The organism is Chryseobacterium sp. WG14, from assembly GCF_024586945.1.
Taxonomy (GTDB): domain Bacteria; phylum Bacteroidota; class Bacteroidia; order Flavobacteriales; family Weeksellaceae; genus Chryseobacterium.
This window is the reverse complement of the sequence record NZ_JALCZD010000001.1, coordinates 692,058-732,599: the sequence shown is the minus strand read 5'-3', so window position 1 is coordinate 732,599 and position 40,542 is coordinate 692,058. Positions and strand designations below refer to the sequence as shown.

41 protein-coding genes and 2 tRNA genes are annotated in these 40,542 nt (G+C 36.1%); 22 read left to right on the top strand and 21 right to left on the bottom strand.

The genetic code is table 11. The features are described from left to right. Positions 1-38: 38 nt before the first annotated feature. A tRNA-Met gene (locus tag MP478_RS03230) sits at positions 39-111 on the bottom strand. A 38-nt stretch (positions 112-149) separates the two neighbouring features. Beyond that, positions 150-222 (bottom strand) — tRNA-Met (locus MP478_RS03225). Positions 223-323: 101 nt separating this feature from the next. Here MP478_RS03225 and MP478_RS03220 point away from each other — a divergent pair. The 7 genes from MP478_RS03220 to MP478_RS03190 all read left to right on the top strand — a co-directional run bounded on the left by MP478_RS03220 (position 324) and on the right by MP478_RS03190 (position 7,265). Then, positions 324-935 (top strand): L-threonylcarbamoyladenylate synthase, encoded by a 612-nt coding sequence (locus MP478_RS03220; protein WP_230035032.1) that lies wholly within the window; start codon positions 324-326, stop codon positions 933-935. Between the two features lie 250 nt (positions 936-1,185). Further along, complete coding sequence (gene yaaA, locus MP478_RS03215; RefSeq protein ID WP_230035022.1) at positions 1,186-1,944, top strand: peroxide stress protein YaaA; 759 nt, start codon at positions 1,186-1,188, stop codon at positions 1,942-1,944. Further along, complete coding sequence (gene prmC, locus MP478_RS03210; RefSeq protein ID WP_257199558.1) at positions 1,945-2,880, top strand: peptide chain release factor N(5)-glutamine methyltransferase; 936 nt, start codon at positions 1,945-1,947, stop codon at positions 2,878-2,880. Positions 2,881-2,908: 28 nt separating this feature from the next. After that, the gene (locus tag MP478_RS03205; protein WP_257199557.1) at positions 2,909-3,943 is read left to right on the top strand and encodes a serine hydrolase; all 1,035 of its coding nucleotides are present in this window, start codon (positions 2,909-2,911) and stop codon (positions 3,941-3,943) included. A gap of 60 nt (positions 3,944-4,003) precedes the next feature. After that, positions 4,004-4,363: a DUF4180 domain-containing protein gene (locus MP478_RS03200; protein ID WP_257199556.1), complete on the top strand. Its 360-nt coding sequence runs from the start codon at positions 4,004-4,006 to the stop codon at positions 4,361-4,363. Between the two features lie 774 nt (positions 4,364-5,137). Further along, positions 5,138-5,716 carry a hypothetical protein gene (locus tag MP478_RS03195; protein ID WP_257199555.1) on the top strand — a complete coding sequence of 193 codons (579 nt, stop codon included), beginning with the start codon at positions 5,138-5,140 and terminating at the stop codon, positions 5,714-5,716. A gap of 85 nt (positions 5,717-5,801) precedes the next feature. Then, a complete protein-coding gene (locus tag MP478_RS03190; RefSeq protein ID WP_257199554.1) occupies positions 5,802-7,265 on the top strand; it encodes a hypothetical protein in 1,464 nt (487 codons plus the stop codon). Positions 7,266-7,320: 55 nt separating this feature from the next. Here MP478_RS03190 and MP478_RS03185 read toward each other — a convergent pair whose 3' ends face one another. The 7 genes from MP478_RS03185 to MP478_RS03155 form a co-directional block, all read right to left on the bottom strand. Then, complete coding sequence (locus MP478_RS03185; RefSeq protein WP_257199553.1) at positions 7,321-8,292, bottom strand: NAD-dependent epimerase/dehydratase family protein; 972 nt, start codon at positions 8,290-8,292, stop codon at positions 7,321-7,323. Then, complete coding sequence (locus tag MP478_RS03180; protein WP_257189058.1) at positions 8,289-9,074, bottom strand: SDR family oxidoreductase; 786 nt, start codon at positions 9,072-9,074, stop codon at positions 8,289-8,291. The genes MP478_RS03185 and MP478_RS03180 overlap by 4 nt, the downstream gene beginning before the upstream one ends. A gap of 142 nt (positions 9,075-9,216) precedes the next feature. Further along, positions 9,217-10,320 (bottom strand): AraC family transcriptional regulator, encoded by a 1,104-nt coding sequence (locus tag MP478_RS03175; protein WP_257189059.1) that lies wholly within the window; start codon positions 10,318-10,320, stop codon positions 9,217-9,219. A gap of 29 nt (positions 10,321-10,349) precedes the next feature. Further along, a complete protein-coding gene (locus MP478_RS03170; protein ID WP_257199552.1) occupies positions 10,350-10,991 on the bottom strand; it encodes a rhomboid family intramembrane serine protease in 642 nt (213 codons plus the stop codon). 43 nt (positions 10,992-11,034) lie between these two features. After that, entirely contained in the window at positions 11,035-13,623 is a 2,589-nt protein-coding gene (locus MP478_RS03165) for a DNA gyrase/topoisomerase IV subunit A (protein ID WP_230035006.1), read from the bottom strand. A gap of 8 nt (positions 13,624-13,631) precedes the next feature. After that, positions 13,632-14,108, bottom strand: a complete 477-nt coding sequence (locus tag MP478_RS03160) for a hypothetical protein (RefSeq protein WP_230035004.1) — start codon at positions 14,106-14,108, stop codon at positions 13,632-13,634. 25 nt (positions 14,109-14,133) lie between these two features. Next, complete coding sequence (locus MP478_RS03155) at positions 14,134-16,020, bottom strand: DNA topoisomerase IV subunit B (protein ID WP_257189062.1); 1,887 nt, start codon at positions 16,018-16,020, stop codon at positions 14,134-14,136. A gap of 217 nt (positions 16,021-16,237) precedes the next feature. On the opposite strand from MP478_RS03155, the gene MP478_RS03150 reads away from it, so the two are divergent. From MP478_RS03150 to gwsS, 8 genes are all read left to right on the top strand, one after another. Beyond that, on the top strand, positions 16,238-19,108 hold the full coding sequence (locus tag MP478_RS03150) for a histidine kinase (RefSeq protein ID WP_257199551.1): 2,871 nt from the start codon (positions 16,238-16,240) through the stop codon (positions 19,106-19,108). Continuing rightward, entirely contained in the window at positions 19,077-19,808 is a 732-nt protein-coding gene (locus MP478_RS03145) for a LytTR family DNA-binding domain-containing protein (protein WP_257199550.1), read from the top strand. The genes MP478_RS03150 and MP478_RS03145 overlap by 32 nt, the downstream gene beginning before the upstream one ends. Before the next feature lie 445 nt (positions 19,809-20,253). After that, positions 20,254-20,490: a hypothetical protein gene (locus MP478_RS03140; protein WP_230034996.1), complete on the top strand. Its 237-nt coding sequence runs from the start codon at positions 20,254-20,256 to the stop codon at positions 20,488-20,490. A gap of 117 nt (positions 20,491-20,607) precedes the next feature. Next, on the top strand, positions 20,608-20,832 hold the full coding sequence (locus tag MP478_RS03135; RefSeq protein ID WP_230034994.1) for a hypothetical protein: 225 nt from the start codon (positions 20,608-20,610) through the stop codon (positions 20,830-20,832). 63 nt (positions 20,833-20,895) lie between these two features. Next, complete coding sequence (locus tag MP478_RS03130) at positions 20,896-21,108, top strand: hypothetical protein (protein WP_230034992.1); 213 nt, start codon at positions 20,896-20,898, stop codon at positions 21,106-21,108. A 101-nt stretch (positions 21,109-21,209) separates the two neighbouring features. Further along, entirely contained in the window at positions 21,210-22,238 is a 1,029-nt protein-coding gene (gwsG, locus tag MP478_RS03125) for a grasp-with-spasm system ATP-grasp peptide maturase (protein ID WP_257199549.1), read from the top strand. After that, positions 22,235-22,456 carry a hypothetical protein gene (locus MP478_RS03120; RefSeq protein ID WP_257189067.1) on the top strand — a complete coding sequence of 74 codons (222 nt, stop codon included), beginning with the start codon at positions 22,235-22,237 and terminating at the stop codon, positions 22,454-22,456. Before gwsG ends, MP478_RS03120 begins: the two co-directional genes overlap by 4 nt. A gap of 2 nt (positions 22,457-22,458) precedes the next feature. Further along, on the top strand, positions 22,459-23,550 hold the full coding sequence (gene gwsS, locus MP478_RS03115) for a grasp-with-spasm system SPASM domain peptide maturase (RefSeq protein ID WP_257199548.1): 1,092 nt from the start codon (positions 22,459-22,461) through the stop codon (positions 23,548-23,550). A gap of 14 nt (positions 23,551-23,564) precedes the next feature. Here gwsS and MP478_RS03110 read toward each other — a convergent pair whose 3' ends face one another. Further along, positions 23,565-24,101, bottom strand: a complete 537-nt coding sequence (locus MP478_RS03110) for a DUF2867 domain-containing protein (protein WP_257199547.1) — start codon at positions 24,099-24,101, stop codon at positions 23,565-23,567. Between the two features lie 262 nt (positions 24,102-24,363). Between MP478_RS03110 and MP478_RS03105 the strand changes: the two genes are divergently transcribed. The 3 genes from MP478_RS03105 to MP478_RS03095 all read left to right on the top strand — a co-directional run bounded on the left by MP478_RS03105 (position 24,364) and on the right by MP478_RS03095 (position 26,124). Further along, a complete protein-coding gene (locus tag MP478_RS03105; RefSeq protein WP_257199546.1) occupies positions 24,364-25,512 on the top strand; it encodes a methionine aminotransferase in 1,149 nt (382 codons plus the stop codon). 186 nt (positions 25,513-25,698) lie between these two features. Then, positions 25,699-25,896, top strand: coding sequence for a bacteriocin (locus MP478_RS03100; RefSeq protein WP_230034980.1), 198 nt, complete (start codon positions 25,699-25,701; stop codon positions 25,894-25,896). A gap of 30 nt (positions 25,897-25,926) precedes the next feature. After that, positions 25,927-26,124: a hypothetical protein gene (locus MP478_RS03095; protein WP_230034978.1), complete on the top strand. Its 198-nt coding sequence runs from the start codon at positions 25,927-25,929 to the stop codon at positions 26,122-26,124. A 75-nt stretch (positions 26,125-26,199) separates the two neighbouring features. Here the strand turns inward: MP478_RS03095 and MP478_RS03090 are convergent, their stop codons facing one another. Both MP478_RS03090 and MP478_RS03085 read right to left on the bottom strand, forming a co-directional pair. Beyond that, positions 26,200-26,964 carry an SDR family NAD(P)-dependent oxidoreductase gene (locus tag MP478_RS03090; RefSeq protein WP_230034977.1) on the bottom strand — a complete coding sequence of 255 codons (765 nt, stop codon included), beginning with the start codon at positions 26,962-26,964 and terminating at the stop codon, positions 26,200-26,202. Between the two features lie 89 nt (positions 26,965-27,053). Further along, the gene (locus tag MP478_RS03085) at positions 27,054-27,992 is read right to left on the bottom strand and encodes an AraC family transcriptional regulator (RefSeq protein WP_230034975.1); all 939 of its coding nucleotides are present in this window, start codon (positions 27,990-27,992) and stop codon (positions 27,054-27,056) included. Positions 27,993-28,135: 143 nt separating this feature from the next. On the opposite strand from MP478_RS03085, the gene MP478_RS03080 reads away from it, so the two are divergent. The 3 genes from MP478_RS03080 to MP478_RS03070 all read left to right on the top strand — a co-directional run bounded on the left by MP478_RS03080 (position 28,136) and on the right by MP478_RS03070 (position 28,805). Next, on the top strand, positions 28,136-28,339 hold the full coding sequence (locus MP478_RS03080) for a hypothetical protein (protein WP_257189074.1): 204 nt from the start codon (positions 28,136-28,138) through the stop codon (positions 28,337-28,339). 75 nt (positions 28,340-28,414) lie between these two features. Beyond that, positions 28,415-28,585 (top strand): bacteriocin, encoded by a 171-nt coding sequence (locus MP478_RS03075; protein ID WP_230034973.1) that lies wholly within the window; start codon positions 28,415-28,417, stop codon positions 28,583-28,585. A 55-nt stretch (positions 28,586-28,640) separates the two neighbouring features. Further along, positions 28,641-28,805, top strand: a complete 165-nt coding sequence (locus tag MP478_RS03070) for a hypothetical protein (protein WP_257199545.1) — start codon at positions 28,641-28,643, stop codon at positions 28,803-28,805. A 156-nt stretch (positions 28,806-28,961) separates the two neighbouring features. On the opposite strand, the gene ychF is transcribed toward MP478_RS03070, so the two are convergent. The 5 genes from ychF to typA form a co-directional block, all read right to left on the bottom strand. Continuing rightward, positions 28,962-30,053, bottom strand: a complete 1,092-nt coding sequence (ychF, locus tag MP478_RS03065; RefSeq protein WP_209802760.1) for a redox-regulated ATPase YchF — start codon at positions 30,051-30,053, stop codon at positions 28,962-28,964. Between the two features lie 181 nt (positions 30,054-30,234). Then, complete coding sequence (locus tag MP478_RS03060; RefSeq protein ID WP_230034969.1) at positions 30,235-30,786, bottom strand: ferritin; 552 nt, start codon at positions 30,784-30,786, stop codon at positions 30,235-30,237. A 328-nt stretch (positions 30,787-31,114) separates the two neighbouring features. Next, positions 31,115-32,728: a glycoside hydrolase family 10 protein gene (locus MP478_RS03055; RefSeq protein WP_257199544.1), complete on the bottom strand. Its 1,614-nt coding sequence runs from the start codon at positions 32,726-32,728 to the stop codon at positions 31,115-31,117. 383 nt (positions 32,729-33,111) lie between these two features. Beyond that, a complete protein-coding gene (locus MP478_RS03050) occupies positions 33,112-34,476 on the bottom strand; it encodes an MFS transporter (RefSeq protein WP_257199543.1) in 1,365 nt (454 codons plus the stop codon). 289 nt (positions 34,477-34,765) lie between these two features. Then, on the bottom strand, positions 34,766-36,571 hold the full coding sequence (gene typA / locus MP478_RS03045) for a translational GTPase TypA (protein WP_230034963.1): 1,806 nt from the start codon (positions 36,569-36,571) through the stop codon (positions 34,766-34,768). 212 nt (positions 36,572-36,783) lie between these two features. On the opposite strand from typA, the gene MP478_RS03040 reads away from it, so the two are divergent. Further along, positions 36,784-38,115, top strand: coding sequence for a NosD domain-containing protein (locus MP478_RS03040; protein WP_257189079.1), 1,332 nt, complete (start codon positions 36,784-36,786; stop codon positions 38,113-38,115). A gap of 9 nt (positions 38,116-38,124) precedes the next feature. Here the strand turns inward: MP478_RS03040 and MP478_RS03035 are convergent, their stop codons facing one another. The 4 genes from MP478_RS03035 to MP478_RS03020 form a co-directional block, all read right to left on the bottom strand. Then, complete coding sequence (locus tag MP478_RS03035; RefSeq protein WP_257189080.1) at positions 38,125-38,385, bottom strand: DUF1294 domain-containing protein; 261 nt, start codon at positions 38,383-38,385, stop codon at positions 38,125-38,127. Positions 38,386-38,498: 113 nt separating this feature from the next. Further along, the gene (locus MP478_RS03030) at positions 38,499-39,047 is read right to left on the bottom strand and encodes a type 1 glutamine amidotransferase domain-containing protein (protein ID WP_257189081.1); all 549 of its coding nucleotides are present in this window, start codon (positions 39,045-39,047) and stop codon (positions 38,499-38,501) included. Positions 39,048-39,190: 143 nt separating this feature from the next. Beyond that, entirely contained in the window at positions 39,191-39,868 is a 678-nt protein-coding gene (locus MP478_RS03025; protein ID WP_257189082.1) for a YceI family protein, read from the bottom strand. Between the two features lie 242 nt (positions 39,869-40,110). Next, entirely contained in the window at positions 40,111-40,428 is a 318-nt protein-coding gene (locus MP478_RS03020) for a helix-turn-helix domain-containing protein (protein ID WP_257199542.1), read from the bottom strand. Between the last annotated feature and the right edge of the window lie 114 nt (positions 40,429-40,542).

Below are 40,542 nucleotides of genomic sequence, written 5' to 3'. Positions count from 1 at the left end.
GTGTATTTTTAGAGTGCCTACCGAAAGCACTTACTTAGTAGCGGGAACCGGACTCGAACCGATGACCTTCGGGTTATGAGCCCGACGAGCTACCTACTGCTCCATCCCGCGGTGTATTTTTAGAGTGCCTACCGAAAGCACTTACTTAGTAGCGGGAACCGGACTCGAACCGATGACCTTCGGGTTATGAGCCCGACGAGCTACCTACTGCTCCATCCCGCGATATTGGATTGCAAATGTACGACTTTTTTTTAAAAATCCTAATTTTTCTTTTAAATAAGGGACTTTTATGAAAACTATTTTATTATTTGTATCTTTGTTTTATGGCAAAAATACTAAAAATATACCCGGACAATCCTCAGGAAAATCTTGTAAACGAGGTTATTAAAACACTCAATAACGGAGGGCTTATTATATATCCTTCGGATACAATTTATGCGTTAGGCTGCAACATTTTTGATATAAAAGCCATGGAAAAACTGGCTCAATTGAAAAAAATAAAGCTGGAAAAAGCAAAATTTTCAATTATATGTAACGATCTCAGCCATCTTTCCGACTTTACAAGACCTATCGACACCTCGATATTCAGATTTCTGAAAAGTCATCTGCCGGGACCTTTTACATTTATCCTTGAAGCTAATAAAAGTTTGCCGTTAGCTTATAAAGGACACAAAACAATTGGTATCCGTGTTCCGGATCATCCTATTCCGCAGCTTATCGTTGAAAAACTGGGACATCCAATTGCGTCAACATCCATAAGAGATGATGATGAAATTATTGAGTATTCTACAGATCCTGAACTGATTGCTGAGAAATATGACCATCTTGTAGACATTGTCATTGATTCGGGATATGGTGATAATGTAGCTTCTACCATTGTAGATCTTACTTCGGGAGAACCGGAAATCATCCGCCAGGGAAAAGGAATAATATAATCAGGTTCACCTGAGATATAGCGTTTCAACAGCATAGCCTATAAGCATCCGGCTACATTTGCATTTTTTGCCTTCCAGTTGCTTATGATTTACCTATTCTTTCTCTGCCACTATTGAAAATTTTTGCCCTATTGTAAAAAATAACATTCAAAACTTTAACATCCTGTTCAATGCCATTGCATGCTTACCTTTATTTCTGTGATGGTTCTGAATTTTATGGATTCAAAAAACTTATCTGTATTTTAACATTATGAAAATTGTAACATCGCCTGCCAAATTAATGAATATAGAAAATTCAACAGACCTGTTGAGATCTTCTACTCCAAGATTCATTGAAGATGCAGCACTTATACAGTCTTATTTAAAAGAAAAATCACCAAAATATCTTTCTGAATTAATGGAAATATCAACCAAGCTGGCTGATGAAAACTGGGAAAGAAATCAAAGATGGAAATCAAAGCCTACCGCCAAAGAGTCTGCACCTGCCCTGTTTGCTTTCACAGGTGAAGTATACAGAGGTTTAGATGCTAAAACCCTTGATAAGGCTTCTATAGAGTATCTGCAAAAAAATCATAGAATGCTTTCCGGATTATATGGTCTTTTGAAACCTTCTGATAAGGTAATGCTTTACAGGCTTGAAATGGGGCGCCCTTTTGCGTTCGAAGAGTATAAAAACCTGTATGAATTCTGGAGAGAAAAAATTACAGCGCAGCTGAATTCTGAAATGAAAAAAGGAGAAGTTCTGCTTCATCTTGCCAGCAATGAATATGGAAAGGTGATTGACAGAAAAAAATTAAATCACACCGTGATTGATTTTGATTTCTATGAATTGAAAGACGGTAAGCTCAAAACAATAGTAGTATACACCAAGCATGCAAGAGGTCTTGTTGTGAGGTTCTGCGCAGAAACGAATGCCAAAACGCTCAATGATGTAAAGGCTTTCAATTATGAAGGTTACAGAATTGACGAAGATAAATCTACAGATACAAAACTGGTTTTTACAAGATAGATGACAATTTCAGCTTTTAAAAAATATTTCAAAGAAACACTTTCCGACCTTTATACTGAGTCGGAAAGTGCTTTTTTATCCTCGTTATTTATTCATAAAATTGTAGGCTTTGATCATTTTCAGCAAAGAAGATTTTCTGAACAGGAGCTTTTAATGGAAGATGAGAACCAACTTTCCAGTTTAGTATCTGAGCTGAAGACCGGACGGCCTTATCAGCAGATTTTAGGGGAAACAGAGTTTTACGGAATGAAATTCTTTGTAGACGAAAATGTACTGATTCCCCGCCCTGAAACGGAGGAAATGCTCGAAATTGCTATTCCTGAGATTCAACAATACATTTCCAATGTAAGGTATAGAGATATAAGGTCTGAAGGGTTGGACAGTAAATGGACTGAAGAAACCCGGCATGCCTCCAGTGCTGAAAAAAAGAAAACTACAGCATTAAAAATTCTGGATATCGGAACAGGAAGTGGCGTCATTCCTCTGGTATTAAAAAAGCACTTTCCTGATGCTGAAGTTTCATCGGTAGATTTTTCTGAAAAAGCATTGTCTACTGCTCAAAAAAATGCAGAGTACCATCAGCTGAATATCAATTTCATACACGCTGATTATCTTGGTTTTGAGCCTAATGAATGTTATGATATTATCATCTCCAATCCTCCTTATATAGGAATAGAGGAAGAGGTTGAAATTGCAGATTCAGTAAAAGAATTTGAACCTAAAATGGCCCTTTTCTCTCCTACTTCTGATGCGCTGGTCTTTTACAGAAAAATTGCAGCAGACTGTAAAAAACATTTGAATGACCACGGTCTTTTATTTTTAGAAATCAATCAGAAGCTGGGTCCGGAAACCCTGGCATTATATAGTGACTTTTCCAAGGCAGAGCTATTGAAGGATTTGTCTGACAATGACAGGTTTATCTATGGAAGGAAATAGGTACATTTACTTCCATAAAGTATAACTTATGAAAATTTCCTTATCCAATATTGTAATCTGTGCTTCAGTAGGTTTACAATTTATCTCCTGTAAACAGCAGACACCTCAGGCTGTTATTGATCAGTATCATCGTAACGGAGAACTGAATGGTTCTGTTTTAGTGGTAAAGAACAATAAGAACGTATATGATTCTGCATTGGGATTCAGTAATATTGAGAAAGGATTAAAAGCGGATAAAAACACTTCTTTTTATATAGCTTCATTAAGCAAATCTTTTACTGCAGCTGCTATTATACAACTTCAGGAAAAGGGATTACTGGCCTATGATGATAAAGCTTCTCACTACGTTAAACTTCCTGAATATGCAAAGGATATCAGTATAAGACAGCTTTTAAATCATACTTCAGGAATTAAAGATTATGAATCTCTACTCTCTGGTAAAAAAGCACTGACTAATCAGGATGTTATCGGTTGGCTGAAGAGCTTGAAAAAACTGGAATTTGCTTCGGAAAGCCAGTTTGAATACAGCAACAGCGGATATATTATTTTGTCTCAGGTCATTCAAAATATTTCACAAAAGTCTTATAAAGAATATATTACTGAGCATATTATTGCCCCTTTAAAAATGAATCACACCTATGTTTATGATTCATCTACTGTTATTGAAAACAAAGCCTTAGGCTATAATCAGCATAAAAAGCCTGATGATTATTCAATTTTAACCACAGGAGACGGAGGGATCTACTCTACTCCGGGAGATCTTTATCTGTATGATCATGCATTACGAAATTTCACACTGATCAATAAAGCCAATACAGCTCTCATGTACACTCCAGCTGTTCTAACCAATGGAGAGACCTCCAATTATGGATTCGGATGGTATATAGAAAACACCGGGAGCGGGAAGGTGGTAAGCCATACAGGTGGCCTCAACGGTTTCAGGGCTTTATTCTGGAGAGATCTACAACATAACAGCTGCATCATTGCTCTGACCAATCAGGGGGATGCATTTCCGTTACATGATTTCTTAAAAGATATGAAAAAAGCAATTCAGGAAAATTAAAAACAGATCTTTTACAGCCTTAAGGTTTATATTATCTTTGATGTTTATAAACGGATGACTATGCTAATCAAATCCCATACGGTCAACAATCTAAAAATAGCAGAAATAATTTCTGATGACATGCTCATTCAATCTGCAGAGGATGGATTGGATCTCATGGGCAATATTTATTATCAGGGATTTGATAAAGTAATTCTGTATGAAAAAAACATTACTCCTGATTTTTTTGATCTGAAGACAAAAATGGCAGGTGAAATACTGCAGAAATTCTCAAACTATCGTATCGGACTGGCCATAGTTGGAGATTTCAGCCAATACCAAAGCCAGAGTATGAAAGATTTTATTTTTGAAAGCAATAAGACAAAACATATCAATTTTGTTGTCATGCTGGAAGAGGCATTAGAAAATCTCAGCAGATAATATTTTCAAAATTCTCCTGAGAGTTCAAATATTCAAAAACAAGGAACTTTATAAAACAGGCTCGATTCCCAAACAATACTCTAATAATCAACCACTTATTTATCTAATATCTAGTATTACATCTTCAATAGTCTCCTTTGTGATTAATACCTGCTTTTTTATATTGCAAGAGCAGAGGCTTGTTTTATCTTCAAATTTCCGGATCATTTTGCAAGATGTTTAAGTTTATATTTCCGGAGTGAAATTCCAACCGATAATTTAAAGAAATACTTTGGTTTATTAATTTCTTATAGCAATAAAGACAAAATACAAACAATTGCATAATAATTAAAAAATTAATTAAAAAATAATATTTAAACCAAAAAAATAATTTAATATAATTTTAATCACAATAATTTACTGATGTAAATGAATTATTCGTACTTTTGTAGAAACACAAGCATTATGAATATTATTATTTTACATACCATTAAAAGTCCGACATAGTAGACTTATTGCTAATCCTATTTTCAATTCTCTTAGCAAAATCAACAATAGCAAAAAATACATTTAACAATGAAGACTGTAGGTCATTATTGTGGTTAATATCTGTGTTTACATGCTTAACCTTTGACTATAATATATTCTAAGGAATTGTTATACATATTGTCTGCGGAACAATACGTTATCCGAAAACTAAAAAAAACGAAAACCATTTTTAATTTAAAAGTACAGTGATGCTTTTAACAATCCATGTTGTTAACTTAAATATTATTAACATAAATAAATTTACTAATGATGAAACGTTTTTTCTTACAAAGTTCATTTTTTTTACTAAGCTCTTTTACATTCGCCCAGGTAGGGATTAATACTTCTAATCCTGATCAAAGTGCCATTTTAGATGTCTATAGCCAAAATAAAGGAATGTTGATTCCGAGGCTTACTACTGCAAAAAGGGATGCTATTTCCAATCCGGCGAATTCTCTTTTAATTTATGATACCGATAAAAAATGTTTAAGCCAAAATATAGGCACACCTTCCAGTCCTGATTGGTTATGTATCAGCAATAATGCTGTAAAAATGTTTTACATGCCTAGTGTTTCTTTTGATACTTCTACCACAGCAACTGGTAGAACTAAAGACCTATATACATTATATAAAACTCAGTTCGGATCTCCAAAGGCAAAGAGCACCAGCGCTCCGGTATCTATTCCTTTTTTCCCATCCAGCAAGGATCTTTACTATTATGTAACGGATGCTGATCCTAATGTATTCAGTAATATTAGTATTTCTGATGACGGTGTCATGAAATATGATGTAAAAGCAGCGGCTACAGACTGTTCTTTTATTAATATTGTTTTTGTTGTCAAATAATTGAGCTATGATAAAAAGGACCTCAATTGTACGATACAAAAGATTTTTGCTCACTTTTTCATTGTTCATTTTCTCCCAAAATATCATGGCGCAGAATGAACAGGGAACCGGATATCCGTATTTTGTTAACTTTACGCAGGGGTTGCAGCCTCAGGAAGCCTATAAAGTAGCAACAAGCGGTGTCCAGAATGACGCTACGTTTACTACAGACGGATTACGGCTGACCCGAAGTGTAAATAATATTTCAGGAGGGGTAATCCTGGCTGATAAAATATTCAAAAGTGATCAGGGAATCAAGTTCGAATTTGAATTTGCCATTTATGGAGGAAATACCAACGGAGGGGATGGCATCTCTATATTCTTAGTAGACGGATCTATCCCTAAAACCCAACTTAATCTCGGATACTTTGGTGGAGGATTGGGATATAGTTTTGTACGTGGAGGTGAGTCTACGGAAGGGCTTAGAGGAGCTTATTTAGGGATAGGCCTGGATGAATACGGAAATTTTAAAACCAGCTTTAATCAGAGAGAAAGGGTTAGAAATGGAATTTTTGGAGTGGGACTGGCGGATGGGCGAAGCAATATTTCTTTAAGAGGTAAACGTGGAAACCAATATCTGTCGTCGGCTGAGCCTGCGGGATATAATGGCTATCCATTACTTTACAGTACAGCTACCAACGCCTCCCCTTCCAGCAGCAACAGATCTGCTTATCTGGATACTACAACAGGAAAGTTTATTGGTATTAAAAACACGGGTCTTCAGCAATTCAGCATTGAAAGTGGTGGAACTTCCTTTCCTCTCAATGAAAATGATGGAAGATTCCGTAAAGCTTATGTCACATTAGTACCCAACCCTTCCGGTGGTTACAATATAACCCTGGAAATACAGCATGGAACTGTGAAAGAAAAAGTGATTGATAATTATTATTATCCAACTTCTCTGAAATATACTGAGACTACCATATCCAACAATACGGTAAGAACGCTGGATACATCACCTCCTTCTACCTTTAGAATTGGTTTTGCCGCTTCTACAGGAGCTGCTAAAAACATCCATTTATTGAGAAACTTAGGGGTTACCAGGCCTTATGCTGCTGAAGTAACAGATGATCTGTTCGCGGGATGTCCTGGGATAAAATCAACGTATTATCCTTTGCTTAATGATGCGGCTTATTCTTCAGCAAACGGGCAAAATCCGCCAACCCTTTCATACAACAACCTTGATTTTAATTCATTCCGATTTTTGGATAATAATGGCGCTGTAATTCCTAATATAACAGGCGGCGTTTATACGAACAGTCAAGGGACATGGACCTATTCATCCATTACCGGAGCGCTTTCTTTCAGGCCTGCAATTGGATTTACAGGGGTTGCCCAAATACAATATGATATTAAAGGAGGTGGAAGCAATGGTACTGAAGCTCCTTACAATACGGAAGAATACAGATCGTTGCCGGCACTCGTACAGGTTAATATTTCAAGTGCAAATAACTGCAGCAAAGCCTGTGTTATTTCCAACAAAAATGTAACTCAGAAAATAACAAGATAATTTGATAAAAACCAGCTTTTGAGAGCTGGTTTTTTTATTTTTTACGGAATGAAGGTCAATACGTATTGTTTTTAATAAAATACTGAACAGCATCTTCGATTGCCTTATCAATAGATTGGTATTTGATTCCCAGCTCCTTTACCGATTTTTGGTTAGAATAATAATTACAAATCTGCAGGGCTTTCATATTGGAAGTGCTGATGCTTGTTTTTATGTTTAATTTTCTCAAACCGTCACCAATCAATCCAAGGAGACTCAAAATTCTATTGGGAATGGCTATCATAATTGGGTTTTGATCGGTAATTCGGTTTACTTTCTTAAAAAACTCACTGTAGCTTAGGTTTTCATTGGCTAAAAGGTATTTTTCACCAGTTCTTCCATTTTCGATAGCACTTAATATGCCGTTGGCTGCATCTTCCACATGTACAAAGTTCTTCCCTCCTTTCGGATAAAAGACCAGTTTCTTTTTCCAGGTCCAGAAGATTATTTTTCCGGAACTAGGCTTGCTATCATAAGCTCCGATCATAAAAGTTGGATTAACAATGATAACCTCTGTATTTTTACGGTTCTTTAAAAGATACTCTTCCGCTGCCAGCTTACTTTGAGCATAAAATGAATGGGTAAAAGGATAAAGCTGGGGGGCTTTTTCACTTCCCCAGAAGCCTGTATTTCCAAATCCTAATGTATTTGCTGTACTCACAAACAAAAACTTTTTCACTCCCATTACCTCTGCATGGGTAAACAGGTTCACAACGGTGTCATAATTCACGTTCTTATACTCCTCATAGTTGAGGAGATTCTGCCGTGTTTCTGCCGCAATATGAATGATACAGTCAGTATTGCTGAGATGTGATGAGATATCGGATGAAAGATCTGTTTCCACCAATTTCAGATTTTCGTTTTCTTCGCCCAGCCAGCTGCTTTTCTTGCGCACCAGAGCAGTAACAGAATAACCATTTTGTAATAATTTAATGATAACATTAGTTCCCAGAAGCCCTGTTGCTCCGGTTACACAAATTTTTTTCATGCTTCGATTTCTCTTTTTATTGCCTGGGTCATCAGCGGAAGTTTTATCCATATTGGTAAAATTCTCATGATCAGCCAGCTGATTGGGTTCACCATAATTACGGAATCTTTTTTAAATAACTGGTGAATACAGTAAGAAGCTACTTTATCAGGGTTTAAAAGGGTCAGCCTTCCTAAAAAGCCTTGTTTCTCAATCCGTTTACATACATCCGTATTGGTTTTCATGGCTCCGGGATTCACTACGCTTACAAAAACATTGGTATCTTTCAGTTCTTCATGTAAGCCTCTGGAAAAGGAATGGATAAAGGTTTTAGAAGCCGGATATACTGTTTTAAAGCCTATAGGGGAAAAAGCGGCCATGCTTGAAACATTTAAAATATAGGCTTTCGGCTGCCTTAAAAGATTAGGAAGAAGCTGATGGGTAATAAGTGAAGTGGCAGCCACATTCACCTGAAGGATAGTATTGATGTAGTCTGAACTGGCTTCTGTAAATTTTTTGGTTCCCCCAAGACCTGCATTATTGATCAGGATATGAATTTCAAAGGATTGATTAAGCCATGCTGTAAGTTTCATCACATTATCATGTACGGAAAGGTCCACTTCATAATAATGGGCTTTTATAGGATAGTTTTTTTCGAGTTCTTCTGTAAGTTCTTTTAAATTCTGATTGGGAAGGCTTACCAGAATAACATTGATATTTTTCCTGGCCAGATTTTCGGCAAATGCTTTTCCCAGTCCCTGGCTGGCTCCTGTGATAACTGCGTATGATTCTTTAGTTTCCATAAAACAAAATTTATGGTACAAAGCTAGTATAGATGTAAAATTTTAATGTTCCGACTTATCTTAATGAACTCATTTTATGACAATACTCAAAAAATATTAAAATATTGAATTACAATGGATTACCAACATTAAAAGGTAAACTTTATAAATCGGAACTTATTTTTTTAAATTCTGAAGGGGTCTGACCGGTGAGTTTTTTGAACGTAGTATTAAAAGAAGTCTTGGAATTGAATCCCGACTCATAGGCAATTCCTAAAATTGAAAATTTACTGTCCGTATCTTTGAGAAGTACTTTTGCATATTCTACTCTGTATCCGTTAACATACTGGAAAAAGTTCTTTCCAAAACCGGTATTGATGGCATAAGACAGCTGATGACTGGAAACTTCAAGTATTTCTGCTAATTTGATCAGGTTCAGCTCACTATCCAAATAAGGCTTACCGGTCTCCATCATGTTTTCCAGCTGAATTTTAATCTTACTTAATTCTTCATCTGAGATCAGCTTTCTTTTCACTTCTTCTTCATCAGCATCTTCATCAATAGAGATCAGCTCCTGGCGCTGTTTTTCTTCTACAGGATAAATCTCCTTTTGCTTCAGAGAATAATAAGCGACCCAGTAAATAACCAGCAAAAAAACCGCATTAATGAAGAAATTTAAAGAGGTGGGATCATAAAACAGGTTGTAGATCACATAAATAATATTGACAATAAAAAGTACAACGATAATATACTCCAGCCAGTTTAGGTTAATTCCTTCTGTATTGGAGGAAAACTGCTGAATTTTTCTTTGATGTTTTCTGATGATAATATAAGAAAGTCCGGTGTAAAACAGGGCCTGAATGAGGATCAAAATAACACTCAGATATTCAAATGGATTACTGAGTCCGGATTTTATCAGGAAAAGGCATACCAGGAAAGCTGCCGGAAGCAGTAGAAATTTAAGATCCGTAATTTTAAAAGTAAAAGAAGGATTGGTATAGAACAATACGCTGAAATAAAAAACAATGGGCGTTAGAAACTGGATAAAACGCACTAAATACAGAGAATGGAACTCAATTACTGATCCGGTAATTAAAAACAGAACCTCATCCATCCAAAAGGTAGACCACAGAAACAGAAAAACCCCAAACCAGAAATTCGCTTTTCTGTTAACTTGTAAAGGGTTGGTGAGTTTCAGCAGAGAAAGCAAAACCAATGAACCATAGATAAGTATCACGATGAAACTGTTTAATTCTGATGTGTTCATTGGTTTTTATTTTTAGTAAAAATAGTATTTTATCCTATTCTTTTCCTCACAAAGATCTGATATCCCAGATAAATCAACGGCAGTGACATCACCCCCAAGAAAAGCATATTACTCATTGCCAGCTGTGGGTGCATTACAATAGAATAAATAAGCCCAAAAAATGCACCTCCCAAATGAGCGGCATGTCCCAGGTTATCCCATTGTTTAGGATTCAGCATCATGTATACTGAATATCCAAAGTATAATGTTCCGAACAACCATCCCGGAAGGAAGTTAACACTGATTTCATTCGGTGCCATTGCAATAGATGCAAAAATAATTCCTGACACAGCACCAGAGGCACCAATAGCAGAATACCACGGTTGTTTTTTATAGATCTGCAGACTGAATAAATTCCCAAGAATCATTGATCCGAAATACACGATCAAAAATCCTATTTCTCCAAAGAAATGAATAACCACTCCCTGAAAAAAGTAGAGAGAAAGCATATTAAAAAATAAATGCATAAAATCTGCATGCAAAAATGCAGAACTGATAAGCCTGATATATTCTTTCCGATTGGCAATAGCCCCAACATTAAATTTATATTTTTCAAATAAACTTGTATTGTTAAGTCCCATGTAACTAAAAATACATGTAACAGCTATTATAATTAAAACAACTATATTCATCTGATGTCTTTTTTATCTATTTTTTTGATCTGAAATTCTTTATTTATTCAGATTCATTATTCTCTCCATCCTGAAACAGATCACCGATGATCCCTCCATCTTCATCCATATCTCCTGTCTGTTCCGGCTCTTCGTAAACTTCGGGTTCTTCTTCCACAGGTTCTGGAATCGTGATGTTGATTGCTTTCACCTTAAATTTCGTGAACTGATTTCCAATTGCTTTTATTCCTTTTACAGTAATAAACTCATCAATATTGATAGTCTCAGGCTCACGGTCTTTTCCTTTATCTTTTGCAAAAATAATCTCAGCTGTTGCTTCGTTGGCCACGATTACATTTTCAATGAAGGATTTTGGATGTTCTGAAGGCATAAAAGTCTGTACATTAACGGTATTTTCCAATAAGAATCTCTTGATAAAGTACATATCTTTTTCTCCGTCATAGTAAATACAGGTAATAGGCTGTCCGGGCCTCCATTTTTCAAGCACCAGGTATTCATCATCAAAACGGTTGCCCAAGTCGAAAGAAACCAGCTTTACTTCGCCATTGGTATTAATGGTCAGAATCTTGTCATCGCCTTTGAAGCTGCCTAATAAAGTTCCTCTTGCATCCGCATTCAGTCTTCTTACCGTATCGTCGAACCATATCTTTCTCGGGGCCAGTGTAGAAACACCCTCTTCCTTCATATCAACTTTCTTCACTGCATATTTGGTCACAAGATTTCCTTTGGAATCTCTCCCTTTAATAGCAAGTTCGGAGAAGTTGATCTCCATTTTATTTTTCCTGATCCTTGGATTCGGTTTTAAAAGGACGGTCACGGTCTCCGCTTCCCCGTTAGGGTTAGCTGAAAAATACAGCATTTCTGAACCTTTTTTATCTGAAGCCAAAGGATAATCCGTATTTCTTGTTACTCCGGTTACAGAAAAACGTTTCATATAATAAGGACCATCTCTACCTTCGCGGTAAATCATATTATATACAGTCCTTTTATCATTTTTCTTCCAGATTGCCACGTGGAGAAGATCCTTTCCTATAAAAGTTTTAGCTTCCACTTTTACCACTTTCATGCTTCCATCTTTTCTGAAAGTAATGATATCATCAATATCAGAACAATCGAACATATACTGATCTTTTCTCAGGGATGTTCCGATGAATCCTTCTTCAAAATTGGCATAGAATTTTTCGTTTGCTACGGCTACTTTTGTTGCATCAATAGTATCGAAGATTCTAAGTTCTGTTTTTCTCTGCTTATCTTTTCCGTATTTCTTCTGAATATTTAAATAATACTCAATAGCATAAGGAATCAGATTAGCCAGGTTGTGTTTTACCTGTTCTATTTTACCTTCAAGGGAGGCAATATTTTCTTTAAATTTATCTAAATCGAATCTTGAAATTCTCTTGATCCTGATCTCTGTTAATCTTAAAATATCCTCTTCCGTTACTGCTCTTAAAAGATGTTTGGTATGAGGCTTTAATCCTTTATCTATTGTCTTTAGTACATCATCCCAGGTTTTTACCTCTTCAATATCGTGATAGATCCTGTTTTCGATGAATATCCTTTCTAATGAAGAAAAATGCCAGCTTTCCTGAAGTTCGTGAAGCTCAATTTCGAGTTCTTTTTTCAGCAAAGAAACCGTATGATCCGTATTCATCTTCAGGATTTCCGAAACATTCATAAACATAGGCTTATCTCCCACAATTACACAGGCATTGGGAGAAATAGTCACCTGACAGTCTGTAAATGCATAGAGAGCATCAATCGTCTTGTCCGGTGAAACATCATGATGAATATGGATCAGAATTTCCACTTTATCTGAGGTATTGTCCTCAATTTTCTTGATTTTGATCTTCCCTTTCTCGTTGGCTTTTAAGATAGAGTCTATCAGATCACTCGTAGTCTTGGAGTAAGGAAGTTCAGAAATAACCAGAAGATGTTTATCTGTCTGGGTAATTTTTGCTCTCGCTCTTACTTTTCCTCCTCTGTGACCGTCATTATATTCGGAAACATCCAGATAACCGGCCGTCAGGAAGTCAGGAAATATTTCAAATCTTTTTCCTTTTAAATAGGCTACGGAAGCATTGATCAGCTCATTAAAATTGTGCGGAAGTATTTTGGTGGAAAGCCCTACCCCAATTCCTTCCACTCCCTGAGCCAACAGCAAAGGGAATTTTACAGGAAGATCAATAGGTTCATTATTTCTGCCGTCATAGGATTTTGCCCATTCTGTTGTTTTGGGATTAAATACCACTTCCAGAGCAAAAGGAGTCAGCCTGGCTTCAATATACCTTGCGGCAGCTGCAGAATCTCCCGTATAGATATTTCCCCAGTTTCCCTGGGTATCTATCAGGATTTCTTTTTGCCCGATCTGCACCATGGCATCCGTAATGGAAGCATCACCGTGAGGGTGATACTTCATGGTATTTCCTACAATATTAGCTACTTTATTATATCGGCCATCTTCCAGTTCTCTCATAGAGTGCATAATCCTACGCTGAACAGGTTTCAGCCCATCATACACCGAAGGGATAGCTCTATCAAGAATTACATAGGAAGCATAATCCAGAAACCAGTCTTTATAAAGCCCGGAAACTTTCTTTAAGCTTTCACCCTCATGCGAATATTCTTCTGTCATTTTTATTATTAATCTTTTTTCTCTTTATTAGCTTTCACTACTTTGTTCAGAGAGAGTTTTAAATCATTTACTTCTTTTCCGTTCAGATAAGAGATCTGGTACTTCAGTACTGTAGAGCCGTTATTCTTACTTGAAATGGTAATATATAGTCTTTTGATAAAGAGGATAGTTATTACATCATATTTTATCAGTTTATATTTTGGAAACTCATCATAAAGAGGAGTATTCAAAAAAGGAATAATATTTCTGTTTTTAAAATTCAGGGCTTCTCCATCACTGTCATATTCAAAAATCTGTCGTCCGTTAAGATGGAAGGCGATTAACATCAGCACCGGGACGATAATCAGTAAATAGCTTTCATTTCCCAATGCATTAAACCTATATTCATTAGCTAAAAACCCGACTATTCCCAATACAACCATCATAAGGAGCAACGTATTGATAAAATTGTACAACGATGCTTTGTTACGGTTACTTAGTCTCATTAATTGTCATGTTTATTGTAAGTTTTTAAGAGGTGCTTATTTCATCCAAAGCTTCTTTCTTATCAATATCCGTTTCCTCCACCACCAGATTTTCCAGGATAAATGTCTGCCTGTCCGGTGTATTTTTCCCCATATAAAATTCCAGAAGCTGTTCTATGGTCTGATCTTTTCCGATGACCACAGGCTCTAAGCGGATATCTTTTCCGATGAAATGTTTAAATTCATCCGGAGAGATTTCTCCAAGTCCTTTAAATCGGGTAATTTCCGGGTTTTTCCCAAGTTCATTTAAAGCTTTTATTCTTTCTGCTTCGGTATAGCAGTATCTTGTTTCTTTTTTATTTCTCACCCTGAATAACGGGGTCTGAAGAATATAAAGGTGATTGTTCTTGATCAAATCGGGGAAGAACTGCAGGAAGAATGTGATCATCAGTAAACGGATATGCATACCATCAACATCGGCATCCGTGGCAATGATTACCTGATTATACCTAAGGTCTTCAAGACTTTCTTCAATATTTAAAGCAGCCTGAAGAAGGTTAAATTCTTCATTTTCATATACTACTTTCTTCGTAAGACCATAGCAGTTCAAGGGTTTTCCTTTCAGTGAAAATACAGCCTGCGTTTCTACATCTCTGGATTTTGTGATAGATCCTGATGCAGAGTCACCCTCGGTAATGAATATTTGGCTATCGCCTTTTCTTTCTGCTTTCTGATCGTTATAATGCTGTCGGCAGTCGCGAAGCTTTTTATTGTGAAGAGACACTTTTTTAGCTCTTTCTCTTGCCAGCTTCTGTATTCCTGAGAGTTCTTTTCTTTCTCTTTCGGAAATCAATATTTTCCTTTGGATCGCTTCTGCAATTTCAGGATTTCTGTGCAGGAAATTATCCAGCTTACTTTTAAGAAAATCAATGATAAAGGTTCTTACGGTAGGCCCGTTTGGTCCTATATCATTAGACCCTAATTTTGTTTTGGTCTGGGACTCAAAAACAGGTTCTTCTACATTGATGGAGATGGCAGCAATAATAGATTTCCGGATATCGGAAGCATCGAAATTTTTATTGAAAAATTCACGGATAGTCTTCACATATGCTTCACGGAATGCATTGAGGTGCGTTCCTCCCTGAGTTGTATTCTGTCCGTTTACGAATGAAAAATAGGTTTCCGTCTGGGATTTATCTGTATGAGTGATCGCCACTTCAATATCCTCATCTTTCAGATGAACGATAGGATAAAGGGTATCGCTTTCAAGTTCTTCTTCCAATAGGTCTTTCAGACCATTTTCAGAAAAATAGGTTTCTCCGTTGAAAAGGATTTTCAGTCCTGGGTTCAGGTAAGCATAGTTGCGGAGCATTCTTTCGATATACTCTTTTCGGTATTTAAAATGCAGGAATATCTCACCATCAGGTATGAAGGAAATCTCTGTACCATTTCTGTCTGAAGTTTCTTTTTCCTCAAAGTTTTCCGTGATCATTCCCCGGGAAAATTCAGCTACCTTCATCTTTCCGTCACGGAAAGACCGTACTCTGAAATAGTCTGAAAGGGCATTAACGGCTTTGGTACCTACCCCATTCAGTCCAACTGATTTTTTGAACGCCTTACTGTCGTATTTACCCCCGGTATTCATTTTGGAGACGGCATCTACCACTTTCCCCAATGGAATTCCACGGCCAAAGTCACGGATCGTAACTTTACCGTCATCCACTTTTATTTCAATTCTTTTACCGGACCTCATCCTGAACTCGTCTATAGAGTTATCCAGAATTTCTTTAAGTAAAATGTAAATACCATCATCAGCGGAAGAGCCATCGCCGAGCTTCCCGATGTACATGCCGGGGCGCAGACGGATATGTTCCTGCCAATCGAGGGTTCTGATATTATCTTCTGAGTAGGTTGGATTTATTTCTTGTGACATATATGATTTCAGCAAACATACAAAAGTACGAAATTGTACAAAATTATCCGAATTTTTTCAATCTGTTTTTTAGTATTTTCTCTCATATTTTGCATTATTATCCTTCAAACTATATCTTTACATTATTATTCATATCCACGTGAAAAATTTATTTATTTTTCTGGTAATTTCTTATATTTTTCTTTTATCATCAATATTTTTTGCTCAAATCCCCGGATTGGTAAATTATAGTGAAGAGGAAGGACTGAACAGTTCATATACCTATACCTTAAGCCAGGACCTCAATGGTTTTATCTGGATAGGAAGTGATAATGGACTATTTCGCTTTGATGGAAAAGAATTTAAGCAGTATAATAAAGCAGACGGATTAAAAAACATTGAAGTCTTATCCTGCCATCAGTTATCGAATGGAGAAATTTTCATTTTATCTTTTCTTAATGATTTTGCGTATTTGAAAGACGGCAGAATTATTAATTCAGACTCGAATAAGGAGCTCAAAAAAATGCATTTTGAACATAATCCCAGCATTTATATTCATCAAGATGCAATCTATATGTATGCACCCGGTAATCCTAAGAATATGTATATTTACAGGAACGGAAAGGTTAATACAATCCCGTTATTCATTAATGGAGACGGCTCTTCTCATGCAATTTCTTTCGATCTTTCTAACCACCTCCTCTATTTGGCTGATAAAAGTGGAAAAAAGAATATTGAAGCTTATGACATTGTCACCAGAAAGAAAACATCCTGCAATATTCCATTAGGAAAAAAAACAATGGTATACAGGAAGGATAGCTTTTACATTTTTAAAAGCCAGGGAAAGATTGAAATTTATAAACTACACGATAAGTTCACTTTTAAAAAGATCCAGACCTACTTCACGAACGAGAATATCCAGCATGTATTTATAGATAAAAATTACGGAATATGGCTAAGCCTGGAAAATGGAGGTGCACTGCATTTCAAACAGACCTTACTGGAAAACACTAAGCTTTCTAATCCGGTAAAATTCTTAGACCAATATGTCATCAACAGTATCCTGGCAGACCATGATAATAACATCTGGTTTTCTACCCAAAACAATGGGATTTATTTTATTACTGACAAATTCCTTAAGAGTTATATGCATCTACCTATTAAAAATAATTCGGCTTATATAACGGCTATTGCAGGAAATGACAGCGGTATTTTTTTAGGATACAATGAGGCAAAAAGCGGTATATACCGTTCCCATACCATAAAGGATATTGTTTTTGAAAAAAACAGGAAGATAGAGCATAAAGCTATATTCTCAGAAGGTAATACAGTAATATTTGGTTTAAGCAGAAGTCTTATCCAATACAACACAGCCACTAAAAAGAAATATATTTTAAATGCATCGGATTATAATCCAAAAAATGTTCTGCCATATATCCGAGGGTCTGTATTAATCTGTTCGAATGACGGCCTGACTGCTTATAATTACAATGCGCATACATATTCTAAAATTCTGCAGCAGGAAAGGATTTATACAGCGCTGCTCTATGACACGGACAGTCTGTTTGTGGGAAATTTTAAAGACCTCTATAAAATGAACACCCGGACAAAAAAGAAAAGTCTCTTCCTGGAGGGCTATTATTTTACAGATATAAAAAAGCTAAGTCATAATCTATATGTGGGAGCCACCAATTTAAATGGTATTATCCTCTTCAGCAACAGTAAAATTCTAAAAAGGATAACACAAGGCAGCGGTCTTCTGACCAGCCAGATCAAAAAAATAGAAGTAGAAAATGAAAATGTTTTCTGGGCAAGTACCAATTCAGGCTTAAGCAGAGTTGAGATCCGAGGTACTGCTATAAAGATCAATAATTTCACACAGACTGACGGCTTGCCTTCAAATGTTGTAGCGGGATGTGTCATAAAAGGAGATACCCTCTTTGCCGGCACTTCAAAAGGATTAGGAATACTTTCAATCAGAAATTTATTATCGCAGAAGAAGTTCATTCATAAAAAGGTGATCATTAATTCTATTACGATTGGCAGTCAGGAATTCTTCAATCTGCAACAAAAACTTACAAGCCAGACTCCCAACAATAACATTGTATTTAACCTGAGTTTCCCGGATTATGCTTCACAGGGAAAAATAAGTTATAAGTATAAAATTGAAGGCCTGAATGATACCTGGGAAACCAGCAGTTCTTCTAAGATCATATTAAACTCCCTCCCACCAGGAACTTACACTTTTAGGGTATTGGGATTAGGCTATAACGGAAAACAGTCATATACCTCTACAAATGTTAATTTTAAAATTGAACCTAAATTCTGGCAGACCTGGTGGTTTAAGTTCCTGATGATTATTTTGGGAGCTACTGCATTGTTTATACTTATCACATTATATTTTCAGAAAAAAAGAAACAAGAAACTGGAAAACCTTTATTACGAGAAGAAGATTGCAGAACTCGAGCTGCAGGCGATAAAGGCACAGATCAACCCTCATTTTATTTACAACTGCCTCAATTCTATACAGTTTCTGCTGTATAAAAAAGATTATGCAGAAACAGAGAACTATTTGGATATTTTCTCACAAATGATTAGAAAAACACTTCATTATTCTGAAAAAACATTCATGCCTATACAGGAAGAAGTGGAATACCTTTCCCTGTATCTGAACATGGAGAAACTTCGTTTAAAAGAGCAATTTGATTATTCAATACATATATCGGAAACCGTGGACAAAAGCTGGACTATTCCTTCCCTTCTGATACAGCCTTTTGTTGAAAATGCAATAAAACACGGTGTTTCAGCATTAGCAGACCGGAAAGGAAAAATAGATATCAGGTTTGATTACAGCGGTTTGTCACTTTGTATAACAGTTGAGGATAACGGAAACGGAATAAGCAGTAAAGATCAGACGATTATAAAATCCGGTTCTTTTGGGGTAAAATTATCTCAAAAGAGAATTGAAACATTTAAGCAGCTTTTTGAGACTAATATTATTTTAGTTATTAAAAATCTTTCTGAGCAAGGACAGGAACACGAACAAGGAACTCAAATTAAAATTTATATCACCCCCCATGAAAACCAAAATACAAGCCTGCATCATTGATGACGAACAAGACGGAAGAGATTATATTGCTCTCTTGCTGCAAAACGAATTTCCGGAAATTCAGACTGTATTTCAGGCATCAAGCATAGAGGAAGCTTATATTTATCTTTCCAGAAATTCACCGGACATTCTTTTTTTGGATATCCAGCTGAAAGATGGGACGGCCTTTGATCTGCTGTCTCAATTCAAATCGATAGATTCCCAGATTATTTTCATTACAGCATTTGAAAATTTTGCGATCCAGGCCATTAAAAATGGTGCTGCAGATTATCTTTTGAAGCCGATAAAAAAAATGGACTTCATCATTGCGGTTAATAAGACCCTAGAAAATATCAAAAAAAATAAAATAATTCCTGCAGGTTCTTCGAAGAAAAATAAAATCAGTCTACCTACTCTGCAAGGCTTTAAATTAACAGATATTAATAACATCATACGATGTGAAGCAGATTCAAGCTATACCACATTTTACCTCGCAGACAAAACCAAAATTATTGTTTCCAAAACTCTACACGAGTTTGAAGAATTCCTTTCGGAGTATAATTTTTTCAGAATCCATCATAAGCACCTCATTAATCTTTCTCACCTTAAAGAGTACATCAAAGGAAAAGGAGGCCAGGTAATCATGACAGACAACTCTGTACTGGATGTTTCTGTTCGCAAAAAAAATGATTTTTTGTCGAAAATAGAACATATGGAGTAAAAACAGATCCGCCCGTTTCTATTTTATTCTTTTACTGCTCAAGATGCAGTTCAATGAAACCTTCCAATACACTTATCGTATGACACTTCGGTATGCTTTAGGAACATAATACCCAACCTTCAGCCTGAAGTCAATTCAGTATTTTAAACATCCATGCTTAATTCAACAGACCCTCAAACCAGAGTAGTCAGCATTATTCTATTAAAGATATCTGTCTCTATTTTCATTTAATCCGTCTTTATATACACTTATTGAAAAACCAATTACACTTACAAAGTGAAGATTGATTTCCATTAAAAATATATTTAATCTTGTATAGACAACAACAACTCATTATCAATAAGATACGGCGGGGTAAAAACAAAATGAAACTCAAAAAAAATTAAAAAACGCTGAAAATTACTCCATGGCGGGAAGACAGGAGTAAAAACTAAATTTCAATATCATGAAACTAGAAAGTTTAAAATCAGAAAAATTTAAAAAATTAGACAGTCACGCGATGCATGAAATTAAAGGAGGTCTTGTGGAAAGAACCGGGTCCGGCTCTCTTATTGGAACCCCGGGAGGAGGTATACGGACTGCCAGCTCTGATACATTAATCTGGGATGACAACGGTGGAGGCTTACAGCATGTAAGTTTCGTGGATGCAAAAACAGGGTTGGAAATATCCTATTTTATGTAATACAACCATAATTCTAATTCTTACAGGAACTATCAGGATAACAGTTGAACCTGAAGAATACTGTACGCTGAACAACAGTCTCAAGGCGAAAGACAGAGATAACTAAAAAATTTAATAATGAAACTAGAAAAATTAACATCAGAAAAATTCAGAGCATTACATAATGACCTGATGGGTAAAATTAGAGGCGGTCAGAATGTGGCAACCAACGCCGGGGCATTTATGAATGGCGGTGTTCCCGATATTTCGACTCATGACATCAACGTTTATAACGACAGAGGTACTCTCCTCACTCAAATCTTCTATGCTACCGATGGCAGTAAGCATGTTATATCTGTGTAAAAAAAATACGCTGAACAATTACTTCATGGCGGAAAGACAGAAGTAAAACTAAATCCAAAATTTATGAAAAAATTAGAAAGTTTGACGTCTTTGAAATTCAAAGAAATGACTACAAGCCAAATGAGCACATTCAAAGGAGGAGCTATTATTGCAACACAGGGTGCTTATTCTCCAGACCATGGAACATCATGGGTCCGATGCCCTGATAGAGAAGATACTGTTCTTAAATGCAAGGAATATCTTATTAATGATGTATGGTATGGAGGTACTTACTAGTGATTAGCATAATGGTCATTAGTAATATCTAAGTTATTGCGGGATGCGATAAGTATCCCGCATTTTAATTATAACTGATTGTCATAGAAGTAAATAAATATATGATGCACCTGATCCAAAGTAACAAAAATGACCGATCCACTAATGATGTGCTGGACTGGATTTTTTATCTGGAAAATAAAAATAAAATCTGCCGTATCAATAATGAAACAGTTATTCAAAGTATCAGTTTTAAAATATCAAATACTGAAGGCCTTTCAGTGGAGTTATCTACCGACCAGGGGAACATTAACAGCAAGGAAATTAAAAAATTCTGGTATAGAAGAGGAAACTTTAAAAGCAATAAGGGATTTACATTATCTACATATGATACTAAGCTGAAAAAAATGATTTTCCGGATTCAGGATAATTTTCAAAGAGAAAATGAAAGAATGATTGACAATGTCTACTCAGCTTTCGAAAAAGGAGGAAGGATAAACAGATTTCAGGAAAATGTTACCAATAAAGTGCATAATCTTAGCCTGGCCAATGATGCAGGATTAAAAATACCGGAAACATTAGTGACCAGCAATATAGATGAATTATTAAGCTTTTCTGCCAGATATGATTCAATTATTACAAAAGATATTGAATTTAATTCATTTCAGTTTACCTATACAGAAGGTTCAGAGGTATATATCCATCAACCCGTTCTCAAACTTTCCAAAAGCGATATTCAAAATCTGAGCATACAAAACAATGGAAAAGAGTTCAGCCATTTTTCCATGTACCAGGAGTATACCGAAAAGAAGTATGAACTACGCATCTTTTATCTGAAAGGTAAGTTTTATACTATGGCCATTTTCTCACAAGCCAACGAAAAAACAAAAACTGATTTCAGAAACTATGATAATGAAAGACCAAATCGGTGTGTCCCTTATCAATTACCTAAAGAAATAGAAAAAAAATTAGTCTCATTCATGCAAAGCATTGATATGAATTCCGGTTCTATTGATATGATCTATACTCCTGAAAAAGAATATGTCTTTCTGGAAGTAAATCCTATAGGGCAGTTTCAATGGTTGTCTAAATGCTGTAATTATGATATTGAGCGACAGATTGCTTTTGATCTATTAAAAGAAGAAATATGAAAAAAGAAGAGCAAGAAAAAATAAAAGAAGAAATACAAACCTGGATGGCAGAAAACAAAAGCCAGCTATCTTTACATTCACACACCTGGAATATAGATGTATTTGAAAGTAAAAAAAATAGTGATTTCCAGGAATCTTTAAAGCTGGGTAAGTACAATGCAGAGCCGGCAGAGGCTGACCCTTTTTACAAACCTTATTCTAAAATGCATATACTATAACTATGGATCACTTGCTGCTTTTATACAGTCACTGTATCATCGTAAAAGGAGCTTCCCGCTCGGTAATCTGCGATCTTCAGAGAAGAAAAATTTATCCTGTACCTCATTCTCTGGTGTCATTATTTACAGATGAAAGGTATATTAATGTACCTGAAATCCTGATACAGCTCGATGATGATGAAAAAGAAATATTTCATGAGTATCTGGAGTTCATAGAAGAACATGAATTTGCATTCTACTGTTCTTCTGAAGAAATAGGATTATTCCCTAAAATGGCTGAAGAATGGTTGTTTCCGGCTCATATCTCTCACTGTATTCTGGATGCGGAGTATGAACTTCCATATTTCGACACCCAATTTCTTGAGCAGCTGGAAGCACTCTGCTGTAATTTTATTCAGTTCAGATTTTTTAAGGAAGCATCCTGGAATGAATTAGAAAGAATAATGAGTATGATAACTCCTTCACAAATAAAATCCGTGGAGATTATACTTCCCTGTAAAAATGAAGATCTTTTTTATCAAAGCACCGAATTATTTGTCAGGAAACATAAAAAAATAAGCAGTCTTACCATTACCGGAACCAATGTAACAAAAATTTATAAGGAAGGCAGTCACGGAACTGGTTATATATTGCAGACTGACAGGATTATTGACAGCGAAATTCACTGTGGGGTTATCGATAGCAGTTTATTCTCCATTAATATTACAACCTTTACCGAATCTTTGGCTTTCAACAGTTGTCTTAACCGGAAAATTGGTATCGACACTAAGGGTCATATTAAAAACTGCCCCAGCATGAAAAAAAGTTTTGGCCATATAAAGGAGACCTCTTTGGAAGATGCTATAACCCAGCCGGATTTCAAAAAATACTGGACTCTCAGTAAAGATAAAATCTCAAAGTGTAAAGACTGCGAATTCCGTCATGTATGTACCGATTGCCGGGCCTATCTGGATGAACCTGGCAATATATACTCAGCACCACTTAAATGTGGGTATGATCCTTACACATGTACCTGGGAAGAATGGAGTAATAATCCTTTAAAAGAAAAAGCAATACAATATCACCAGATGCAGGAACTGATGATCAATAGATGATACTTCCCAATTTTCTATCTGGCTTCCAGCTTGCCGATTACATTTTTCAGCATGGCCGGAACAATCAGTCTGTGAAAAGGGCGAACCGGTAAAAAATATAAGATTCCCAGCCAGTTATGAAGTTTTACAGTCGTAGAAATGGTCAGTGCTTTTTCAGTCTTATCATCCTGGATTTTATCAAGCAGCAGGGAAACTCTGAAGTCGAGATGTTTATCATCCTCTCCCAGTATAATTTCATTTTCTGTTTTTTCAAATACTGTAAAAATTCCCATACGTTCCCCCACTTCACACTGAAAGTGATCAGCAGCCTGAGCCTTATCAGGATCTGCTCCTGTTTTTAATCCAAATAATCCAACCACTTTATTCCTGAAGGCAAACATTTTCTTTCCCCATTGCGGACCACTGATAAAAAAAGCTTTCCCAACTTCTGAAATGTCAATATCTGACTTGCTGTTCATTACCTCACCGGCAAAGCTGTCAGCATAATCAAAATCCTTTTGGTCTTTAGCTAACACCGATTTTTGCGGAAAGTCAATCTTCTTAATCTTCATTTTCATGGGTTTAATGGGTTATTGGTCTACCAAATGTAGGCATCTTCCAACGAAATAAAAAGAAAAAAGCATCTTTTTTTAAACAAATGTTTATTTAATTTCTAACCTACAAATCTATCGCCATAAGCTGAGTTTCTATGAGAACAGCGCTTCTTATTAACCCAAATCAAATTCAGATTCAGAGAGAATTCTTGATTTAATTCTCGATCACTTCAAACTGTTTTAAATATTTCATTAAATTCGATACTGAAAAAATCGTTTTATGATACAACTTCCTTTATCAAAACTTTCCAATGTGGGAACTACCATTTTCAGCCAGATGACACAGCTGGCCAATGAGAATGAAGCCATCAACCTCTCTCAGGGATTTCCTGACTTTATGCCTGATATGGAACTCTTAAACCATGTAGACCATTTCATAAAAAAAGGGTTCAATCAGTATGCTCCCTTAGGAGGAATGATTGGATTAAAGGAAGAAATTGCCCGGAAAATTGAAAACAGTCATCAGGCAGCTTATCATCCCAATACAGAAATAACCATTACCGCAGGAGGCACTCAGGCCATTTTCACAGCTATTGCCGCTTTTATAAAAAAAGAAGATGAAGTTATTATTTTTGAACCTGCCTATGACTGTTATGAGCCTACGGTAGAACTTTTCGGAGGTGTCGTAAAGCGTTTTGAGATGAAAGCTCCGGACTATGAGATCAACTGGAATGATGTAAAGAAGCTGATCAGCGGGAAAACGAAAATGATCATTCTTAACAATCCTAATAACCCCTCCGGAAAGATCCTGAAAGAAAATGATATTCAGGAACTTATCAACATTGTAAAAGATACTTCCATTCTTATTTTAAGCGATGAAGTCTATGAAAATATTGTTTTCGACGGGAAACAGCACTTAAGCATCTGCCAGCATCCCGAACTTAAGGAAAGAAGCCTGCTGGTAGCCTCATTTGGAAAACTTTTCCATGTTACAGGCTGGAAGGTAGGCTATTGTGCAGCACCCAAAAACTTATCCGATGAGTTCCGAAAAGTTCATCAGTTTAATGTTTTCTGTGTCAACACTCCTATTCAGCTTGCCCTGGCAGAATATATGAAAAATGACGAACATTATACTCACCTTAATCAGTTCTTTCAGGAAAAAAGAGATTTTCTGAGAAAAGGTCTTTCCGGGACTTCTTTTGAATTACTGGATTGTGAAGGAACTTACTTCCAGGCTGTCAAATACAATAAGATTTCTGATAAAAATGATTTTGACTTCGCAACCCTGCTAACGGTGGAACACAAAGTGGCAAGTGTTCCTTTTTCTTCCTTTTACAAAAACAAAATCAATGAAAATGTCATCAGATTATGTTTTGCCAAAAAACAGGAAACACTGGAAAAAGCTATTGAAAACCTTTCAAAAGTCTAGCTGATTATCCTTTATATTTATCATACTTTGAACCGCCTGAACACAGTCGGTTCTTTTGTTTTCTCTTATTTTCATTAAGCAGAAAATAACATATAAAAGTAGACAACTTCCCGATTTTATCCACACAATGTGATATATTTCAATTATTTTACATATCTTAGTGAAAATCAAACAAATAAATATACTATGGAAACGAAAATCTTATCGAAAGGAAAAAAACTAAACAAAAAAGAGCTGAAAACGATTGCCGGAGGTATGCTGAACTGTATGCCTGCCCAGGAAATCTGTCCTCCGCATCTTGAACCGTGTGAATCTCATGTTGATGAGAATGGCTGTTCAATGATTTCTCCTTTTTGCGGCCAAAAAATATGCAGACCCCAATAATATTCAGCATACTCATTTAAAATTAAAACCATGAAAAAACAAACAGTAAACAAAGGAAAGAAGTTAAATAAGAAAGAATTGAAAATGATCACCGGAGGGCTTGTAAGATGTATCATTTCCGGTACACGCTGCCAGTACTACGGACCGGGTTGCAAAGAACCCCAGTGCCAGCCACCTACCCCCGTTGATCCCATCGAAATAGTGGATCCTGTATTTCCAATAAACTAGATTCAAACGTTATTACAAATAATAAAGAACCAGCCCTCTCAGGGTTGGTTCTTTATTTATATCATTTCAGAGTGCTTATAAAAACATTCCTCCCGAAGCTTCAATTCTCTGCCCATTGATCCATCCTGCGTCTTCGGTACATAAAAATGCCACTACTCCACCTATATCGTCAGGAAGTCCAACTCTTCCTAAGGCTGTAGCCCCTGCAACTACGGCGTTTATATCTTTATCATCTCTTACTCTTCCTCCTCCAAAATCTGTTTCAATCGCGCCTGGAGCCACTACGTTAGCTTTAATTTTTCTACTTCCCAACTCTTTGGCCATGTACTTTGTCAGCATTTCTACCCCTGCTTTTATAGAACCGTAAACAGATGATCCCGGCGTAGCAAATCTTGCCAGCCCTGAAGAAATATTTACAATTCCTCCTCCATCATTGATAAACGGTAAAAATTTCTGAGTTAGGAAAAATACACCTTTGAAATGAATATCCACAATATCATCAAGCTGTTCTTCAGTAACTTCGGTAATAGGTGAATATAAAGCTGTCCCTGCATTATTGATCAGGTAATCAATAGTTGGACTTCCTGTATTTTGCTGTAAATGATCCGTAACTTCTTTCACGAATCCGTCAAAGCTCCTGATATCTTTTGTATCCAGCTGAAAAGCGGCTGCCTTTCTTCCCAACGCTTTAATTTCCTCTACTACAGCTTCTGCTTCTTCTTTATTGCTTCTATAGGTAATAATGACATCCAATCCTTTTTGAGCAATCTTAAGTGCAGAATTCTTACCCAATCCCCGGCTTCCTCCGGTTACCAGTGCAATATTTGTTTTTGTGTCCATTTTATTTTGATTATTTTGATATTACAAAGTTGGGGTATTTTCAGCGTCAACGGTTTGCTTGAATCAATCTGAAATTTGCAAAATTCAAATCATGAACGAAATTCTAATGGAGCAAATGTTGTTTTTCTTTTAAAAAAGTTTGAAAAGTGGGCAATTTCTTCAAAACCCAAAGCATAAGAAATCTCAGAAACATTCCATTTAGTTTGTTTTAAAAGGATTTTAGCCTCCTGGATAATGCGGTCTGCAATAAATTCGGTAGTTGTTTTCCCTGTATTTTCTTTCAGTTTTTTATTTAAGTAATTAACATGAACAGCCAATCGGTCTGCATAATCTTTGGCCGTCTTCAACTGCAGTCTCTGTTCTGTAGATTCAATAGGAAACTGTCTTTCCAGTAATTCTATAAATAAAGAAACCACCCTCATGGAAGCATCGTTTGAAGTTGAAATATTGGATGCCGGCTGCAGTTTCTGTCCATAATGAATCAGTTCCAGTACATAATTTCTGATCAGGTCATATTTATAGATATAATCTGAAGCGATCTCTTTTTTTATTTTTTTAAAAAGAATTTCAATTTCTTCAGCCATCTCATCATCAATTTCAAAGACAGGCACTCCTCCCGGCTGAAAGATAGGAAGATCTTCCAGACTGTTATAGGATTTATCTTTTATAAAGAAATCTTCGGTAAACACACAAAAGCTTCCTGACTGTTCAGGAGATTCGGGAACCCAGTGGTAAGGAAGTTTAGGGGTTGCAAATAATAAAGCATTCTGGTGTATTGAAATGACTTTATCGGCATATTCAGCCCTGTTTTTGCCTCTTATAAAGCTTATTTTATAATACTTCCTTCTATTGTAAGGCATTTCTGAGGTTGTTTTTATCCTTTCAATAGTTTGGGCAATATCAAAAACATTAAAATGTCCGATGTCTTTATGGAGACCTTTTGGGAAAATACTTTCAAGGTCCTGTCCCAGCTTGGCTGCCATTTCTTTATAAAAATCTTCCAGTGAAGTATGAGCTATCTTTTCCATAGCAGATGATTTGTAAAATTCAAATATACAAAGTTGGATGTATATAAAAGTAAAATAATTATTTCATTCTTTTCTATATAAAGTGATATACTATAATAATTTTTACTACTTTAGTCTTCAGTAACTTACTAAAAATCAAAACTATGAAAAACCAAATTTCACAAGCCGGGAAAAAATTAAACAAGAAAGAGCTAAAAATGATTACCGGTGGTATGCTTGATTGCATGCAGCCTGTATTATGTCCTGAGTGGCCATGTGAGACGTATCCACCTGATGATCCCAGAAACTGTACAACGATTTCCGTAGGCTGTGCTCAAAAAATATGCAGACCACAACCTATAGAATAATATATAACAGTTTATTGTGTGAAGTTCATACAACTTCTGAGAATACATTCAACCTATCAACTAAAATTAAATGCTATGAAAAACAGAAACTTAGACAAAGGAAAAAAATTAAACAAAAAAGAGCTGAGAACCATCACTGGCGGTTTACTGCAATGTGTTGATCTTATGACAGGTTTATGCAGAATCGTTGGAGCAAGCTGCGCAGAGAGACAGTGTAGATTTGTTCCAGGTCCAATATTACCATAATACCAATCGTATTTGCAAAAATATACATATCAAGTAACCTATAAAAATCAAGACAATGAAAAATCAAAATTTAAACAACGGTAAAAAATTAAACAAAAGAGAATTAAGAGTTATTACCGGGGGAAAAGAAATGTGCCTGCTTGCCAATCTACAATGTAAGAGAATCTCTCTAAGCTGTGCAGAGCCGCAGTGTCAGCCGGGACCTATTGAGCTTCAATAATATAATGATGAAGAAACGCTTCCCTATCGGAAGCGTTTTTTAGTAAATAAGTAATCAAAACAATATATCCATGTTTATATTTCCGGTGTTGCAAAAAACGCTCCCAAATTCATGGAAGCGTTTTTTTATTACAAACTAACTTTAATATTTTTTCTCTTATACGTTGAATCTGAAGTGCATGATGTCACCATCCTGAACGATATATTCTTTACCTTCCACAGAAAGCTTTCCGGCTTCTTTAATCTTTACTTCAGAGCCATAAGTCATATAATCCTCATACTTGATTACTTCGGCACGGATAAATCCTTTTTCAAAATCTGTATGGATCACTCCTGCTGCCTGAGGAGCTGTCCATCCCTGTCCGATAGTCCAGGCTCTTACTTCTTTTACTCCTGCTGTGAAATACGTTTGAAGTTTTAATAAGTCATAAGCCTTTCTGATCAAACGGTTTACGCCCGGTTCTGTAAGACCTAATTCTTCAAGGAAGATCTCTCTTTCTTCGAAAGTTTCCAATTCGTTAATATCAGCTTCAATCTGAGCCGCTAAAACAACAACTTCAGCACCTTCATTTTTAGCCATTTCTTCAATCTTACCAATCCAGTCGTTTCCGTTCTTAATGGAATTTTCATCAACATTACAAACGTAAAGTACAGGTTTGTTGGTCAAAAGCTGTACTTCTGAAATCACTGATTTTGCGAAATCATCCATAGCAAATTCTCTTGCATTTTTACCGTCTTCAAGGAATTTCTGAAGATTTTGAAGTGTTTCATACGTCAATAAATCTTCTTTCTTTCCGGACTTGATGAATTTTTTTGCTTTTTCAACTGCCTTTCCTACTGTTTCAAGGTCTTTCAGCTGTAATTCGATATCAATAATTTCTTTATCTCTTAGCGGATCTACAGAACCTTCAACATGAATAATGTTTCCGTTATCAAAACATCTTAAAACGTGGATGATTGCTTCACACTCACGGATATTGGCCAGGAACTGGTTTCCCAATCCTTCTCCTTTGCTGGCTCCTTTTACAAGACCCGCAATATCAACGATTTCAACTACAGCCGGTAAAACTCTCTCAGGTTTTACGATTTTCTCCAGTTCAAACAATCTCTGATCCGGTACAGAAACCGTTCCAAGATTCGGCTCAATAGTACAGAAAGGATAGTTTGCTGATTGAGCTTTTGCATTGCTCAGACAGTTAAAAAGAGTTGATTTACCTACATTCGGCAGGCCTACGATTCCACATTTCATATTGTAAAATTCAAAGTTTAAGGTTCAATTGTAATTCAAGTTTTCTCCAACTTTTACTGTTGAATACCGGACCTTGAATTATGAGTGTGCAAAGATAGTGATTTTAAAGGGAGATTCATAATAAAAAAATCTGACAGCATTCTGACAGATTTTCAGGTAATTTTATTTTAATAAACAGGGTTCAGGGATTATCTCCCGTGGCATTCTGCGCCAATGGCACATCATTTGGGGTTTCCTGTAACGTTTTATCTAAAGTAAATAAAGATTCGTCGGTTGCCCTGTCACCCCCTGCAATTTTCAATTTATCAATTAAGTTCTGAGCCAGTGTTTCTTCTTCAATCTGTTCCTGTACAAACCACTGCATAAAATTCCATGTCGCCCAGTCCTTTTCTTCCATGGAAAGGTCCACAATCCTGTAGATAGCCGTTGTATTATCCACTTCATGTTTAAAGACTCCGTCAAAGCACGCTGTGAGTGTTTCAGGATCCGCCGGAGGAGCAGGAATGGCATCTACTTTTGGCTTACCTCCTCTGTTTAGAATATATTCCATGAATTTTATTGAATGATTCCGTTCTTCCTGAGCATGTCTGTACAGAAAGTTGGCAATCCCCTGATATCCTTTGTCATCAGCCCAAATTCCATAAGATAAAAAAACGTGTGATGCATGAATTTCTTTATTCATTTGGTCACTAAGTGCTTTTTCCATGTTTGCGGAAAGTCTGTTCGTATTCATAATGCTATATTTTGGTGATTATGGGATTTATAATGCAAAAATGGTTCCGACAATATCTTAAGTTTTTATATATAAAATCAAAATATATTTATATTTAACTGATTTTCATTATTTTAAATTAATAATTTATAGTTATTCTAAAATAAAACCCGGTTTATTTCAGAACCGGGTTTAATATTGTGAGTGAGCACAAAAACGCTGAGATTTTATACATTTTTATTGTTACAGTAGAGTAAAATCAAAAATCTCCGAAAGATAGACCGGCATCAATTGATATAACGATCCTTTATATTTCTCAGCTTCTCATAGCTCTTTTGTATCAAAAAATTTACTTGATTTTTTTTGCAATATAATCACTTTCATTTCCAAGTCTGTCAATAGCTTTGATGGCTAGAGCATTTAATTTTTTTCCATCCTTAAACTTTGGGATATCTTTGGAAAGGGTATCCAGTGTTACAATTTCCGTTTCCCACAGTCCGTTATACTGTGTAAAAAGTACCCATTGAAAAACCTCACCGATATTTTTTGTGCTCCAGTTTACCCGTGCAGAACTTCCGTTATCTGTAATGAACAGTGTAGGAGCCTGTAGTGGGGCAGCTTTTATCCATGGTGTTTTAGGGACTAAAGCTTTTTCACTGTAAGGTCCGTTTTTAAGGACCGGAAGCATATTTGGATTTTTTGTGAGCCCGGCAATACTCCAGTGGATTTCTCCGGCATCTTTTTTCAGGATGTTTCTGGAAATTTCAATCTGACTTTTAATCTCCGCAGGGCGGTCAGAAACTTTGATCTCCACAGTATTTAATCCCGGCCATACATGGCGGTTCATGGTATTTTCTGCCTGCCACCAGCTTAACAGCGCTTCAAAACCCTGGCCTTTTGAATCTATCGGCCAGTACAGCTGTGGTGAGAAATAATCTACCCATCCTTTATTCAACCATAATTTGGCGTCTGCATACAGTTCATCATATTGTGAAGACCCCACGATTCCTGCCGGATATCCCGGTTTCCAGATTCCAAACGGGCTGATTCCAAATCTTACATAGCTCTTTTCAGCATGGATTTCTTTATAGATACGTTCTACAAATTTATTCACGTTATCTCTTCTCCAGTCTGCTCTTGACAATGTTCCTCCGCTGCTTATATAAGCATTCCAGCTTGCATTATCGGGAAAGTCTGCCCCTCTGTTGTAGGTAGCGTAAGGATAAAAATAATCATCAAAGTGCACTGCATCAATATCATATCTTTTCACAATATCCTTTACAACATTGGAAACGTGGCCCTGTGTTTTAGGATTAGCCGGATCAAACCAATACATTCCATTCTTTAATCTTACTACAATATCGGAAAGTTTATTGGCCATGGACAAGCTGTTTACCGATCCTCCGTTGGAATGATGGGCACGGTAAGGGTTTAACCAGACATGAAGTTCCAATCCCCTTTTATGAGCTTCTTCAATCCAAAACTGAAGCGGATCGTAGTTTGGATAAGGAGCTGCTCCTGTTTCACCGGTTAAAAAATACGACCAGGGTTCAATATTACTGGTATAAAGAGCATCTGCAGAAGGTCTGATCTGGAAGATCGCGGCATTAAAATTATTATCTTTCAGCATATCAAGCATACTGATGGCTTCTGCTTTCTGCTGATCTACGGTCAGGTTATTTTTTGAAGGCCAGTTGATATTCGCAACACTGGCAATCCATGCTCCCCGGAATTCTCTTTTAATTTCCGGAAGAGTGGTTCTGAACGTTTCTTCTGCTGGAACTCCTGTTTTGGGCTTGGTTACCACTACAGGTTCTTTTGGCTGGGTTGTATTGGTGTTGGGTTTTGTTGTGCTGTTTTTAGTGGGAGGTGTCTTTACAACATTGTTCTGAACGGAGCATGAGGTGCTGTAAGACGCAAAAATTCCTAATAAAACGATAAGCTTTAATTTATTTATTCTCATATATTGATCTGAAGAAAGATTCTAAGATATTAAAAATGCAAAACTAATGATATAAAGATGATTATCCGAATTTGAAATATCTTTTTTAATGTTACAAATAATTTCTGCATTGTTTTAGTTATCAAACCTGTTTAAACACATTAAAAATTGAGTCACAAAAGCTGAGTGAAACGTTATAAACATTTTAGTTTATTTTAAGTTTAAACGGATTGAAAATAAAAAGTACACTAAAGCAAAAAACTTTGATTTTTTTTAACTTACGTGGGCTTTAATAAGCTTATTTTCACAACTTTATTAGACTTAATGTTCAATAAATCTGTAACTTTAATAAAAAGTTCATCCACAAAAGAATTTAAATCACCGTCAGCAATACCTGTATCACTTTATTCTTCCACTTTCGTAAGATCAGTCTTATAGGTTTCCGGAATGAATACTATATTAACTATTATGGCTAAAATCACAAGAAATAACGGGTAAACTAATCCTATAAATGGCGAAAGAAATGCGCTTACTACAAAACTGGTCTTGATAAATTCTGTTACGAATGCTGTAGCACCTCCAATAAAACCGTTTCCCATATTCTGGGCAAACCCCATACTTGTATATCGTATTTTTGTAGGAAAAATTTCCAGCATAAAAGCTCCCAAAGGGCCATAAGTAGCTGCTGCAGCCACTGAAAGCAGAAAGCTTAGTCCTACGATTTTCAATATGGCTTCGGTGCTGACTGAGTGTACTTCATTAATACCCTGAGGATTTCCTATCTTCATAAAAAGATAAAAAGACAGCGGAATCAGAATAAGACTGGAAACCAGGCCTCCGATAAGCACTTTTTTACGTCCAATTTTATCACTCAATGCACCAAAGTACTGATAAAAATATACACTTAAAAACATGGCTATTCCGGTAATCAGTAAAACGGTAGTATTTTCCAGCTTCACCGTATTCTGCAAAAAGAAAAATACAACAAACTGATTGGTCTGCATCACTGAACTTTGTGCAGCATTGCCTCCGAAAATAGCTTTCAGCATTGTTTTCACATTCCCTTTCGTTGTAAACGCTTCTTTAACCGGTGATTTGCTTGTTTTCCCGGATTTTTTAAGCTCTTCAAAAACAGGGCTTTCATGAAGTCTTTTTCGTATAAAGTAGCTTAAAATCACCAATACAGCACTTAAAAGAAATGGAATTCTCCAGCCGTAACGGTTAAAATCAGCTTCAGACATTGTACTTTCTGTTATAAAAACAACACCCAGGCAAACCAACAGCCCTATGGGAACTGTAGCCTGAATAAATCCGGTATAAAATCCCCGTTTTTCCATTGGGGCATGTTCCGCTACATAAATGACAGCGCCGGCATATTCGCCGCTGATAGCTAATCCCTGAAACAATCTACACAGCAGTAAGAGAACCGGAGCAGCCCAGCCAATGCTTGAAAAGTTAGGAATACATCCAATTAAGAATGTGGAAGCTCCCATTAAAACCAATGAAATAAGGAAGGAATATTTTCGCCCTATTTTATCTCCGATATTTCCAAAAATAAGGGATCCTATCGGGCGGAACATAAATGATGATCCTACGATGGCAAGGGTCTCCAGAAAGTGAGAACCTTCCGATGGGAATAAATTTACGGAGAGAACTTTTGCAAGAATTACAGCAAGCAGCATATCATACCACTCAATTAATGTTCCTACAGATGATGCAATAATAACAGTTTTTATATCATTTTTATAGGCAGCTTTTGCAACGTCCATTTATTGTATTATTTTATAATTATACTATGTTTTTATTATCTATGGCAGCGTTTGGTAGTTTCATTGCTGCATGAGCAAACATACAATTATTTCCATACTAAAAATCAATTGCTTATTTATTTCATTAAAAACATTAAAATAAAAAAAAACATTAAAAAGCACCTTGGAATAGCTGAAAAACAAACACAACAATTAGGGATAAATAAAAACGCATTATCTTTAAATATACCGCTACAAAAGCAAAAAGCCCCGATAAATCGGGGCTTTAACTTTATATAAGAATATTTGATTACGCTTTCGCTGATCTTTCCATTCTTTTTCTTTCTTCTTCAGAAAGGATTTTCTTTCTCATACGGATGAAGTTTGGAGTTACCTCGATTGCTTCATCACCCTGGATATATTCCATACATTCTTCAAGAGAGAATAAGATTTTTGGAGCAACTCCTGTATCTTTATCTTTTCCTGATGCTCTCATGTTGTTCAGCTGTTTTGCTTCAACAATGTTTACCACAAGATCTCCAGGTTTGTTTTGTTCTCCAATGATCATACCTGCATAGATTTCCTCACCCGGATCCACAAAGAACTTACCTCTGTCCTGTAATTTTGCAATTGAATATTCTGTAGCAGGACCTTGAGTTTTGCTGATCAATACTCCATTATTTCTTCCAGGAATAGCTCCTTTGAAAGGCTTATATTCTGTGAAACGGTGTGCCATAATAGCTTCACCAGCAGTAGCTGTCAACATCTGAGAACGCAATCCGATCAAACCTCTTGAAGGAATTTCGAATTCCATGTGCTGCATTTCCCCTTTAGTTTCCATGATGTGAAGATCTCCCTTTCTCTGAGTTGCCAGGTCGATAACTCTTGAAGCATATTCTTCAGGAACATCAACAACCAAAGATTCATAAGGCTCACATTTTTCACCATCAATTTCTCTAAGGATCACCTGTGGCTGACCAATTGTCATTTCGTAGCCTTCTCTTCTCATTGTTTCGATCAAAACTGACAAGTGAAGAATACCTCTACCGAATACAAGGAATGTATTGGCATCATCAGTCTGCTGAACTCTTAATGCTAAGTTTTTCTCTAATTCCTTCGTTAATCTTTCTTTCAGGTGATTAGAAGTAACATATTTACCATCTTTTCCGAAGAAAGGTGAATTGTTGATAGAGAACGTCATGTTCAAAGTAGGCTCATCGATAGCCGTTCTTTCCAATGGCTCAGGATTTTCAAGATCTACAAATGAATCACCGATCTGGAAAGCATCAAATCCTACTACAGCACAGATATCTCCTGCCTGTACTTCAGTTACTTTTTTCTTTCCTAATCCTTCGAAAACGTAAAGTTCTTTTACTTTTCCTTTTACAATTTTACCGTCTGCCTGAGCAAGCCCAATCCACTGAGATTCTTTAAGCTCACCTCTTGTTACTTTACCGATCGCAATTCTTCCTAAGAAAGAAGAGAAATCAAGAGAAGTAATCTGCATCTGAAGAGTTCCTTCAGCTACTTTCGGTTCAGGAACATATTGTAAAATCCCGTCTAATAATGGTAAAATATCTTCAGTCTGCTCTAGTGAAGTGTTGAACCAACCTTGCTTAGAAGAACCGTAGAATGTTGGGAAATCCAATTGTTCTTCAGTGGCTTCAAGGTTGAAGAATAAGTCGAATACCTGATCGTGAACCTCGTCCGGACGACAGTTTGGCTTATCTACTTTATTGATAACAACTAATGGTCTTAAACCTAGTTCCAATGCTTTCTGAAGTACGAATCTTGTTTGTGGCATCGGTCCTTCGAACGCATCCACCAACAAAATAACTCCATCAGCCATTTTTAATACTCTCTCTACTTCTCCACCGAAATCAGCGTGACCAGGAGTATCAATTACGTTAATTTTTGTGTCTTTATAAGTAACAGAAATATTCTTGGATAAGATCGTGATCCCTCTTTCTCTTTCAAGATCATTGTTATCCATAATTAATTCTCCACTCTCCTGATTTTCTCTGAAAATATTGGTAGCGTGAATGATTTTGTCAACCAAAGTCGTCTTCCCGTGGTCAACGTGTGCGATAATCGCAATATTTCTAATGTTTTGCATATAGGATTTTTACGGGTGCAAAAATAGTGATTTAAAATGAATTAATTAAAAAGTTTATGCAATATTTAACAATTTCATAATGAGAAATTTAGATAATTCCCATTTATAATCACAAAAAAAATATGTTGCGTCAAGTTCTGACGCTGGTCAATTTTACCTTTGTTTCCATAAAACAGCACCCAAATACTCATCTCTTTAAAAAAAACAAAAAAATGACAAATAATTTAAGCATACTGACCATTAATGAATTCATTGATTCTCAGGATCCTGATTTAGATAAAGAAATTGTAACACTGATTGATCAATACAGCGGGGAACTTGTTAATTTCAGAAAACAGACTAAACCGGTTCCTGCCAATGGCCGTTATCTGTACCGTACCAAAATCAATAATGATGAGTCTACCGTGTATTATAAAAGAATTGTTACCCATGATATTTCTATAAGAATTGCGGAAGTATACGGCGATGGCAATACAGATGACTCCCGTGAAATCCAGCAGCTCATCGATGAAATGGAAACAGGACAGGTTTTACGTTTAGACAATAGAAGATATATGCTCCGAAGTCCTCTACAGATCAATAAAGCTATTAAAATTAAAGGTTCTTCTGTGAAAAGTAATATCAGCTTCCCTCCATTTCTGATCACCAACAACAATGACGGCATTATTCTCAATACCTCCGGAGTGGTTCTTGAGGGATTTGGAATTTATAATATCATATGGTACACCACATCTCCCAATACCATCACCGGAATTAAAGTGAATGGCACATTGGAAAATCATATCCATGACATTCTTTTAAGAGACCTAACGATCAGAGGATACCAAACCGCGTTAGAAGTCAATGATATGTCTTCCTCACAAATTCAAACCGTAAAAGCCGAAAACTGTAAGGTGGGAATCCATGTTAAAGGGCTATCTGCCCATAATGAAATCTCTAACAACACGTCAATTACGATTAACGGCCATTATGATATCCCGGGCAGCAAAGGCATTTGGTTTGAAGGCACTTCCCCAAAAAAAGGATTGAGAATTACCAATACGATCATCTGCAATGTCTACGAAGGAATCTATGCCGAAAATGCCTCACAGATTAATTTTAAAAACAATATCATTGATTTTTGCAGACATCGTGGAATTACCATAGCAGAAAACTGCAATAACTGGAATATCAACAGCAATTACATCGCTCTTTCCCAACCGGGATACGGAATATATCTGGATAATAATGCGCAGGGTTCAGCACTGACACGTGGAAACAAAATTGTGGATAATGACCTCTTACTCTATGATCATCCTGAAAACGACACCACTTCTATAGGCATTAATATTATGGGAAGAGGATCTCTTTATGATGAAGTAAGAGGAAATTCTTTCAAGAATTTTAAAGCATATGATATTAAAGCAGATACCGGATTAAAAACAACGATAACTCACAATAAATGCTTATCTGAAATGACTCCGAATATCATGGGCAACTTTATAACAAATGATAACCTGGGAACGGTCTGTTATCAAAAACTGAACGATCAACTTTTGCAATAAGAAATCCTATCAGTGTCTTACAAACCTGTAAAGCAATACAAGATCAACAAGAACCACCAGGATAAATTTCATCAGGAATGATTTTTTAGAGGTTTTATGGTTAAATATGATTATTCCGGAGGCCGCTCCTATTATTCCGCCTACAAGTGAGAGTCCTAAAAGGGTATTTTCTGAAATCCTCCGTTGGCTTTTCTTTGCCTTCAGTTTATCAAACCCAAAAACACAGAACGTGACTACATTTACAATCAGCAGGCAGATAATTATTTTCAATATTAATTTTTAGCAAATATAAAAAGATTGCTCCTGATAAATACCATTCTTTTCAACACAAAAAGGCCCGGGCTTTGAAAGTACCGGGTCTTTTATACCGTGCTTCAGTATGGTTACAAACCCTGTCCGGCATGTTGTCCTTCTTTAATCTCTTCTACCATTTTAGCATTAAAGGCTGGTAAATCTTTTGGTGTTCTGCTCGTTACCAATCCATGATCTACAACAACTTCACGGTCTTCCCAATGTGCTCCCGCGTTGATCAGATCTTTACTGATTGAATTCACAGACGTCATATTCCTTCCATTCACAACTTTTGCATTGATTAAGATCTGCGGCCCATGACAGATAGCTGCAACAGGCTTATTTTGTATAAAAAAATCTCTTACAAATGATAGTGCCTGCCCATTTGTTCTTAGCTGATCAGGATTAATCACTCCGCCAGGCAAAACCAAAGCGTCATAGTCAGAAGCTGCAGCCTCATCCAATGTTTTATCTACCTCATATTCTTTTCCCCAGTCTTTTTCTGCCCATGCTTTAATGGTACCGGGCTTTGGACTTACAATATCGGCAGTCCATCCCTGTTGCTCTAAATATTCTTTCGGTGATTTAAGCTCACTTTCCTCAAAGCCATTGGTGGCAAGAATTGCAATTTTTTTCGACATGATTTTACGATTTTAAGGTTATCCTGATAAAGAGAAAAAATAATGCCGCCTGTATGTTATAGACTGCTAAAAAAAGTTAAAGATATGCATACAAAAAAGCTGCTTTTAGTAAGCAGCTCTGTATTCTATTATTGGTCAATTTATTATTTTTTAGCTTTTACATCAATGCCGATCTCGATGTCTTTGCTGATCATCCATTCTGCAGGATCTGCCTCTGAAGTACCGAATTTAAGTCCCCAATCTGCTCTGTTTACAGTAAATTTAGCCTGAATAGAAGCTGTATTATCTACTACATCTACTTTAGCCGGGAAAGTTACATTCATTGTTTTTCCTGATAAAGTAAGGTTTCCACTTACCGTTTTGTTAGCTCCTGCTACAGCATCTTTTGGGGCTTCTTTTAAATCTGCAACACTTGTAATTTTGAATTCTGAAGTTGGGTTTTTCGCAGCATCAAAGAAATCAGGGGTTTTCAAGTGAGTTTCCAGATCTGCCGGTTTTTTATCCTTCTCTGTTACTGAAGCCGGATCTACTTTAATAGAGTTCATGTCAATCACAAAGTTCCCTGCAGAAACCTGACCTCCATCAACGCTGATATCTCCTGATTTTACACTAAGTGTTCCCCAACGAGGTGCCATACCTCCTTTGTGATAAGCTTTCCAGTTTACTACAGAAGTTGCAGCATCTACTGTCAATACTTCTCCTTTGCTTTCTGCAACCGTCTGCTCCTGAGCTGTAGCCGCAGTATCTGCAGATTTTCCTTTATTACATGATGCCACAAGCAATCCTACTCCTACTAATGCAATTACGCTAATTTTTTTCATATTGAACTGTTTTAAAAAAGTTTGTATTTTAAGATTCCAAAAGTAAAAAAACTTTATTTCTGTTTCCTTAACATACATCAAGAAATGGAAATTTTTCATTTTTATTATGATCTATTAAAAATCTTACCCTTTTATAATCCCTAATTATAACATTTAGCTTTTTGATTTAGTTGGAATTACTATTATAAATCAATCATTTTTGTGCTTATCTGCATTGTCTGATAAATACCGGAATTTTCTCTCTAACCACTTATAATTATTTTTAGCATTTCGAGTTTATTTCTCAATTTTACATTTTCTTTTTCTAAATGAGATAGGTACGTATAAATATTTTCATCATCAATGCCAGAATCATTTATCTCTTTATGATCATCTTCATAAATTTCTTCAACAGGAACATTTAAAAAATTAGCGATCTTTATCCATTCCTTCTGGATAATTTTTGTAATACCATTCTCTTTCCTGCTGTAGTTTGAGACTTCAGTAGGAAGGATATCAGCAATCTGTTGTTGGGTAATTCCTTTTTGTTTTCTTATGGCCTGTAACTTCTTTTTTTTCATTTTGAGTCTTATAAAATTTGAATTAATAAGTATAAAAATCATAGGTACAAGAGTAAACCATGTCATTATTTTCAATACTCTTTATCCTTATTTTAGTAACAGATATTCATTATA

Excerpts from the sequence above, each read along its gene's own strand:
- MP478_RS03220 (WP_230035032.1), top strand. The coding sequence starts at position 324 with ATGGCAAAAATACTAAAAATATACCCGGACAATCCTCAGGAAAATCTT.
- yaaA (WP_230035022.1), top strand. The coding sequence starts at position 1,186 with ATGAAAATTGTAACATCGCCTGCCAAATTAATGAATATAGAAAATTCA.
- prmC (WP_257199558.1), top strand. The coding sequence starts at position 1,945 with ATGACAATTTCAGCTTTTAAAAAATATTTCAAAGAAACACTTTCCGAC.
- MP478_RS03205 (WP_257199557.1), top strand. The coding sequence starts at position 2,909 with ATGAAAATTTCCTTATCCAATATTGTAATCTGTGCTTCAGTAGGTTTA.
- MP478_RS03200 (WP_257199556.1), top strand. The coding sequence starts at position 4,004 with ATGCTAATCAAATCCCATACGGTCAACAATCTAAAAATAGCAGAAATA.
- MP478_RS03195 (WP_257199555.1), top strand. The coding sequence starts at position 5,138 with ATGATGAAACGTTTTTTCTTACAAAGTTCATTTTTTTTACTAAGCTCT.
- MP478_RS03190 (WP_257199554.1), top strand. The coding sequence starts at position 5,802 with ATGGCGCAGAATGAACAGGGAACCGGATATCCGTATTTTGTTAACTTT.
- MP478_RS03185 (WP_257199553.1), bottom strand. The coding sequence starts at position 8,292 with ATGAAAAAAATTTGTGTAACCGGAGCAACAGGGCTTCTGGGAACTAAT.
- MP478_RS03180 (WP_257189058.1), bottom strand. The coding sequence starts at position 9,074 with ATGGAAACTAAAGAATCATACGCAGTTATCACAGGAGCCAGCCAGGGA.
- MP478_RS03175 (WP_257189059.1), bottom strand. The coding sequence starts at position 10,320 with ATGAACACATCAGAATTAAACAGTTTCATCGTGATACTTATCTATGGT.
- MP478_RS03170 (WP_257199552.1), bottom strand. The coding sequence starts at position 10,991 with ATGAATATAGTTGTTTTAATTATAATAGCTGTTACATGTATTTTTAGT.
- MP478_RS03165 (WP_230035006.1), bottom strand. The coding sequence starts at position 13,623 with ATGACAGAAGAATATTCGCATGAGGGTGAAAGCTTAAAGAAAGTTTCC.
- MP478_RS03160 (WP_230035004.1), bottom strand. The coding sequence starts at position 14,108 with ATGAGACTAAGTAACCGTAACAAAGCATCGTTGTACAATTTTATCAAT.
- MP478_RS03155 (WP_257189062.1), bottom strand. The coding sequence starts at position 16,020 with ATGTCACAAGAAATAAATCCAACCTACTCAGAAGATAATATCAGAACC.
- MP478_RS03145 (WP_257199550.1), top strand. The coding sequence starts at position 19,077 with ATGAAAACCAAAATACAAGCCTGCATCATTGATGACGAACAAGACGGA.
- MP478_RS03140 (WP_230034996.1), top strand. The coding sequence starts at position 20,254 with ATGAAACTAGAAAGTTTAAAATCAGAAAAATTTAAAAAATTAGACAGT.
- MP478_RS03135 (WP_230034994.1), top strand. The coding sequence starts at position 20,608 with ATGAAACTAGAAAAATTAACATCAGAAAAATTCAGAGCATTACATAAT.
- MP478_RS03130 (WP_230034992.1), top strand. The coding sequence starts at position 20,896 with ATGAAAAAATTAGAAAGTTTGACGTCTTTGAAATTCAAAGAAATGACT.
- gwsG (WP_257199549.1), top strand. The coding sequence starts at position 21,210 with ATGATGCACCTGATCCAAAGTAACAAAAATGACCGATCCACTAATGAT.
- MP478_RS03120 (WP_257189067.1), top strand. The coding sequence starts at position 22,235 with ATGAAAAAAGAAGAGCAAGAAAAAATAAAAGAAGAAATACAAACCTGG.
- gwsS (WP_257199548.1), top strand. The coding sequence starts at position 22,459 with ATGGATCACTTGCTGCTTTTATACAGTCACTGTATCATCGTAAAAGGA.
- MP478_RS03110 (WP_257199547.1), bottom strand. The coding sequence starts at position 24,101 with ATGAAGATTAAGAAGATTGACTTTCCGCAAAAATCGGTGTTAGCTAAA.
- MP478_RS03105 (WP_257199546.1), top strand. The coding sequence starts at position 24,364 with ATGATACAACTTCCTTTATCAAAACTTTCCAATGTGGGAACTACCATT.
- MP478_RS03100 (WP_230034980.1), top strand. The coding sequence starts at position 25,699 with ATGGAAACGAAAATCTTATCGAAAGGAAAAAAACTAAACAAAAAAGAG.
- MP478_RS03095 (WP_230034978.1), top strand. The coding sequence starts at position 25,927 with ATGAAAAAACAAACAGTAAACAAAGGAAAGAAGTTAAATAAGAAAGAA.
- MP478_RS03090 (WP_230034977.1), bottom strand. The coding sequence starts at position 26,964 with ATGGACACAAAAACAAATATTGCACTGGTAACCGGAGGAAGCCGGGGA.
- MP478_RS03085 (WP_230034975.1), bottom strand. The coding sequence starts at position 27,992 with ATGGAAAAGATAGCTCATACTTCACTGGAAGATTTTTATAAAGAAATG.
- MP478_RS03080 (WP_257189074.1), top strand. The coding sequence starts at position 28,136 with ATGAAAAACCAAATTTCACAAGCCGGGAAAAAATTAAACAAGAAAGAG.
- MP478_RS03075 (WP_230034973.1), top strand. The coding sequence starts at position 28,415 with ATGAAAAACAGAAACTTAGACAAAGGAAAAAAATTAAACAAAAAAGAG.
- MP478_RS03070 (WP_257199545.1), top strand. The coding sequence starts at position 28,641 with ATGAAAAATCAAAATTTAAACAACGGTAAAAAATTAAACAAAAGAGAA.
- ychF (WP_209802760.1), bottom strand. The coding sequence starts at position 30,053 with ATGAAATGTGGAATCGTAGGCCTGCCGAATGTAGGTAAATCAACTCTT.
- MP478_RS03060 (WP_230034969.1), bottom strand. The coding sequence starts at position 30,786 with ATGAATACGAACAGACTTTCCGCAAACATGGAAAAAGCACTTAGTGAC.
- MP478_RS03055 (WP_257199544.1), bottom strand. The coding sequence starts at position 32,728 with ATGAGAATAAATAAATTAAAGCTTATCGTTTTATTAGGAATTTTTGCG.
- MP478_RS03050 (WP_257199543.1), bottom strand. The coding sequence starts at position 34,476 with ATGGACGTTGCAAAAGCTGCCTATAAAAATGATATAAAAACTGTTATT.
- typA (WP_230034963.1), bottom strand. The coding sequence starts at position 36,571 with ATGCAAAACATTAGAAATATTGCGATTATCGCACACGTTGACCACGGG.
- MP478_RS03040 (WP_257189079.1), top strand. The coding sequence starts at position 36,784 with ATGACAAATAATTTAAGCATACTGACCATTAATGAATTCATTGATTCT.
- MP478_RS03030 (WP_257189081.1), bottom strand. The coding sequence starts at position 39,047 with ATGTCGAAAAAAATTGCAATTCTTGCCACCAATGGCTTTGAGGAAAGT.
- MP478_RS03025 (WP_257189082.1), bottom strand. The coding sequence starts at position 39,868 with ATGAAAAAAATTAGCGTAATTGCATTAGTAGGAGTAGGATTGCTTGTG.
- MP478_RS03020 (WP_257199542.1), bottom strand. The coding sequence starts at position 40,428 with ATGAAAAAAAAGAAGTTACAGGCCATAAGAAAACAAAAAGGAATTACC.